This window comes from Stenotrophomonas sp. CCNWLW57 (assembly GCF_037203925.1).
In the GTDB taxonomy this organism is placed as follows: domain Bacteria; phylum Pseudomonadota; class Gammaproteobacteria; order Xanthomonadales; family Xanthomonadaceae; genus Stenotrophomonas; species Stenotrophomonas rhizophila_A.
This window is the reverse complement of the sequence record NZ_JBBCBJ010000004.1, coordinates 64224-120880: the sequence shown is the minus strand read 5'-3', so window position 1 is coordinate 120880 and position 56657 is coordinate 64224. Positions and strand designations below refer to the sequence as shown.

Sequence of the window (56657 nt, the reverse complement as noted above, 5' to 3'; positions counted from 1 at the left end):
GCAGGCGTGCATGGGCGCGCCCGGGCGCCAGCGCCTCGAACGCCGCGATGCCGTCGGCCTGGCGCAGCGTGCCAACCACCTCGTGGCCAGCGGCCAGGGCTTCGCGGGCGAGCGCAAGGCCGAAGCCGCTGCTCACACCGGTAATCAGAATTCGCTTGGGGTGCGTCATGGGGTGCTCCATCAGGGGATGGGGTGCACAATAGTTCCACCACCCGGTCCCGCTAAGGCGTAATTCACTCCGTTTATTGCCTAATCCTATGACACCCACCAACGCCATCTCCCACTCCGCACCGGCCAGCCCCCTGCCGCTGGCACCGCTTGTGCTCGCGTTGGCACCGGTGGAGGGCTACAACCTGACCGCGCTGCCAAGCGTGCGCGTGCTCCGCTCCGACCGCCCGCTTTCGCGAACCCCGGTGCTGTACGACCCGGGCATCGTGATCGTCTGCCAGGGCTGCAAGCGCGGCTACTTCGGTCAACGCACGTACGTGTATGACGCCAACCAGTACCTGGCCGTCTCCGTGCCGGTGCCGTTCACCATGGAAACGGATGCATCGGCGGAATCCCCGCTGCTGGCGCTGTACCTGCACCTGGATTTTCCGCTTGCGGCCGAGTTGATGCTGGAGATTGACCGCCACGGCATCAGCTCAGACGTGGCACAACCGCAGAGCATGATGTCCAGCCCATTGGATGACGCCATGCAGCTCACCCTGGAGCGCCTGCTCCGCGCACTTGCCGATCCCGTGGAATCGATCCTGTTCGGCCCCCAGCTGCTCCGTGAGCTGTACTACCGCGTGCTCACCGGCCCGCAAGGGGCCGTGCTGCGCGCGGCACTCTCCCAACAGGGAAGGTTCGGAAAGATTGCCAAGGCGCTTGAACGCATCCACTCGGACTACGACCAAGCGCTGGATGTCGCACGGTTGGCCCAGAGCGCCGGAATGAGCACGCCCTCGTTCCACAGTCACTTCAAGGCGGTGACCTGCACCTCGCCCATGCAGTACCTGAAATCAACGCGCCTGCATCAGGCTCGCCTGCTCATGGTGCGCGAGGGCATGACGGCTGCTGCAGCCTGCCATGCGTTAGGTTTCGAAAGCACCTCGCAGTTCAGCCGCGAGTTCAAGCGGCTGTTCGGGCTGACACCTGCCAAGGAAGCACAGCGCATGCGAGACAGCTTCGCCATTCCGCAGGCATGGCCCGGCGCAAGCTATGTTTCATCCCACTGACGCAGAGCGCCTGGAGCCCATCCGCCCGTTCACTGGAAGGCCAATGTAAGGCTTCACAGCGAAGTGCACGTGACGTCTGCCTCAATGGTGTCAGTAACAATGGCGGACCTGTCTTTGAGCGAGACCCGTACACGGGAAACCTTCACCTCACCAGGTGTGCCGGGTGTGCAAGCCCAATTGAAGGTAAGGGGGGACGGAGCATACGTATCGTAGGTGGTGGTCCCATCACTGCAGATCCAACCGGCAGGGCACGTTACGGTTTCCAGCGTCAACTGGAGAGGAAACCGGGGGTGACCGGTGAAGTTCACTGCCACCGGGACGCTGGCGCCGGTGCCCGACACGGCCGGAACGCTTTCCAGACGGAATGGCGCGAGAATGGGCTCCACTCCAAGCTCGGACAGCAGGCCAATCGGCATGAAGTAAAGGTCATTGAGACGATCTCCCTGCCCTCGGCCATGCACCAGTCCCAATGCCCTATTGCCTAAGTAGACCGGCCCACCACTGTCACCAAAGTCTGTCATTTCACTTCCTTGGGGATGACTTACCCGAATATAAGTCCCTATCTCATTGTTGTATTCAGTAATCGCAGTAGGGTCGACAATGACCCCGCAAGTACGGCCAGTCGTAACACCGGTTTTGCAGACGTCTGCTCCGAGAGCCAAGTCCTCCGGGGTAGCCACACTTGTTATGGGATGTTGAACGCCCTCTACCGTTATCTCATTGCGCTGAACATGAATAGTGCTGTTGCTGGGTTGCGCACCCCATTGAACATCAAACGAACCAGCATCCCGCTCTGCCTTGAATTCAACCCGTGCAGTTGGATTTCGGTGGTAATTGTCGTTCTCGCAGTGTCCGGCCGTTGTAAGCCCAAGCTCTCCTGTAGCTGTTTCGACAACGTTGAAGCCCGATGTACAGGATTGCGTCCCGTTGTACCCATCAAGGCGGTGGCCACCCGAGATGTCGGTTGTTTGGATGAAGTCTTTCGATGGGTCGACGCCTTTGACTTCTTCAATCCGTATGAAATCGACGACAGACAACAGTTTGGCAAGTGCCTTTCTGGCAGCGCTTGCATCGTAAACACGCAGGGTCAGTTCCGAGGTCTTGATATCCGTACCGCCTTCAAACTTGATTCCTGCAGCTGCCAGTTGGGCCGCCATCTCCTGTTGCGTTGCCAGCAGGAACTCAAGTGATCGCGGTGCCGACTGGGCAACGTAACGAGGATCCTTTGTGTAGCGGGCAAGTTGAGCCCGAGCATCGCCGGTGAATCGGACGACGACCTTGAAGGTCGGATAGTGCTCCATCCACAGTCCAGCGAAGGAATCGGGAAGCTCCTTCTGAAGGCGCCGATTCAGCATCATTGCGTCATCTTGATTGATGGTTCGCGCTTTCGCTTGATCGACCGATAAGTTCATCTCCTCAGCGTACCCCTTCAGCCCGGCGTCATCTGTCTGCGCATAGGCGTCAGGAGTAAGGAGGGTGGGGACGGCCATGGCCGCAATCAACGACAGGGATAGGGTTACGTATCGCATCGGTACTCCTTTCAATTGCTTGGGAGAGCAAATCCATGTTCGCAGAGCTTTTCCCGGATGCCGTGCGGACAACTCCAACCATAGGCCGAATGACCCTCGTTGGACGTGCGCTGCCTCACAATTTTCTCCAGCGCCCCGCCTCGCTTCCACCAGCGTCACGTCCTGCGATTCGGCAGCGACAGCGTTCCGCCACGCGCGGATGGCAGCGTGCCTATCTCCGTCTGGCGACGGGTTGACTGATCAGATGCGCTATCGCGCGCCGCCATCCACATACGGCCGCGACTGCAGCATCACGATCTCATCGCCCACCACGGCCCACTCGATATCTTGGTCCACCCCGCCCAATGCCTGCTTGGTGGCCTTGCCCACCTTGGCCAGGCGCGCGATCAGCGCATCGGTAAGCACCTGCCGTGAGCCGGTGATGGGCACTTCGCGCACGCCGCCACCGGCCTTGGCCACCAGCTGCGTATCTTCGGCCGACCGGCTCAGCACCTGCACCGCTTTGGACCAGTCCGAGTACATCACCTGTTCGGCCTGGCGCTTGCCCTCCACCACGCGGATGCCCAGCCCGCGCTTGGCTGAGATGTAGGTGGTGTGCTGGCGGGCGCGATCAAATGGATCGCGGGTGATCATCACCCCGGAGCTGTCCGAGGGAGCCGCCAGCTGCACCAGCACCGCCATGGCCACCGCATCCTGCTGCAGGCCGGCAGCGGTGCGCGCTTCGTAGGCCTCGAAGTTGTAGACCGAGGCCCACACCGTCTGTACGGCCTTGGCCACGGCATCGGCGCGGGTCACGTTGGGCACCGTGGTGTACAGCCCTGCCCCACTGAAGCCCGGCAGATCCTCCGAGTTGGACGAGCTGCGTACGAATACGCCGCCGGCTTTCAACTGGCCCTGCCACTGTGCATCCAAGGCACGAATGAAGGCAGGGTCGGGCGCGGCATTGGCGATCTCCGCACGGAGCGCGGCCAGCGCCTCGCGGCGGACGTTCGGGTCGGTATTGAATCCGGGGCGGCGCTGTAGCTCCTGCAGGCGCTGGGGAATGTCCAGCCGCTGCATGGTCGCCTGGTAATGCGCGAAGGGAATGCAGAAGCCATCGGGCACGCGCGCCAACGGTGGCAGCGCCGCCTTCAGCGTGCCAAGGTTGGCTGCCTTCACCCCGCAGTGGCTGCTGTCGCGTGCACGCAGCGCGGCCAGCGGCGTAAGCGCGACCACCGCCAGATCCGGACGCGGCAGGTTGCGCACCGTGGCGCGTGCAGGCGCTGCAGACGGCGTGCGCGCCGGGCGTGCCAGCGGCGTGACCCGGTAGTCGTTGTTGCTGACCTCCAGCGCCACCCACCGTCCGTCGTACTGGCGCAACGCGTTCTGGGCGTCGCGCACGTACACGTTTGGAATGCCCCACCCCTTCGCCAGCAGGTTCACATGCGACAACAGCGTGGACGGCCGCTGCGTGACCAGCCCGGCTACCGGGGCCAGCGCGATCGGCACCTCGTCCAGCACCGGAATATCGCGCGGCGACAGCGTGCGCAGCTGCGCCTCGGTACGCACGATCCGCAACCTGCCCTCGGCCTTGCCCGTGTTCAGCGGCAGGAAACGCTGCTCACGCAACAAGGCCTCCTGGCTGACGAACGGCAGCTTCATGCCATTGGCCAGCTGCTCATGCTGGGTGGAGTTGGTCTTGAAGCGGATCGGATCACGGAACGATGCGCGCACCACCTCGTCGGTCTGCCGCAGCAGCGCGGCGGTGAGCTTGTCGCCCTCCCAGAACTCGTAGGTGTACCCCGGCAGGTCCTTCTGCCAGCTCACGGTACCGAACAGGAAGCGCCGCTGCGGATCGCGGTACTGCGCATTGAGCGTGGCCTTGTCCAGCGAACGCACCAGCCCCTGGCGGCGCACGAAGTTCTCGTGCAGCTCAAAGCGCGGCGTATTGATGTAGTACACGCGCGCCGCATTCTGCCGGTCAACCACGAAGATCAGGTGCGGCATTTCCAGCGCGGTGCCCGCGTTGTAGACACGGGCAAGCTGCATGAACTGCTCACGGCCATCGATCCGCGACAGGTAGTCCGGCCCCACCGCTGGCTGCGCAGCAGCGTCATTGTCCGGGCGGTACTCGTAGGGGGAAGGCTTGCGAGCTGTCTGCGCCAGCACGGGCGCGACAGCACCCAGCACCAGGGCGAGCAGGACGAGCCCCCCCATGCACAGTCTGCCGCGCACCGTACCCCTGAGCTTCATGCCGTGATCCTTCACCGTTGGAATCCGGATTCTACGGCCTTCAGCCCTCCGCCTCAGCAACCACCCGCCGCACCACCGAATGGCACCCGCGTTCCGTCATGGCCCGTGCCCGAGCGGCTATCTCCCTGCCATTCGGCACCGCCTTGGCCAGCTCTTCTTCCGACCAGTACCTGCGCCCTTCCCAGGCGCCCAGGCGGTCAAACTCTTCTGACATGTCAGCGAACACGGCGAAGTCCCTGTCCCATTCGTCAACGCCTGCCGCGCGCCGCAGCAATGTGAGCCGGTGGCAGCCTTCCACCACATCCACCAGCCTGACCAGCATGCCGGCACAGATCCGCAGTGCCTCCCTTCGCGCCGGCGATACGTACCGTTTATGACGCTCGTGCTCAGCCATGGGTGTCTCCTCCCGACACGCCACCAAAGACGCTGCCTTTCCATTGGCACTGCCGCTGGAACAGCGCTTCGACATCCCGCTCGTCGCGCTGCATGTGCAGCGGCCGCGTCAGCCTCGCCACCGCCACGGCAGCAACCGGCACGGCGTTGCCAGGCCGCCTTGCCACGGAATCGGCAGGCGCGCCCTGCACCGCCACGTACGCCTGCATCAGTTGCCGCAGCACCGTGGCTGCCGGCAGGAAATTGCGCGCCGCCGCAGCCTGGAAGTTGGCGCGCAAGGTGTCTTCCATCTTCGCCCGCATGAGTACGCGCCTGCTCATGACAACCTCCCTGCGTGGGCCAGCTCCCGCTGCACTTGGCGGGGACCCTTCGGAGCCACCGGCGGTGGCGTTTCGATCACGGTGAGGGTGATGGAGCCTTCCTTCACCTCAACCGCCACCCTGGCACCGATCTCGAAGCCGACATCCCGCAACCAGCGGCCAGTCAGCTTGAGACAAGGAACGCGTTCGTAGCGCCCCATCCCGCCAGGCAGTTCGTACCAATGCCCACACATCCTGTAAGCGCTTGGCGGGCGGGAAAAGGCTTTGCGCTTGGGGCGAAGTTCGTCTTCGTAGGGCGTAGCAGCCCGCGATCTAAACATGTTGGACCTCCGGCACGTGTTGCTCTCGTCGGAGTGACAAGAGCGTCGGGAGGCTAGGAACCGTTAAGCAGAAGAAACGGCGGGCGTATTTCCCCGAGGGTGTTGTATTAGCCACCCTCCCGACAAAGGGACGTCCAACATTCTGCTTATTTAGAGTTCCTAGGCTCTGCGCAACACCATGCAGGATGATGCGGATGCTGGGAAATCGTTTGTATCTCTTGATCTGGCGATCTTGGTTGACGAAACCTAATTGATGACGCAAGTGACCTTACTTACTCATCAATCAGCGAATTCATTTCACACTTCCGCATGAGAACTGCACATCACCTAACAAGAAGAACATCAAGCACTCTACAGAGAGTGTGTCGGAAACTACCGCTTCGGACGACTCGTCAAATCAAGGCCGGCCGCGATCGTGGATGCCTTGCTCCTGGCTGGATCCCTGAGTATTCGGTATGCCGCAGTCTTGGCCGCCGAGAACGTCGGGTAGCAATACCGGGGCTGAGACAAGTACAAACCCGCAGCCACTCTCGCCTTCTTACTGTTCTCCGGATCGTGCAACACCTTGGAGACTGCCATTGCCACCTGACGAGAAGTTATTTCATCTTTCACTTTGCACCTCCTGAGCATGTTTGATCAGTCCAACAGGTGAAGGATCGCGCACCGCAACGAGCACGATCAATACAAGAAGAACTGAAAAAATGGCCGCTCCAACAACACCGGCTGCCACATTGGCAACAAACTTCGGCCAGAATCTGTTGCTTGACCGGATCTCGGCAACAACGACCCCGTCACGTATCGAGGCTCTATAGCTTTCGTCGATGGAGCGCGAAACGTCCTCGGAGTAGCCGTTCAACACGCCTTCCGCAGTGCTACGCGCCCGATTCAACGCCGAAACAGGCTGCTGCTCGTACCAATTGCAGACCTGCTCGCTGGTAGGAAGACATCCCGATCTGGTTTCAACGTGACGCATCCACTCGATCCGCTCCTGCTCAAGGACAGCGAAAGCCAACAGACCTAGCAGCCAGCCCTCGGGAGCGTTATCTACCAGGGCTTTATAGGCATCTTCCGAACCTGAGAGCGTATCCATGCAATTCCTGCTTCGAAGACCGATGCATCACACTGACTCACAATGGCGACGACGGGAAATCGTTTGTTCCTGCTGATACTTGGAAATCCATCAGTTCCATCTACAGACGTGACGCGAACTGCACGCCTTGGCGATCTACTGTTCGGTCAGCTCGCGCGAGGTCGAATGCGTGCGATCAACTGGGCCAGATCGCGGCTGGCTACTTCCAGGTCATAGTTCATCTGCAGGTTCAACCACACCTGAGGGGTCGTGCCGAAATAGCGCGCAAGGCGCAACGCAGTGTCGGCGGTAACCCCACGACGACTGGCGATGATGTCCGAGATGCGGGCTGGAGTGACATCGATTGCCGCAGCCAAAGCCCGCGCAGACATGCCCAAGGGAGAGAGAAATTCCTCGGCCAGGATTTCACCAGGATGGACCGGCGGAAGCACGTGTGCAGTGCTCTTCGCGTTGCTCTTCGCGTTGCTCTTCGCGTTCGTGTTTTTCATCTGTACGGATATCGTTTTGGCTACACGCCCGTATCGTATACCGATACACGATACACACCAAGGAAAACAGTTGCGAACGCGGTCACGACCACAACAAAAAAGCCCCCGTTTCCGGAGGCTTTTTTGACTGAATCATGGTGGGCGGTGCAGGGTTCGAACCTGCGACCCTTGCCGTGTGAAGGCAATGCTCTACCGCTGAGCTAACCGCCCGATGCTGCTGAGCCGCTCATTATAGGGCGGCAAAATTTCGCGTCAACGGGTTTGAGTAAATTTCTTCACATCGTGTGCGTGGGCTTGTCCGAGTTCAGGGTGCCGGCCAGCGCGGTCTCGATCTTGTTGCGCACGTTCTCGCCTTCCTGGCCATCTGCCAGCTGCACGCCGATGCCCGCCGCGCGGTTGCCTTGGGCACCGGCCGGGGTCACCCAGACGACCTTGCCGGCCACCGGCAGGCGCTCGCTGGAGTCGGGCAGGGTCAGCAGCAGGAACACCTCATCGCCCAGGAAGTAGCGCTTGGGCGTGGGTACGAAGATGCCGCCGTTCTTCACGAACGGCATGTACGCGCTGTACAGCGACGCTTTGTCCTTGACGGCCAGCGACAGGATGCCCTGGCGGGCGTTGGTGGCGCTCATGCTCTATTCCCCTTTGCGTGCCGCTCGTTGACCTTGTTCCAGGCCAACAACAATTCCACCACCGCCAGGTCGGCGCGCACGGTGGTGCGCAACAGATCGCGGGTACGGTTGGCGGCGTCGAACCAGGCCCCCAGCTTGTGCAATCGCTCGGGATCGGTCAAGCCGCCCCCGGTGGCCTGGGCCAACGCCAGATCGGCGGCGTGGCGCAGGCGCAGCGCGGCGTGGTCATCGGCGGTCCAGCGCTGGGCCAGTTCCACCGCGCCGGCGCGCCCGGCCACCAGTGCTTCCAGGTCGCTGGCGACCTGCCGGCGCAGGGCCAGGCCGTCGTTGCGCAGCCAATCGTCGGCCAGCCCGGGGTGGCCCCGGGCCGCATCCAGCGCTTCGCGGGCGCTGGCTTCGCTGTGGCCCTGGGCCTGCAGCCAGGCCAGGCTTTCCTCGCGCGGCGGCAGTTTGAATTCCAGGCGTTGGCAGCGGCTGCGCACGGTGGCCGGCAGGCGCGCCGGGTCGCTGCTGATCAGCCACAGGTAGCGGCCGGGCTGCGGCTCTTCCAGGGTCTTGAGCAAGGCGTTGCAGGCGGCACGATTGATGGCGTCGGCCGGGTCCACCACCACCACCTGGGCGATGCCGTACTGCGGGGTGAGCGAGAGCTTCTGGGAGATCTCGCGCACCTGCTCGATCACGATCTCGGTGCGCAGCTTGTCGCCGGATTTGTTCGGAATGAACGACACCAGCTGCAGATCCGGGTGGGTGCCGGCGGCGATCAGCTGGGCGGCACGCTGGGCGGCGGCCGGCTCGCCCCGGGTCAGCACATGGGTGGCCATGCGCAGCGCCACCTCGCGCTTGCCCAACCCGGCCGGGCCGCAGATCAGCAGGCCATGGCCCAGCCGGCCAGCGTCGAGCGCGGCGATGGTCTGGTCATAGGCGCGCTGCTGCCAGGGGGAAAACTCAGCCATTACCGCCCTCCTTGGTGAGGTATGCGTTGATGGCATCCACGACCTGGGCGGCCACGCCGGCCTGGTCCTGGCTGGCGTCGATCAGGCGGAACCGCGTGGGGTCCTGGGTGGCGCGCTCGCGGAACACCGCGCGCACGCGCTGGAAGAAATCGTCCTGCTCGCTTTCGATGCGGTCCGGCCACAGGTCGCGGCCGTTGGCGCGGGCGCGGCCCACGGCCACGTCCACATCCAGCAGCAGGGTCAGGCCGGGCAGCAGGCCCACCGCGCGGCGTTCGAGCTCGGCGATCCATGCCGGCTCCAGGCCACGGCCGCCGCCCTGGTAGGCGTAGCTGGAATCGGTGAAGCGGTCGCTGAGCACGTAGCAGCCCCGGCGCAGGGCCGGTTCGATCACCTGGCGCACGTGCTGGGCACGGGCGGCGAACACCAGCAGCAGCTCGGCTTCGGCGCTGAGCGGCTCGGCGGCGATTTCCGGATCCGGGGTCAGCACCAGCGCGCGGATGCGCTCGGCCAGCGGGGTGCCGCCGGGTTCGCGGGTGAGCACCACCTCACAGCCCTGCGCCTGCAGGGCAGCGCGGATGGCGTTGAGCGCGGTGGTCTTGCCGGCGCCCTCGCCGCCTTCCAGGCTGATGAACCGCGGGTGGCGGCGCAGTGCGGGGCTCATTGCGGTGCCGCCTGCGACTGGGCGCGCTGCTGGCGCAGCTGCTGCAGGTAACGGGCCACGGCGGCGTTGTGGTCGGTGTAGTTGGCCGAGAACACGTGTGCGCCGCTGCCATCGCCGACGGCCACGAAGTACAGCGCATCGCCCGGGGCCGGGCGTGCGGCGGCCTGCAGGGCGTCGCGGCCCGGCATGGCGATCGGGGTGGGGGTCAGCCCGGCGCGGGTGTAGGTGTTGTACGGCGTATCGGTGGTGAGGTCGCGCTTGCGGATGTTGCCGTCGTAGCTGCTGCCGATGCCGTAGATCACAGTCGGGTCGGTCTGCAGGCGCATGCCCATCTTCAGGCGGCGCACGAACACGCCGGCAATCTGCGGGCGCTCGCTGGGCAGCGCGGTTTCTTTTTCGATGATGGACGCCAGAATCAGCAGCTCATACGGGGAATTCAGCGGCAGGTCGTCGGCGCGGCTTTCCCAGACGGCGGCCAGTTCCTTTTCCATGGCAGCGTGGGCGCGCTTGAGCACGTCCAGGTCGGTATCGCCGCGCTGATAGACGTAGGTCTCGGGCAGGAAGCGGCCTTCCGGGTGCTGGCCGGGGAAGCCGAGCGTCTTCATCAGCGCGGCATCGTCCAGTTCGTCGGTTTTGTGGATGAGCGGATCGGCGCGCTTGAGCGCGGCGCGCAGCTGGCGGATGTTCCAGCCTTCCACGATGGTGACGCGGTGCTGCAGGGTGCGGCCCTGGCGCATGCGGGTGAGCAGTTCGCGCGGGGTGAGCCTGGCGTCCAGCGCGTACTCGCCGACCTTGAGCTTGCCGGCGGCGTCCAGCTGGCGCGCGAGCAGCTGCCACTGGGTGTCGTTGCCTTCATCCACGCCGGCGTCGCGCAGTTTGCGCACGACGGTCTGCAGGCCATCGCCCGGGGCGATGACGACGCTGGGCTGGTCGGGGCTGATGGCGGTGTCGGCGAAGCCGCTCTGGCTGTGCCAGAACCATGCGCCGGCGGCGGCCAGCAGCAGTGCGCCGAGCAGCAGTACCGCCAGGACGGTGAGACAACCTCGTTTTACGCCTGCCATGCATTCCTCTGTGGGTGGTGCAGCCACGCAGGGCGTGGCTCTACGGGTTTGTTCGCCCTACAGCATACCTTGGCTCATTCCTGGCGGCCGAGCGCGCGCATCAGGCCGCGGGCCTTGGCGCGGGTTTCGTCCAGCTCCTTTGCCGGATCCGAATCGACCACGATGCCGGCGCCGGTACGGAAGGCGGCGTGGGTGCCGGCGACTTCGGCAGTGCGGATGAGGATGTTCAGGTCCAGGTCGCCATCGCGGTTCAGCCAGCCGAACGCGCCGGTGTAGGCGCCGCGCGCGGTCTGTTCGAGCTCGGCGATGATCTGCATGCAGCGCACCTTGGGGCAGCCGGTGATGGTGCCGCCGGGGAAGGTGGCGGCAATCACCTGGCCGGGGCTCACGCCCGGTCGCAGGCGGCCGCGCACGTTGCTCACGATGTGGTGCACGTGCGCGTAGCTTTCCACGCTCATCAGCTCATCCACTTCCACGCTGCCAGCGGTGCAGATGCGGCCCAGGTCGTTGCGTTCCAGGTCGATCAGCATCACGTGTTCGGCGCGCTCCTTGGGGTGGCCGACCAGTTCGCGGATGCGTTCGGCATCGTCGTCGCCGGCGAAGCGCGGGCGCGTGCCGGCAATCGGGCGGGTCTGCACGTCATCGCCATGCACCGAGACCAGGCGCTCCGGCGAGGAGCTCACCACTGCCCTGCCCTGCGCGATGAACAGGCCGGCGAACGGTGCCGGATTGGCCACGCGCAGCTGCGCATACAGCGCCTGCGGTGACAGCGTGTCATCGAAATGCGCAACCCAGCGCCGCGACAGGTTCACCTGGAACACATCACCGGCACGCAGGTACTCGATGACCTTGCCCACGCCGTCGGTGAAGCGCGTGGGCGCGTCCTCTTCCATCTGCGCCGGTGGCTGCCACTGCGGCAGCGGCGGCAGCGTGGCGGTGGCATCCAGGTCCTGCAGCAGCGTGTCGAGCTGGTCGGCGTGGTCGGTTTCGCACACGGCGTGGAACTGGCCCAGCACGCGGTCATGCAGCACGGCGGCCGGACAGCGCAGGGCCAGTGCACTGGGCAGGCCGTCGACGCGCGCCGGCAGGTGGAGCACGGTTTCGATCTGGCCGGCCAGTTCGTAGTCGAGCATCAGCGCCCAGCCGCCCCGGTACGGCAGGCCGGTTTCTTCGCGCGGCAGACGCAGGGACTGCCAGTGCGCATCGAGCACGTCGAGGAAGCTGCCGGCGTGCGCGGCACCGCCGTGGTCGCGCACCACGCCATCTGCATGCAGCGCCAGCGATTCACCGTTGCCCATCAGCAGCAGGTCCCAGCGGCCCTGCGCGGTGCCCGAGGCGGTGGATTCCATCAGCAGCGGGTAACGCTCCGGCGCCAGCCGCTGCAGCGCAAGCAGGTCGGTGGTGTCGGGCAGCAGGCGGGTCTGGAACATGGCAGGGCAACCAAAGTAAGTGCGGGGGCCAGATACACCAAGGCCGCCAAGATGGCGGCCCGGTGCGGTGACGTTGGGTGGCGCGCTCAGACGCGCTTGAACACCAGCGTGCCGTTGGTGCCGCCGAAGCCGAAGCCGTTGGACATCACCACATCCACCTTGGCCTCGCGTGCGGTGTTGGGGACGTAATCCAGGTCGCAGCCCTCGCCCGCTTCGTGCAGGTTGATGGTGGGCGGAATGATGTTGTCGCGCAGCGCCAGCACCGAGAAGATGGCTTCCACGCCGCCGGCGGCGCCGAGCAGGTGGCCGGTCATCGACTTGGTGGAGCTGACCATCATCTTGTAGGCGTGGTCGCCGAAGGCGGTCTTCATGGCCATGGTTTCGCCCAGGTCGCCCAGCGGCGTGGAGGTGCCGTGCGCGTTGAGGTAGCCCACCTGGTCCGGGGTAACGCCGGCATCCTTGAGGGCCATGGTCATGCAGCGGGCGGCGCCTTCGCCGTTCTCGCTCGGGGCGGTCATGTGGTACGCATCGGAGCTGGCGCCGAAACCGGCCAGCTCGGCATAGATGCGCGCGCCACGGGCCTTGGCGTGTTCGTACTCTTCCAGGATCAGGATGCCGGCGCCGTCGCCGAGCACGAAACCGTCGCGTTCCTTGTCCCACGGGCGCGATGCTTCGGCCGGGGCGTCGTTGCGGGTGCTCATCGCCTTCATGGCGCAGAAGCCGCCCAGCGCCGTCGGCGAGGAGCCGCGCTCGGCACCGCCCACCACCATCACGTCCGCATCGCCGTACTGGATCATGCGCATGGCGGTGCCAATGGAATGATTCGAGGTGGCGCAGGCCGACACCGCCGAGAACGACGGGCCCTTCAACCCGGTGATGATGCTCAGCTGCCCGGGCAGCATGTTGATGATGGTCTTGGGCACGTAGAAGGGCGAGATCTTCTTGCCCTCGTGGAACTCGATGGTCTGTTCCTCGATGCCCAGCAGGCCGCCGATGCCCGCGCCGACGATGGCGCCGATGCGTTCGGCATTGCCGTCGGTGATCTCCAGGCCCGAATCGTTCAAGGCCATGAAGGCGGCACCGAGGCCGTAATGGATGAACGGGTCCATCTTCTTGGCATCCTTGCCACTGACCCGGAACTTGCCGAACTGTTCGTTGTCGGCGGTGATGTCGAAGTCCCTGACCTCACCTGCAATCTTGGTGGTGAAACGGTCCAGGTAAGCCTGCGAAACGTTGGTCAGCGGACCGATGCCGGAACGGCCTTCGGTGATGCCCTTCCAACTGGTGGCCAGATCATTGCCCAACGGCGAGACCATGCCCATGCCGGTAACGACGACGCGACGCTTCATTGCAGATTCTCCTGACCCGGGTAGTGCGGGGTTGACGCGGTGTAACGCTCAAAAGCACAGGGCCGCAAGCGCGGCCCCATGGGTTTGCTGCACGCGGTGGCGGTAAGCACCACGACCGCGCGCAAGCCGCCCGACATCACGCCTTGACGTGAGCCTTGACGTAGTCGATCGCAGCCTGGACGGTGCTGATCTTCTCGGCTTCTTCGTCCGGGATCTCGCACTCGAATTCTTCTTCCAGCGCCATCACCAGTTCAACGGTGTCCAGGGAGTCGGCACCCAGGTCATCGACGAACGATGCGGTGGTGACAACTTCTTCTTCCTTGACGCCAAGCTGTTCGACGACGATTTTCTTGACGCGTTCTTCGATGGTGCTCATTGGATATCGCTCCAGATGGAGTAGTGGTTCAAAAAGTGACGCCATCAAATGGCGATGGCCGTGGGATAGTGTAGTGGAAACCGCAGGGGCCTTGCATGGCTGCAAAACTCCATTTGGATCAACCACTTGCGGTGCAGTCCCTGCACCACATGCTTACGGCATGTACATGCCGCCGTTCACATGGAGGGTTTCGCCGGTGATGTAGCTGGCCGAGGGACCGGCCAGGAACGCCACCGCATTGGCGATGTCGGACGGCTCGCCCAGGCGTTCCAGGGCGATCGACTTGACCAGACCGGTGCGCTGTTCTTCCGGCAACGCCTTGGTCATGTCGGTATCGATGAAGCCCGGGGCGACCACGTTGACGGTGATGCCGCGCGAGCCGATTTCCTTGGCCAGCGACTTGGAGAAGGCGATGATGCCGGCCTTGGCCGCGGCGTAATTGGCCTGGCCGGCATTGCCGGTCACGCCGATCACCGAGGCGATGTTGATGATGCGGCCCTTGCGCGCCTTCATCATGCCGCGGATGACGGCCTTGGAGGTGCGGAAGACGCTGGTCAGGTTGGTGTCGAGGATGGCCTGCCAGTCCTCGTCCTTCATGCGCAGCAGCAGGTTGTCGCGGGTGATGCCGGCATTGTTGACCAGGATGGTGATGGCACCAAATTCCTTGGCAATGCCGTCCAGCACGGCCTCGAGCGCGGCCGGGTCGGTCACGTTCAGCGCGCGGCCGTGGCCGCCTGCGGCCGCCAGGCGCTCGCCGATGGCGGCAGCACCGGATTCGGTGGTGGCGGTACCGATCACGGTCGCGCCCTGCGCGGCCAGTGCATCGGCGATCGCCGCGCCGATGCCACGGCTGGCGCCGGTCACCAGTGCGATTTCACCCTGAAGGGGCTTGCTCATGCTCAGTTTCCTCGAACGGGACCGGTCCGCAGCGCCGGCCCGGGGGCTGGCACGTGGCGAACGCGGTCGAAAGTCATCAGGCGGCCCAGGTCTCGCGGGCCGTCTCGAAGTCGGCGGGCGTGGACAGTGTGCGCGCATCCAGGCCCTTGTCGATGCGCTTGATCAAGCCGCTGAGCACCTTGCCGGGGCCGCATTCGGCCACGCGGGTCACGCCGCGCGCGGCCAGGGCTTCGACGCAGCCGGTCCACTGCACCGGCAGGTACAACTGCTGGACCAGGGCGGTGCGGATGGCATCGATGCCGTCGTGCACGCGGGCATCCACGTTCTGCACCACCGGCAAGGCCGGCACGCGCCAGTCCAGGCCAGCCATGGTTTCCTGCAGGCGGTTGGCGGCTTCGCGCATGAGCGGGGTGTGCGAGGGCACGCTGACGGCCAGCTTCACGGCCTTGCGCACGCCCTTTTCGGCCAGCAGCGCCAAGGCGCGGTCGACGGCAGCGGCATCGCCGCCGATGACGATCTGGCCGGGCGAGTTGTAGTTGGCCGGCACCACCACCTGGCTGCCGGAGGCCTGTTCACAGACTTCCTTGACGAGGGCGTCTTCGGCGCCGAGCACGGCGGCCATGGCGCCCACGCCGGTCGGGGCGGCGTCCTGCATCAGCTGGCCGCGCAGGCGCACCAGGTGCGCGCCGTCACGCAGCGACAGTGCGCCGGCGGCCACCAGGGCGGTGTACTCGCCCAGGCTGTGCCCGGCCAGCACGGCCGGCTGGGCACCGCCCACGGCCTGCCATGCACGCCACACGCCGATGCTGGCGGCCAGCAGGGCCGGCTGGGTGTATTCGGTGCGGTTGAGCATCTCTTCCGGGCCGCCCTGCGACAGCGCCCACAGGTCCACGCCGGCGCCATCGGAGGCTTCGGTGAACGCTTCACGCACCTGCGGGTGCAGTTCAGCCAGTTCAGCCAGCATGCCCAGCGACTGCGAGCCCTGGCCGGGGAACACGAAAGCGAGATTGGAATCGGTCACGCGGAGTTCCGCCTGCAAAAATCGAACGGCGAATGATAAGGGGGAATACCGCGCTTCGTCTGTACTGGCGCGTATTGACCAGCCCCCGGCAGGTGCCGACCGTTGGTCGGCACGCCCTCAAACAAACAGTTGCAGAATGTCCAGGTCGCCATCGCTGAAGAAATCAAAGCAGATCGCCACCAACATCAACATGCCCAGCGTGGTCGCCCCGTGCACGATCACGATGGCGTGCGCCAGCGCGCGCGCCGAGCGCCCCATCTTCATGCTGTAGCGGGCCAGCCGCTGCAGCCGGCCGGAAACCTCGTGCGCATGCGCCAGCACCGGGGCGTCTTCGCCATCCATGGCCGCGGCCATCAGCGCCTGCAGCTGCTCGGGGCGGTGTTCGTAGTACTTGGCCACGCCATAACCGAACATCAGCCAGTCGCGGGCCTGGGCCTGGGCCAGGTCCATCACTTCCAGCGGATCTTCCTCGAAATCGATGAAGCCGATGGCCCGGCCATCCCAGGTCAGGTTGCGCGGCAGTGGCTGGCCGAAATAGGCGCCCTTGGCATGGGCGGCCACGATGGCCTCCATCGCCGCCGACACCAGTGCGTCGCGGCCGGCATCGTCGGCCTGGCGCAGGCAGGTGTTGAAGGAGCTGCCGTTGTCGCCCAGCACGAGCGAGGCATGGCCGCTGCCGATCACGTGCGGCACGTTCACCCCTTGCGCCTGCAGTTCGGCCAGGCGCCGCGCTTCGGTTTCCCGGGCGGCGTCACCGCCGCGGTGCGGCGGTGGGCGCAGCGCGTCCAGCTGGAAGCGGTTGGCCACGAAATTGAGCAGGCCCAGCGCGACCGCGCGGCTGCTTTCACCGTACTGCTTCAGCCAGGCGCGCTGACCCTCGATGACAATGGGTTCGACCATGACACACCTCCAGAAATGCAAAACGGCCCCATCGGGGCCGTTTCGTGTGAACCGATTAACGTATTAATAACGCAGCAGCGCCGAACCCCAGGTGAAGCCGCCGCCGAAGGCTTCCAGCAGCAGCAACTGGCCGCGCTGTACCTTGCCCGAGCGCACCGCCACGTCCAGCGCCATCGGCACCGAAGCGGAGGAGGTGTTGCCGTGCCTGTCCACGGTGACCACGACCTGGTCCATCGACATGTCCAGCCGCTTGGCGGTGGCTTCGATGATGCGCAGGTTGGCCTGGTGCGGAATCAGCCAGTCCAGGTCGGCCTTGGTCATGCCATTGGCGTCGAGGGTTTCATCCACGACCGAGTCCAGCGCCTTGACGGCGTACTTGAACACGTCGTTGCCCTTCATCAGGATCGCGCCGCGGGCCTGCTCGCCTTCGCCGAAGCCGGCCGAGACGCCCACCGGGTTCCACAGCAGCTCTTTCTTGCTGCCATCGGAATGCAGGTGGGTGCTCAGGATGCCGGTGTCTTCGTCGGCCTTGAGCACCACCGCGCCCGCGCCATCGCCGAACAGCACGCAGGTGGTGCGGTCGTTCCAGTCGACGATACGGGTCAGGGTTTCCGCACCGATGACCAGCACGTGGCGGGCATCACCGGAACGAATGAATTTGTCGGCCACGCCCAGCGCGAACACGAAGCCCGAACAGGCGGCGTTGACGTCGAAGGCAGGGCAGCCGCTCGCACCGAGCTTGGCCTGGATCAGGCACGCGGTGGACGGGAAGATCAGATCGGGGGTGGTGGTTCCCACCACGATCATGTCCAGCTGGGAAGCGTCGATACCGGCTGCTTCCAACGCACGTACCGCGGCGTGGTAGCCGAGGTCGCTGGTGGTTTCCGTGTCGGCGGCGATATGCCGCTCACGGATACCGGTGCGCGTCTGGATCCACTCATCGCTGGTGTCGACCATTTTCTCCAGATCCTGGTTGGTCAACACTTTTTCGGGCAAGTAACTACCAGTGCCCGCGATCCTAGAGTAGATCCGCTTGCTCATTGCATTTCCTGTAACGGAAGAAAGGGTAAAGGCCGCTGCCCGACCGGGCAGCGGCCCTCACACAGATCAATCTTCTTCGACGGCCGAGTTCGACTTGGTCGTGATCACCTTCTTGCCGCGGTAGAAACCGTCAGCAGTGATGTGGTGACGCAGATGCACTTCGCCGGTGGTCGGGTCGGTGGACAGCTGCTTGGCGCTCAGGGCGTCATGCGAACGGCGCTGGCCGCGGCGGGACGGGGTAACACGGGATTTCTGCACAGCCATGGGATTGCTCCAAACTCGGTTCGTTTTTGCTTCGTCGTATCGTCGCGCAGGACGCCAGCGCCCAGCACAGTCTTCGCTTTCGCCGCAGCCGCCGACGACAATCCGGCTGCTATTGTTTCTTCAGCGCCGCCAATGCCGCGAACGGATTGGCCTTGCTCTGTTCTTCTTCGGTCGGTGCCCAGTCCCGGTCCACCGCTTCACCCTCGGGCGACAGCGGCACCACCGGCACGGCCAGGACCAGTTCGTCCTCGACCAGATCCAGCGGACGCAGGCTGCCGTCTTCGGGCACCAGCATCGCCTCGTACTCTTCCGGCAGCGACGACTCTTCGTCTTCGCTGCGGATCAGGCCGAGCCGCTGCTTGACCGACACCGGCAGCAGGAAGCGCTGCAGGCTGCGCTGACAGATCAGCGGCAGCTCGGTATCGATGGTCAGGTCCACATAGGATACCCGCAGGATGTCGTCGTGGCCGAATTCAAGCGCAAACGTGCACTTGCCCTCGGTATCGGCAACAAGGCCTTGCAGGCGGGTCATTTCTGCCAGTTCTACCTGACCGTCGAAGCACCTTCGTGCTGCGACCATCCGCCAGGCATCCAGCAATTCGGGCACGTTCGCGGACATAAGCCGCTGAATGTTAAGGATGCCGCCGGCGGTTGTCAATTACCCGCGACACGGGAGCCTGCGGTAGAGTGCCGCCCACCCCTGTCACCCCGGTATTGTCGCATGCTTCCCCTGCTGCTGGCCTCCACCTCCCGTTACCGCCGTGAACTGCTGGAACGGCTGGGCCTGCCGCTGGAGACGGCGCGGCCGGCGGTGGACGAGTCCCCGGCGCCGGGCGAAGCGCCGCGTGCGCTGTCCGTCCGGCTGGCGCGGGCCAAGGCCGCCGAGGTGGCCGCCCGCCACCCGGGGCGATGGGTGATCGGCTCGGACCAGGTCGCGGACCTGAACGGGGCCCCGCTGGGCAAGCCCGGCGATGTGCCCGGGGCGCACGCGCAGCTGGCGGCGATGTCCGGGCAGACGGTGGCCTTCCATACCGCGATCTGCCTGGTCCGCGATGACCAGGTGCTGGAGGCCTGCGACCTGACCGAGGTACGGTTCCGGGCACTGGGCGCGGACGAGATTGCCCGCTACGTGGCGGCCGAGCAGCCGCTGGACTGCGCCGGCAGCTTCAAGTGCGAGGGACTGGGCATCACGCTGTTCGAGGCGATCGACAACCGCGACCCGACCGCGTTGATCGGCCTGCCGCTGATCGCCCTCGGCGGGCTGCTGCGCCAGGCCGGCTACACCCTGCCCTGACGCCGATCCAGGCGATCAGCGTGCCGGAACGATGAAAGATTGTTCCTGCCACTGCTCCACGCTGCCATCGTTGCCATACAGCGTCATGCCCAGCCAGTGCTTGCCAGGCGCGAGCTGGCGGGTGTCGAGCGTGGCATCGAAGGCCACGCGCGGGTGCTGGGGATCGGTGGAGATCTTCCACGCGGCCGTGATGTCACGCGCGCGACCGTACACCGCATCGCCTACCGGCTGGCCATCGATCGACAGCGCCACGCGCGACAGCCCGACGCCGTCCTTGAACGCCCACCCGCGCACGTCCATGCGCTCGGCCACGGTCTCATCCTGCAGGGGCGCATCCACCCAGGCCATGGCCGGGGTCACGCAGGGGCCATCGATGCGCTGCGCAGGCAGCTTGAACAGCAGGAAGCGCTGGTAGCCATGGTCCTGGCTGACCACGCGCGGCGGCGGCAACGGCCCCACCTGCGCGCAGATGTCGTGGTAGCGCTCCAGCAGGTCGCGGTAACGCTGGTCACTGGGCGACAGCACCAGCAGCATCGGCGCATCGCGCTGGCCATCGTGCAGCAGGCCCCACAGGCCGAGCTGCGCGGTGCGGCCGTGCTTGTCGTTGAGCGGGTGGCGCAGCACTTCGATGCGTGGATCGCGCAGCTGGAAGCCCAGCTCGGCCCCTACCTTGAAGTTGCCGGCCAGTATGCGCGTGCCCGGCGGCATGCCCGCCAGCTCCTTGCGCACCTCATCGGCCAGCGGCGCCCAGCCGGCGAAATTGCGCGGGTAATACTTGTCGCCGGCCAGCTGCTCGCGAAGACCCGGACTGGAGGCCACCAGGTAATAGGAGAACGCCAGTGCCAGCCCTGCGCCGGCCAGCCACCAGCCGGTCCGGCGCAACCAGCGCGGCCAGCCATTGAGCACCACCGGCACCGCCACCAGCAGCGCCAGGTAGCCAGGCAACGGCCAATGGAAGCTGATGCGCTCCACGTCGGTGAAGAAGCCCAGCGCGAAAATCGCCAGCGTGGACACCGCACCGACCAGGCCGAAGTAGCGCCACTGCGCACGTGCGCCACCGCCGGAACGGGTGCCGGCCAATGCCACCTTCCACATCGCGATGCACAGGATCGGCGTGACCAGCATCGGCTGGATCACCAGGAACCACAGGCCGCTCCACTGGAATGCCCACGGGTGGCGTTCGACCACCTGGAACTTCAGGCCGGCATCCTGGTTGTCGGCATTCCACGCCAGCAGCGGAAGCCAGGCCATCACGCCCACCGCCAGCGCGACCCACACGCGCGGATCACGCAGCGTGCGCCGCCCTTGCGGCAACAGCAGCAGGGCAATGAAACCGACCACGATCACGCCGATGAAGCGGTAATGGCTCAGCGCGCCGATCACCAGCCCCAACGACAGCTTCACCGCCGCCGCCGCATCGACGTTGCGCAGCAGGCGCGCGCCGGCATCCAGGCACAGCACCGCCGCCAGCGCCATCGGTACATCGGGCACGGCCAGCATGCCCAGCGTGGCCGACAGGGGCATCAACACGGTCAGGCTGCCCGCCTGCCAGCCCGCTACCGCGCCAAACCAGCGGGTGGCGATGCGTGAGACCAGCCACGGCAGCATCGCGCCGATCGCCAGGAACGGCAGGCGTAGCGCCAGCACGTGGTTGCCGCCCAGCTCCACGCCCAGGCGCGCCAGCCAGGCGGTCAGCCCGGGCAGGTCGGAATAGGCGGCGGCCAGGTGCTGGCCTTCCTGCCAATAGAACGCTTCGTCCACGAACAAGGGCAGACGCGCGGCCACCACGAGCTTGACGGCCGTGATGAGCGTCCACAACACCAAAAAAATTGTGCGTGCGCGTTGTTCGCCCTGCATTGCTCTATAGAATCGAAGGAATCATCGACACGAGACGAACATGGATACTTCGCCCCGCGTGCCCGCCATGCTACCCGAAGAACTGCGACAGTCCCTGCGCAACGCGCAGGACCAGGTCAATGGGCTGGTGCTGGGCAAGGCCCATGAAGTCCGCCTGGCATTTGTCGCGCTGCTCTCCGGTGGCCACCTGCTGATCGAGGACCTGCCCGGCCTGGGCAAGACCACGCTGGCCCACGCGCTGGCCTCCAGCCTGGGATTGGGCTTCCAGCGCGTGCAGTTCACCTCGGACCTGCTGCCCGCCGATGTGCTCGGCGTCTCGGTTTACGAGGCCGCCAGTCGCCAGTTCCAGTTCCATCCCGGCCCGGTCTTCACGCATGTGCTGCTGGCCGATGAAATCAACCGCGCGCCGCCACGTACGCAGAGCGCGCTGCTCGAGGCGATGGCCGAGCAGCAGGTCACCCTTGATGGCGTGACCCATCCACTGCCCGATCCCTTCTTCGTGATCGCCACCCAGAACCCGGTGGATCTTTCGGGCACGTTCCCGCTGCCCGATTCGCAGCTGGACCGCTTCCTGCTACGGCTTGCATTGGGCTATCCCAACCCCGAATCCGAACGCGAGCTGCTGCGCGGCACCGACCGCCGCCACCTGATCGCACAGGCCACCGCCTGCCTGGATGACAACCAGGTGCGTGCCCTGCGCGAGGCGGTCAGCCAGGTGCATGCCAGCGAAGCGCTGATCCAATACGTACAGGCACTGCTGGCGCGCAGCCGCCAGCACGCCGGCGTGCGGGTCGGCCTTTCGCCGCGCGCGGGACTGGCGCTGCTGCGTGCGGCCAAGGCGCATGCCCTGCTGCTGGGCCGCACCCACGTGGTGCCCGAAGACGTGCAGACGCTGTTCATCGCGGTGGCCGGACACCGGCTGGTACCCGAAGCCGAGGCCAGCACCGGACCGGCGCTGGCCCGCGCCATCCTCCAGACCGTTCCGGTGGACTGAGTGCGCAGCGGCTGGGGAGACCGCTGGCGCAGGCTGGTATTGATGGCCCGGCCACGGCAGCCGGAGAGCCTGCCGCGCCGCATGGACCGCCGCCGCATCTACGTGCTGCCGACCCGCTTCGGCCTGTTCGTGGCCCTGTTGCTGGGGACGATGCTGATGGGCGCGCTGAACTACAACAACAACCCGGCATTGCTGCTGGCGCTACTGCTGGCCACGGTGGCCGTTGCGAGCGCGCTCAGCGCGCACCTGCAGTTGTCGGGCCTGCAGATCGATGCGGTGTCGGCCGAACCGGTGGTGGCCGGCGCCACGCTGCGCCTGCGCATCAACCTGTCGCGTGCCGATACGCGCGTGCGCCGCGGCCTGGTGCTGGCGCTGGGCGACAGCCAGGGCTACGGGCACCTGGTGGATACCGACCAGATCGAGGTGGACCTGTTGCTGCCCACCACGCGTCGCGGCTGGCTGGACGTGGACCGCATCCGCATTTCCACCACCCAGCCGCTGGGGCTGGTGCGGGCATGGTCATGGGTGTGGCCGGACACGCCGTTGCTGGTCTACGCCGCGCCCGAGCAGCAGCCACCGCCGCTGCCCGAGGGCGATGGCGACCCGCTGCACACCCGCGTGCATGCCAGTGGCGATGAACTGCACCAGCTGCGCCCCTACCGGCCGGGCGACCCACAGCGAAGCATTTCCTGGAAGCACTCCGCACGCCGCGACACGCTGCTGGTACGCGAGTACGAGAGGCCCCTGGGCGTGGACGTGCTGCTGGACTGGCGGCAGATGGGTCCGCTGCCGCAGGAAATGAAGATCTCGCGGCTGGCGCGCTGGGTCGACCTGGCCGAACGCGAGGGCCGCCGTTACACGCTGCAGCTCCCCGGCCAACCGGCGCTGGGTCCTGGCCAGGGCAGCAGCCACCACCACCTCTGCCAACGCGCACTGGCGCTGATGCCGCATGGCTGACCCTTCCGCCCCGCTGCTGTCCCCCGCCGCCCGCCGCTGGACCCTGGCCAGCGCGGCGCTGGCCCTGGTGCCACTGCTGCTGCAGCTGCCGCCGCTTCTGGCCAGCGTGTTCGCCGTAGCGGCGGTGCTCACCGCACTGGCGTCCGGGCAACGCGTGCTGCCCGGTCCGGTCCGCGTGCTGCTGGTGCTGGGCATGCTGGCCGCGATCTACTGGCAGATGGGCGCCCGCCCGGGCCGCGATACCGGCTGTGCGCTGCTGGCGGCGATGCTGGCAGTGAAATCCAGCGAGCTGCGCAGCCTGCGCGATGCGCGCAGCCTGCTGGGCTTTGCGCTGTTCGCCCCGTTCGCTGCGTTCCTGCTCGACCAGGGCCCGCTGACCATGGGCCTGGCGGTACTGGCGGCGCTGGCCACGCTGCTCACCCTGCAGCGCCTGGCGCGTGCGGAAGGGCACGCGCCCGGCGCCGCGTTGGCCGAACAGCTGCGCGGGGTGGGCAAGCTGGTGGCGCTGGGCCTGCCGCTGGCGCTGGCCGCGTTCTGGCTGTTCCCGCGACTGAGCGAGCCGCTGTGGGGGCTGCCGGACCGCGCGGTGGGCAAGCCCGGCCTGTCCGACCACATGGAACCTTCCGAGTGGCTGGACCTGATGGCCGATGATGCCACCGCGCTGCGGGTGAGCTTCATCGGCGCCGCGCCCCCGCCTGAGCAGCGCTACTGGCGCGGCCCGGTGATGACCCGGTTCGACGGTCGGCGCTGGGACCGCGATCCCTACAGCGAGCGACGCCCGCCACCGCCGGTGACCCGCGGCGCGGCGCGCTGGGACTACCAGATCGATTACGAGCCCACCGATCGCCGCCAGCTGGTGGCGCTGGACCTGCCCCTGCAGGCACCGGCCGGCACCACGCTGGATGGCACCTACAGCCTGCGCAGCGATCGCAACCTGTCGGCACTCACCCGCTGGCGGCTGCAGTCGGCACCGGCGGCGGCGTACACCGAGCCGCTCAGCGCGTTCCAGCGGCAGTTGGCACTGCAGCTGCCGCCCGACCTCAACCCGCGCACGGCAGCATTGGGCCGGCAGTGGCGGCAGGAGGCGGGCAGCAACGATGCCGCCATCGTGGCGCGGGCGCTGGACTGGATCCGCTCGCGCTTCGCCTACACGCTTTCAACGCCGGCACCGGGCCGGCACAGCGTGGACGAGTTCCTGTTCGACCAGCAGGCCGGCTTCTGCCAGCACTTCAGCTCTTCGTTCGTGGTGCTGATGCGCAACGCCGGCATCCCCGCACGGGTGGTCACCGGCTTTGCCGGCGGCCAGCGCAATCCCTACGGCAACTACTACGTGGTGCGGCGCATGGATGCGCACGCCTGGGCCGAAGTGTGGCTGCCGCAGCGCGGCTGGGTGCGGGTGGACCCGACCGCGGCGGTCGCCCCCGAGCGCATCTATGACACGCTGGAAGACCGCCTGGGCGACGGCGCCGGCACCACCCTGGAAGGCCGCTGGCTGCAGCTGGGCCAGGTGGGCGACTTCCTGCGCCGCGGCTGGAACGACTTGGTGCTGTCCTTCGACGCCAACCGCCAGCAGCAGCTGCTGCGTCCCCTTGGCATCGACAAGCTGGAGCCGGCGCAGCTGGTTGGCATTTTCATTGCCTTCGCAGGCGGCGCGCTAGGCTGGATGGCATGGCTGCTGGCCCGCGGGGAGCGTGAGCGCGATCCCCTGCTGCGGGCCTGGCACCGGCTGGGGCGGCGTTACGCGCGGCATGGCCTGGCCCGGGAACCTGCGGAAACCGCCACGGAGTGGGCGCAGCGCGTCCACCGGCAACGTCCCGACCCGGCGTTGATTCCGCTCAGCCAGCGTTTCGTTCACGCGCGCTACGCTGGCGCTGAGCTCGACCCTTCACTCGTGCGTGACCTGCACAGGCATCGCCCGTCCACCGGAGCAACCTCATGAACGTCAAGATCCTGCTTCCCCTTGCCGCGTCGCTGGCGCTGGCCGCCTGTGCCACGGCCCCCAAACCGCTGCAGGGGCAGTTCAGCGTGGTCAGCCCGCGCGATTCGGTCGCCACCCAGCAGGTGGGCACGCCGGTCCGCTGGGGCGGACGCATCATCGAAACCACCCCAGGCCAGGGCCAGACCTGCTTCCAGCTGCTGTCGCGCCCGCTCAATGGCAGCGGCCGCCCGAACACCAGTTCCAATGACGCCAGCGATGGCCGCTTCGTGGCCTGCCGTGCCGGCTTCTATGACCCGGCCGTGTTCGAGGAAGGCCGCGACGTGACCTTCATCGGCAAGATCGCCGGCTACGAGAACACCCGCATCGGCGATTACGAGTACCGCCTGCCCAAGCTGGAGGCCGACGTGATCTACCTGTGGCCGGAACAGCGCCAGGTGGATGTGGTGCCGGTCTACCCGTATGGCCCGTGGGGCCCGGGTTGGGGTCCCGGCTGGGGCTACCGCGGTTGGGGTTGGTGGTAAAAAAAATCGCCCTTCGGGGCGATTTTTTTTTCATGCACTCGGCGTACCGAAGTGCCCCAACGGCGCGCCGGCCAACAGGTGCAGATGGATATGGAACACCGTCTGCCCTGCGTGCTCGCGGCAGTTCATGACGATGCGGTAGCCATCCTGCGCGAAGCCCTCGCGGCGTGCGTACTCTGCCGCCGCCAGCGCCAGCTTGCCGATCAGGTGCGCCTGCGAGGGCTGCACGTCATCCAGCGTGGGAATGGCTTCGTTCTTGGGAATGAACAGCACGTGCACCGGCGCCTGTGGCGCGATGTCCTTGAACGCCAGCACCTCGTCATCTTCGTAGACGATGGTCGCCGGAATTTCGCGGCGGATGATCTTTCCGAACAGGGTGTCTTCAGACATGGGGTCACCTTGAAGGTTGCCGGCAACGCCGGTGGTCAGGTTGCTTCGGTACGGGTGCCGAACGCGTGCGAGAGCGTGCCGCGGTCCACGTATTCCAGCTCGCCACCCAGCGGCAGGCCCTGCGCCAGCCGGCTGGGCCGCACCTTGTGGGCGCGCGCCAGCTGCGCCAGGTAATGCGCGGTGGCCTCGCCTTCGACGGTGGCGCTGGTGGCGATGATCAGCTCCTGCACCTCGCCCTGCCCCAGCCGTGCTTCCAGCTGATCCAGGCCGAGTTCGCGCGGGCCGACGCCGTCCAGCGGCGACAGCCGCCCCTGCAGCACGAAGTACACGCCGCGGAACCCGGTGGCGGTTTCAATCGCCAGCCGGTCGGCCGGCGATTCCACCGCACACAGCTGCTGGCGTTCGCGGCTGCCATTGGCGCACACCGCGCAGATCTCGGTTTCGCTGAAATCGCGGCACTGCGCGCAATGGCCGATGCGTTCGATCGCCTTGGCCAGGACCTCGGCCAGCTTTTTGCCGCCCTCGCGCTCGCGCTCCAGCACGTGGTAGGCCATGCGCTGGGCGGTCTTCTGACCCACCCCGGGCAGTACCCGGAAGGCCTCGATCAGCTGTTCGAGCAGGGGCAGGCTCACGCTTAGAACGGCAGCTTCATGCCGGGCGGCAGCTGCATTCCGGCCGTGGCCGAGCCCATGCGGTTCTTGGATTCGGCATCGATCTTGTTCGAGGCGTCGTTGAAGGCGGCCGCGACCAGGTCTTCGGTCATTTCCGCATCGGACAGGATCGACGGATCGATGCGCACCTTGCGGCACTCCTTGGCGCCGGTCAGGGTCACGCTGACCATGCCGCCGCCGGCAGTGCCGGTGACTTCCAGCTTGGCGAGTTCTTCCTGGGCCTTCTGCAGGTTTTCCTGCATCTTCTGGGCCTGCTGCATCAGTTGGGCGATGTTGCCGCGCATGTCGTGTTACTCATCAAAAGGACGGATGGAATCGGTCACGACCCGGGCGCCATGCTGCTGGATCAGCAGCTGCACCGACGGGTCGGCCATGAAGGCGGTTTCGGCCGCCTGCTGTCGTTCGCCACGCTGGCGGTCGGAACGCTGGTGCAGCGTTTCGGCCTCGGCGTTGCCATGTTCGATCACGATCTTCGGGGTCATCCCGAGCGGGCCCGACAGGGCCTCGGTCAGGGCCGCCAGCGAACGGTCCGAACACAGGTACTCAAATCCGGGCGATACGGCCAGTTTCAAGACGCCGTGCTGGAACCCGATGAAGGCCGCATGCGCGGCCAGCTGCCGCGACGGACCATTCAGCTGGCTCTGGGCAACCAGTTCCAGCCAGGTTTCAGCCGAGGCCAGCGCGACCGGGCCGGCATTGCCGGCCGCAGGCGACGGGCTGATGGCGATGCCCTGCGGGCGCGGCGCGGGTGCCACCGCCTGTACGGGCGCGGGCGCGCGTACCGGCGGGGCTTCCCACGGCGCGGCCATGGCGGCGTCGGGGCTGGCCAGCTCCACCGCCAACGCTTCATCGCGCTCGTCGCTGCCGGCCTGGTGCCACGGCGGCAGATCGTCGTCGGCGGCGGGTTCCGCTACCGGCGCGGGTGTCGGTTTCGGCGCGGCCGGGGCGACCAAGGGCGCCGCAGGGGCCGCCGGTGCCGAAGCGGCCACAGGCGCGGCGACGGGCGCGGCCATGGCGGCCGGCGCGGCGGCCATGCCACCCTGCGCGGCACCGCGCGAACCGCTTCCCACCTCGGTCCCGGTGCCCGGGTCACGCGGCACCGGCGGCACCGCAGCGGCCGGGCGGAACGCCAACATGCGCAGCACGGCCATTTCGAAGCCGGCGCGCGGGCTGGGCGCCAGGTGCAGGTCGCGGCGGCCACTGAGTGCCATCTGGTACCAGAGCTGCACCACTTCCGGGCGCAGGCGCTGGGCGAAGGCGGCGGCATCGATGCCGTCGCCGTCGGCCTGGGCGCCGGGCACCAGCTGCTGCACCTGGATGCGGTGCAGGGCTTCGGCCAGCGCTTCCAGCACGCCGCTCCAGTCGGGCGAGAATTCGGCCAGCGCGGCCACTACCTGCAGCAGGCGCACGCCATCGCCGTCGGCAAGGGCCTCGAGCATGGCCGCCACCTGGGTGCGGTCCACGGTGCCCAGCATGGTGCGCACCACGTCTTCGCGGAGCGCGCCACCGGCATAGGCGATAGCCTGGTCGAGCAGCGACAGGCCATCACGCAGGCTGCCGTCGGCGGCCTTGGCCAGCTGCACGATCGCAGTCGGGTCCGATTCGATTTCTTCGGCGGCCAGGATGCGGGTCATCTGGCCCTGGATCTGGTCCTCGTCAAGCCGCTTGAGGTTGAACTGCAGGCAGCGCGACAGCACCGTGACCGGCAGCTTCTGCGGGTCGGTGGTGGCCAGCAGGAACTTCACGTGTTCCGGCGGTTCTTCCAGCGTCTTCAGCAGCGCATTGAACGCCGCCTTGGACAGCATGTGCACTTCGTCGATCAGGTAGACCTTGTACTTGCCGCGCGAGGGCATGTACTGGGCGTTCTCGATCACCTCGCGGACATCATCCACGCCGGTGTTGGACGCGGCATCGATCTCCAGCAGGTCGATATAGCGCCCGGAATCGATATCCAGGCAGGCCGGGCACTGGCCACAGGGATCGGCGCTGGTGCCCTGCTCACAATTCAGCGATTTGGCGAAAATGCGCGCGATGGTGGTCTTGCCGACCCCTCGGGTGCCGGTAAACAGGAATGCATGGTGCACCCGGCCGCTGTCCAGCGCATTGCTGAGCGCACGGACCACGTGTTCCTGGCCTACCAGCTCGGCAAAACGCTTCGGACGCCACTTGCGGGCAAGGACGAGATAGGACATCAGGCCACCGTCTTCATCGGGACGTCCATTGTGCCACGCCTGTCCAGCCCCCCAGCCGGGTGATCGTGGTGCTTGTGCCAATCGCATTCCCCGGCTAGAATCTGCGCCCCTGCAGCGTCAATGCAGCAGGTCCGGAGAGGTGTCCGAGTGGTTGAAGGAGCACGCCTGGAAAGTGTGTAAGCGTCTAAACCGCGCTTCGGGGGTTCGAATCCCCCTCTCTCCGCCAGACAAACGCAAAAGGCCGCCCAATGGGCGGCCTTTTGCGTTTGCCCGGCGGAGAGTCGGTGGACGAGACACGCGGACGGGGGTTCGACGGATTCGCCCGGAGCGAATCCGGACAGCCGAATGGCTGGCCCCAACGCGCGCCGAGCGCGCGTTGGGGCGGGGCCCATGGATGGGCCCCGCAATCCCCGGCAGTGAATCCGCCACCATTCCGCCGTGTTCGACCAACCCGCCGGACAAAGACGCCGCCCGAAGGGCGACATTCTTCCCTGCCCTTACGCGCTCGACACCTTCATCAGCACCAGCCCGCTCACGATCAGCACGGCGGCGCCAATCCGCATCGCGCTCACCTGTTCGCCCAGGAACACGATGCCGACGATGAACGCACCGACCGCGCCAATGCCGGTCCAGATCGTGTAGGCGGTGCCCAGCGGCAGCGTGCGCATGGCCAGGGCGAGCAGCCAGAAACTGGCGGCCATGGCGGCGAAGGTGATGAGCGACGGGGTGAGCCGGGTGAAGCCCTCGGATTGCTTCATCGAGAACGCCCAGACGATTTCCAGAACACCGGCTACGAGTAGATATATCCAGGCCATGTGGCCCTCCTTATGGGGCCAGGTCGTCCTGGTCATTGTTGCCCGGTATGGGGGGAGGCCGTTCCTCCTGGGGTGCGTACAGCGGGGCAGAGTCGCGCTCTACGGTGAGGGCGATTCTAGGGGATGGGGCACAGGATGGGCGTCTAAGGCGTGTTGGGGGTTACTAGGTGGTCAGGGTGGGTCGGGGGCACGCGCGGCGTGTCGCTACTCGGGAGGTTCTGCGCCAAGTGCCGAATCCGACTAACAGTCGGATCTACCGCACTTGCGGATCTTCCGCGCTTGGCTGCGCCGCGCTATACTGGGTGACTGCACTTCGGTGCAACGTCTCTATGGCGGCCCCGTCGGCCCCTCGCGACGCTAGGTCGAAAATCCCGCCAGGGCCGGAAGGCAGCAACGGTATCGATCGACGCGGGCGCCGAGGTCAGCCGGCGGGGCCGTCACCCGTTTGGGCTGTCCATTCCACGTCTGGGTGATCAGGCCGTGGGCCTGGGAGCCGTTGGCTCGGCCAACGCCACGCACTCGCCCGGCATTGCGACCCGATGCCCCCGCTGGCGCAGCGCTTCGCCGTCGGCCTCGCTCGCATAGTGGTAGAGCATCATCCGCGCCTGCAGTTCGGCGCTGTACTCGCGTTCGAGATCGTCCACGCCGGTGTGCGACGGGTTGCCGTGCAGGCCGCAGTCGTGCGCGATCAGTTCGTTGTCGCCGGCGTAGCGCGCCAGCATTTCCGGAATCGGGCGGGTGTCGCCGCTCCACACCAGCGCGCCCTGCAGGCGCAGGCCGTAGGCGGTTTCGGGCCAGTGGTGGCGGACCGGGAATACTTCCAGGCGCACGCCGTCATGCCAGAACGCCTCGCCCACCACGATCAGCTGGAAGGCATCCCAGAAATTGGCGCCACCTTCGGCCAGCACGTTGGGGTAATCGGCCACGCGCCGGTGCAGCAGCGGCACCACGGTGGCGGGCACGTACAGCCGGATGCGGCCGCGCCGCTGCGGCGAGAAGTAGGCATCCACGAACAGCCGCTCGAAGCCGGCCACGTGGTCCAGGTGCACATGGGTGACGAACAGCGCCTCGGGCATGCGCCCGTACTGGGCGAGGAAGGCGGTCAGCCCCTCGCCGCCGCAGTCGATGGTCAGCCACGGCTCGCCACCGCGCTCGATCACCGCCATCGGCGAACCCAGCTGCACGGCCGACGCGTTGCCGACCCCCATGAAGCGCAGTGCCCAGTCCATCAGTAGCCCCGGTTCCAGGCCAGGTCGTAGGCCCGGCGCAGGCGCGCGAAGTCCTTCTCGACCTCGTCGTGACTGCGCTCGCCGCGCAGCTTCACCAGCGAACGGTGCAGGCGCTTGAGGTTGCGTTCGCGCCAGGCGGTGGCCGGGATGCGCTGCACGCCACGGTCGAAATCGATCAACCAGCCGTGGCCGTTGGCATCAAACAGGATGTTGTGCGCGTTGAGATCGGCATGGTCCAGCCCGGCGCGGTGGAAACGCGCGATCAGCCGGCCGGTCTCTTCCCAGGGCGCGCCCCGCCCCGCCACCAGCGCGCGGTCGGCCAGCGAACGCACGCCTTCCAGCCGTTCCATCAGGATCGCCGCGCGGTAGCGCATGCCTTCGCGCATGTAGAACGCGGCGATCGGGCGCGGCACCGGCAACTTCAACGCGCGCAGGGCGCGCATCAGCCGGAACTCGGCGAAGCTGCGGGTGCGGTTGGCGCCCCGCCACAGGTACTGGTCGTGGCTCAGCTTGGCCGCCATGCCGCCGCGCAGGTACTGGCGCAGCACGCAATGGCCGAACGGCGCATCGACGAACCAGGCCCCGCCCCGTCCACCATCGCCGACCGGGCGCGCCCGGTCGCCCCAGTGGCCCGGGGAGAACAGGCTCATCTCGGCTTGCCGCAGCCGTTCGCGGTCGAACAGAATGGCACCCATGCCGCGTCCATCGCGGCAGGGCGTCAGCGCTTCAGTGGCGTCGAATGCGACCATTCCTTCGAGTCTAACAACACCATGGCATCAGCGTCCTCTTCCTTGTGTCTTTTGCGTTTGTCCGCGCTGGGCGATGTCACCCACGTGGTGCCGCTGGTGCGCACCCTGCAGCAGGCACGGCCCGGGACCGAGCTGCACTGGATCATCGACAAGGCCGGGCACAAGCTGCTGGACGGCCTGCCGGGCGTGGTGTTCCATGCCTACGACAAGAAGACCGGCCTGGCCGGCATGCGCGCCCTGCGCGCGTCGCTGCCGCCCGGCCGCTTCGAGGCGCTGCTGCAGATGCAGGTGGCCTTCCGCGCCAATGTGCTGTCGGCGTTTGTCCCGGCGGTGCGCCGGATCGGCTACGACAAGGCGCGTTCCAAGGACCTGCACGGACTTTTCATCAACGAACGCATCCCCGACCGCCCCGGCATCCACGTGCTGGATGCGATCGGCAGCTTCTGCGAACCGTTGGGGATCCGCCAGACCGAGGTCAGCTGGGACCTGGCGATCCCGCCGGCGGCGGTGGAATGGGCGCAGGCGCAATGGCAGGACGATGGCCGGCCGGTGCTGATGATCTCGCCCTGCTCCAGCCACGTACGCCGCAACTGGTATGCCGACCGCTACGCGGCAGTGGCCAACCATGCGGTTGCACGCGGCTGGCGGGTAGTGCTGTGCGGCGGCCGCAGCGAACTGGAGCGCGGCATGGCCGACGCCATCCAGGTCCAGCTCACCACCCCGGCGCTGGACCTGGTGGGCAAAGACACCCTCAAGCAGCTGCCGGCCCTGCTGGCCCGCGCGGCGCTGGTGATGACCCCGGATTCGGGCCCGATGCACATCGCCAACGCGATGGGCACCAAGGTGCTGGGCCTGCACGCGGCCAGCAACCCGCACCGCAGTGGCCCCTATTCGGACCGCCGCTACTGCGTGGACCGCTATGACGACGCGGCGCGGAAGTTCCTGGGCAAGCCGGCCAGCGAACTCAAATGGGGCACCAAGGTCGAGTTCGATGACGTGATGCAGCTGATCACGGTCGACGACGGCATTACCGCCTTCGAACACTACGTGGCCGATCAGGCACGAGCACCGCTGCGATAGCGTAGTAGCGAAGGTAGTGCCGACTGTTAGTCGGCTGCTTGCCCCGACCAGCCGACTGACAGTCGGCAATACCGGTCGGCAATACCGGTACCGCCGCTCGCGCGTCGCGCGCTCAGCCGCGGCCGGTGTAGTCCTTGTATGACTTCTCTTCGACGTACACCGAGCCGAGCGCCAGGTTGATGTCCTTCTTGATCCGCGCGCGCTGATCGTTCTTCTGGTAAACGCTGCGAGCCAGGGCGATGAACTCGTCGTCGAAGGCTTTGGCCTTGTCCTTCAGGCGGACGTTGTCTTCGATCTCCCAGAGCTGCTCGTTGATCTCCTTGAGTTCGGCGCGCAGCTTGACGATGTCCTTGACTCCGGCAGGGTGCCCCATCCAAGTTTTCTCCAGCGCGCTCAGCTCGGTACGGATGTTGGCCAGCTTGGCCGGATCGCCGATCCGCTCGGACTTGATCTGCAGGATCGAGATCTTGTCGAGCAGCTCGCCGAAGGAGACGGGAACCTGAATTTCTGCGGTCATAGGGGCTGGCCGTTTTCTAGAGTTCAACAAGTTTAGCTATAGACGCGCGCCTTGCGTTAGTTACCTTGCATTCAGTATTGCGAATACCGTCCTTGGGTGGCGTTGCCGGGTGTCGTCAACGAATACCGACGCCCTCCCCCACCCCGCGCCCAACCCCGCTGCTTAATCGAGTGGCGAATGGCTCCAAGACAGTGGAATTCCAAGTAACACAAGCACTAGCACCCTCAAGGACAGACCCTTTGAAAAATGGCGCCTGATTCGCGACGCCCTCGTCGACCTGGAGACTCAGGCTCCAACCCACAGTGAGCCAAAATCACGCAGCTCGGGAGCGGAACACACCACCGTCATATAGCACCCGTGGTCATCCCTCTTTAACCGCGTGATCGCTGCATATGCGAGAGCAAGTGATTCAGGAGAGCCCGCGGTCGATATTTGCACTACTAGAGCGCGACTTTCCCACCCCTTAAAACTTTGAATGGTGGTTACCTTTATGCGAGCGTCCCCCTTATAAAAGGCAAGCTTTCTACGTCTGCTCTGCTCATGACGTTCACGCTTGTCGCCACCCCCGCCAAAGGTGTGGATCGCATTGATACGCCTCGCCTGAAGGAGGCGGACGACTTCGAGTCCGATCGCATCTCTGTCCACTACGCATACCAAATCAGCAACTGCGAGAGGTGCATGTGCCGATGATTCGAGGATGCTTAGCAGCGCGGCCACGCATTCATTCGCGGCATAAGATGCTTCAACCTGCCGCCATCTAAGCACTGTCCGATACTCCAGTTCGCCAATCGGCGACAACGGTCTATGGTCATCCACGCCCGGGAGAAATCGATCAACAAAGGTCCGCGCAAGTCGAGAAAGAGAAGGTGACATCCGGTAGGTGTGTTCCAGCGTCACCCAGCGGCCTCGGAAGCCCGCACCAGCCATCTGAGTCTCTGTCCACGGAGGAACACCATAGATATTCTGATGTGCGTCTGCGACCAGCATAGCTTCACCGCTGCCATCTAATGGCAGTGCGGCGCGAATCGCCGTCCACCAGCTAGGAAGCAGGTCCTGCCCCTCGTCAACGAGTACCGCGTCCCAACGTTCTTCTTCACCCAGTGCAGCAGCCCAAACCGCTGCAGCAGCAGGCAATTCATTTCTAAGGACATATTCACCACCCCCACCCTCCTCCGATTCAGCCCAGATTGCGTCATAGTCGTCCTTCCGTCCGCTCACATAGGCGACTCGCCTGCACCAATGATGAAAATTGAGCGCCACAACTTGAGCCCGAACTGAACCTGATTGTGCATAGCGCACTGTCAAATCAAGCAGATAGTTTATAAGCGTAATATTGAAGGTAATGATCAGGACCTTCTTTCCCGCCTTCGCCAGTTCCGCAGCACGCCCGGCAAGGACTAGCGACTTGCCGCTGCCGGCCGGCCCCTTTATACGTCGGAACCGCGCGCCACCCTCGTTTAGCGCTAGAGATTGTTGTCTCTGAGTCATCAGCTTGCTCAATGGCACGCGCTGCTCGGACGAAAAAGAGGGTTCCACCAGCCAGTGTCGGAGCTCAGCGGCCGCGCGGACTGTCATCCGACTGTCGTGCTTGTATACCGAGCTCAGAAGTTGGCGAAGTGTGCTCTTGTCGCCACTACCGATAAGATCAGCCCCTATAAGCGGGTAGAGCGACAGATGCTGATCATGACTTCGCGCCTCGCGCAGCGGCCTTAGCAAACTCTCAACGACCTTCGTTGAAGCCTCGGTAAAGATGATCCCGGCAACAATGGAGCCGAAGCCCGTCCTGTTCGGCAAGCTCGGAATATAAAGACCGTACAACTCTTGTTTGTAAAGATCAATCTTGGCGACCGGATCCTGATGAGCCAAGGAAAAATCTCTTCCGTTCCGCCGGCCCATGAGCTTGGGACCCGCAGCGCCCTCTTTTATGTAGTAGTCAACGCCACGGAACGACCAGTCCTTGACCTCGTACACCGCGACGCCGTTCTCCGGGTGCATCAAGACAAAATCTGGCCGAAGGCCGTTGAGGTGAGGCTGGACATAGATCTCCCAACCGGACGGCAGAGTCTCCAGAAACCAATTGAGCACTCGACGCTCGCCGGCCGTAAGAGGCTGGCGGAGAGCATGCAATTCGTCTAGGGGTGGCACTACGACGCGCGGCATCACCACACTACCAACTCCTTGCAATCTTTAAAAACTGAATGAATCATCGGTTCTTCATGGGTCCGGCCATAGGCCCGCAAGCCCCTCAAATAATCGCTACGAGCGTGAATACTGGTGTCACAGACCTATATATTGGAATGCAAGCAAATCCTTGAGCTCACTTGTTTAATCCTCTGCGCCGCCTCCGTCCTGAATCACAAACGACTCGGAAAGGACTCAATCCACTCCTAAGGCCTTGAAAACAGCATCCACTGGATCCGAATAAAAGCTCGTCTGAAACTTAGCGAATAGCTCGCCCGGCACCGACGGGATGTCATTGACGCTGCACATGGGCAAGAGGATCCTTTTAGCGCCGGCGTCGAAGGCGACCTGCAGGGATTCGGCGAGGTTTCGGGCTGGCGCAGTAGTCCCGCCGAGTGACATATCGCCCATCACGACCATCTGGCTCTGTATCGGACGACCTAGAGCAGCGGAGCACAATGCAACAAAGCTTGATAGCGTGAGCGTCTCCGGACTGCCGCTGTGCTGGAGTTCGACGAGATGGAGGTGGAAGTCCTGCACCGCCGTCTTGATTCCGGCACTGACGCGATTGGCGTTTGCCTTAAAGTAGTCGAAGGCGATTCGCACTGACTCACGCGAACCGGAACCCGAAGTGGAGAGCTTACCGTTACCTGCCATGGCCTGGATCTCCAGGCGGTAGACGCCCGGCATGCTGCCTGGGCCCATCGCGATGGTGTAAAGCGTACCGGGTGCCATCCGGCCTTCGGGGATCAGCCCACCACCGGCCTGCTCCGGCACGTTGATGAAGCGCTCGTCACTATTCTCGAGGTCGATGTACGAGAAGTGGACGTCGTAGAACTCCATGCCGCCGATCTTCTTGAGCTGTTCCTTGACCCGGCGACGCGTCTCCAAGGCATACTCAAGGCATTGCCGCACCTGCTCTTTGTCGTACTCGCCATGCGGGCTCAGCAGCTTCAGCAGCCCTGAGGTCGTGCGGCGCACCGCGATAACATCTCTCTGGTTAAGGTTGTTGCCAAGCTTGAAGTGCTTGTCGATAGCATCGGAGAAGCTGTACTTGCGCATCTCGCGCAGATACTCAGCCAGGTAGTCCACGATCAACCCGAACTGGTTGGTGAAGAACTCCGGACGCATTTTCGGGATCTCCCAGCCTGGTACATAGGCATGGAATCGGTCAAAGAACGCTGCGTCGATCATGACTTCTGGAAACGGTGCCAGCAGGTGTGAGGTCTTCACCAGTGATTCGACGCTCTGGTTGATGTTGCCGATGAACACCATTGAGGCATTAGCGTTGATGGATTCGCGGCCCCGGCTGAAGGATCCGGAGGCCATGTAGTCCTTCATGATCTGGACACCGTCGTGATCCTTGAAAGTGATACCGGCCACTTCGTCGAAGGCGACCACGTCCCACAGGCCAACCAAGCCGACCTTGCGCGCACTCATGTTGTAAAACAGATTCGCCACGGTGGTCTGCCCACCAGACACGAGAATGCTGTTGGGGCTGATTTCCTTGTAGATGTGGCTCTTGCCGGTGTTGCGCGGCCCCAGCTCGCAATAGTTGTAGTTGTTTTCAACCAGCGGAATCATGCGCGCCAGCAGGTGCCACTTCGCGCGCTTCTCGAAGACAGTGGGTTCCATGCCGGTGGAGCGCAATAGCACGTCGATCCACTGCTCATCGGTGAACGCATGGCGCCCTTCGAACAAGGCCTGCATGTCCATGTTAGGCATCTGGATCGGCTTCAAATCTTCGACGATGAAGGGCGAGCTCTTCTGGCCCTCCTCGTAAACGTAGCGCAGCGTCACGATGCACCAGATGCCGCCGGCCAATAGCTTCTCGTACTGACGCACGAAGGCATCGGAGATCTCGACGTTCTTCACGCCAAGATTAGACATCAACGCCTCGTACTGGTCGCGCCTCTCGTTGAGCTTGACGGCCAGCTTGTCGATGACCTTGTAAGTACCGCTTTCGCGGATCTTCGATTTGACCTTCTCCGCCTCGTCCGGCCGCACATAGTTATCGGCGAGGATGCGTTTAACCGTGGTCAGGCCAGCCTGAATGGTCGCTTCGTCATCCGAGGCGCAGTACATGCCGAGCAGGTACTCCAGCACGTAGACCGGCACGTTTGCACCTTCTTTTATCAGCTTGGTCAGATCCTTGCGCACCACCTTGCCGCTGAAGTGACGGTTAAGCAGGTGATCGAGATCCGGCGCGGTGGGCTGGGTCATGTCGGAGGAGTCAGAAGTCATTGGAGAACGCCAGATCGATCTTCAAGGGAACACGCAGCACTTCGACCTTGGTCTGCGCGTCACGCGCGACAAGGAAGTAGTCCTTTTGCCGATCGTAGTTGCCGGAACGGATTGTCAGAATGATTGACCTAACCCGCTCCCCCAGCACGCTAGAGGTGCTGTCGAAGGTCAGTACCTGTTCGTCGCTCACCGGGGTCTCACCATCGCGCAACGAAATCCGCACGGTCCGCGGCAACACGCGGCTGGAGGTGGGCTCGGTCTGGATCAGCTCGAAGCGCTGGGTATTGGTCACAACCTTGTTGGAGAAGCCCATCAGGCTGATCTCCACTGGATGGGTGCGTGCCTTGTGGGAGTCGGACACGCGTACGGTTAGGAGCGGCACGATCACCTCCTGCGGCATCGCCGAACCATGCACGAAGCGGGCGCCACCGGCAAAGTGGAAACGCATGGCACCCTTGGGCAGCCAGAAGTCCATACTGCCCTCGCCCCTCTGCGTTCCCGCCGTCCGTGCTGTGTTGCCTTGCCAGACCTTATCGCTAACCGGCAAATCGCGCCCTATCAGATAGCGCTTCTTGGCCTTGAGTGTCCCGGCAGGCTTCTCCGGCAATGCGGCACGGCTGGCGTCATCCAGTGGCGACTCCTGATAGAGGAATCCGTGATCGGCCGTCACCAGCACCATCGAGCCATTGAGGTTGTTGATGATGTACGAAATGACACCACTCAGCTCTTTCAGCGTCCTGGCCACAGCGTCGAATGTCTGGCCCTCGGAGCCTTGCTTGTCACCCAGCATGTCGATCAGGTCATGGTAGACGTAGATCACCCGGTGCTCACCGACCAACTCACGTCCTTTGGCCTTGCCCAATCCCAGTAAGTCATCCGCCTTCACCGTGATACCGTCATAGCGGCCCAGCTGCGCGTTGCGACTCTCCAGCGTCGCGGTCGATTGGCCATCGACCAGCACGTCAAGGCTGTCGCCCGCCTTGTAGGCGATGCTCTGGTGCGGCAGCAACGCCGCCATGCCGAGCGCCGTGTAGCTGGGCAGCACGCCCAGCATTGCATCGAGCTTGGCCGTGAAACGGTTCTTGGCGTTGATCTCGCGAACAAGGGCCTCGCCGGCTTCGTAGCGGAATGCATCGGAGATCAGCACGAACACGCGCTTGGTCGTGCCCGCACTGAGTGCCGAGGCGACATGGTCATCGAAGAAGTCCTGTTGTGGCGTCGTACCTGGCACACGCCAGGTGGCCAGCAAGCCATGTTCGCCAGCCAGCACATCAGCCCAGGCCGACGACAGGCCTGGAATGAACCAACCGGAATAGGCATCTTCGATCGCGCCGCGCAGTTCGTGTAGCACGCTCCAGCCCATCGGCTCCACTTTGTCAGCAGCAAAATGGAAACAGCGATACCACTGGTCGAAGCGATACAGCTCGCTTCGATACGCCTGCACAGCCATAGCCGCGTCGGCAAAGCTGAAGCCGGCAGCGTTACGCTCCTTCATCGCCAGAAACTCGGCTGCCGCCTCGATTGCGTCATAGCAGGCAGACAAGGCGCGAATTTCATCGCTGGCGTCGCTGATCAGCGCGTTGCTCCAGTGACCATCACGACGGCGGGAGGTAATCGCCTGCACGTCGCCCAGTGACGCACCGCCCAACTGCATCACCCGCGTCTTCAAGTCATGGATGACCTGACGTTCGACCGCAGCGAAGGTCATGCATTCCAACAGATCCTCCGCGTGCCAGCCAGAAATCAGTTCGTTCAGCTTGACCATCTGCGCCACGGCCGCGGACAGATCCGCATAGGCGGCATGGCTGTGCAGATCGCTGCGCCAGCGCGCGGCCAGGATCGCCGCGTTATTTGCCAGCTGTGGATTTTCCAACAGCAGATGGCGCAAGGCTTGTGGCACCTCGGCGCTGATACCGCGGGCGAAATCGGTAACCAGGATACGCAGCCACAAATCGACAAGGGTCGGCTCGCCACTTTCATAGCCAAACGTGCGCTGCATCAGCAGCCAGAACGCTGGCTCCAGGCCGTAACTCTGCAAATCGGTCCAAGCCTTCGCCGGCTCGCCGATACGGGCCTGGCTTTCTACCCGAAGTCCTAGCAACAGCTGATGCGCAATCGAAAGCGGCTCGGACTCGTCGCTGCGCAACAGCACGGCCATCATCTTGCGGTCAAGCTCCGCCTCACCGTCGCCAGACTCGACCAAGCGTTTGAGCTTGCTACGGCGTGCTTCCGCGCCGAGGAATTTGGTGCGCGAGCGAATATAGGGCGCCAGCGTCAGCGAGGTGAGACCAAGGTCTTCAATCAGCAACGTGGTCAGGTCGGCACGGAACGCTTTGGAACGTAGCCGCACATCGAGCAGCCAATCCACTGCCGGATCCGGCTCCGGGTAGTTGCTGTACAGCAAGAACTGCGAGGCGGGCCGCTGCTCCAGTTGCCGTTTGACCGCCAGCACCGGCGCTTGATCCAGCCGCACGATCTCGATTTCGCTGCCAAGCTCCAGCGATTCGAGCGTGATGGCGAACTGCGAATCCGTATCGTGCCAAAACACCACGCGCTCTGTCGTAAACAGCGCGCGCAGTGACTCGACCACGCGGCGTTCATTCACATCCATGCGTCACCCCGCTTTGCGCCGCCTTTAGCCAAGGCGTTACTGCGGCAGTCCGCGAAGCGGCAATCATTCGTCATCGCTCTTCCCGCCCGTCACTGCCTTGACCTCAGCCAGCAGGTCACCGAACTTGCCATAGTTCACCTTCACCCCATCGTCCAGATCCAGCGTGATGCGCTGGTCGGCGTAGTGGCGCAGCTGCTCGTCGTAGGCCAGCAGCTCCAGGTGCTGCTGGCGCAGTTTTTCGAGCTGCTTAGTGAACTTGTTGCGTTGTGCGGTTGAGCTGGACGCAGCGACTTCCTGCTCCAGCTCTTCGATCTTGGTCTGCATCCTGCCGGTCAGTGGCACCACGTATTCGGCGCGCAGACGCGACAACGTACCTGCGTTGTAGCGGTGCAGATAGACCAGCGCCTGGAAAGCGCCCTGCTTGCCACTGGAGAACAGCCAGTAGATCGGACGCTTCCTGTAGGTCTGCAGGTGATCCTTGAAAAACTTGTCCGCGAGATAACGGCGAATCGCATGCTCCGGTGATTCGCTGGCCTTGCGGCCAAGGTTGTCGGCCACGAAAGCCATGTTTTGCTCTAGCGATTCCGGCCCCCACACGGCAAGCAAAAATTCGCGCACGCGCAGCGCGGCATCATCCTCAAACCACAGCTCTTCAGTGACGGGCACGATGCCGTCAATATCGGCAGGAAACTTTGTGTAGCGTGAGGCATCGAAGCCGATATTCCCGCTGTTGGCGTAGATCAGGCCCGGCGCATCCAGACTGTAGCGACCCATCATGCAGCCAATCGTGTAGGAAATCAGCTCCGCCATGGTGTCCTGACCGAAGCGGGTCCATCGTTCCTCTTCAGTGAATTTGCCGCCATATCGGTAGGCGGGATTTATCGTGAGGGTGATCTGCTCAATAGGGACGTCGGGCGTGAGCTCGTCCTGCAAGCCATACGCGTCGAGGAAAAGGCGATTATTCTCCTGCTCGAGTCGCCTCATCTCAGCGACTTTTTCGTGGTTCTGGGTAATCCATGCGGAGTAGCTGGATTCCAGTGTGGGCTTGGGCTCGGAGGAGGCCGTCAAAATGGGGAGGTATTGAAAGTTCCAGGAGCGCTCGTAGGCGTCCCAGTCTATTCGTCCTGAATCTATTAGTACCTGTGAATTTCGATTCAAGGTTTCGGCATGTGCTGCACAGCCGTCAAACGGCATCACGCTCAAACTTCCGGGATTGAAATCCAAAGTGGGACATAGGATACGCAAAAACACCTGCGCCACCTTGCTCGATAGGAATGCGAGATATATCGAGGAAGACTGCTCTAATACAGGAAAAAACATACTCCCCTTCTGATCGAAGATAAATCCCGAAGGGGTTGCTCTAGCGCCAAACTGAATGCCAATATTTGTATACGAAAGTCCAGGCTTGAAATAGAAAGACGAGTTGCGCACAACCGAACTTGCGCACGCCTTTACTTCGACTCCGCCCGCCTGCCAGTTTACCACACACTCGTTGTTTCCATACCACTTCCTAAACCCCCCCCCCTTTGTGTACGGGAACCATCGGCGTGTTGTTTTAGATGCCTCGCCGTTAAACACAGATCCGAACTCAACATTTTCGAAAGCGACTTCCGACCAGTCTTTGATGAATCTGTCATTGTCACCGGTCTGCAAGCCAACGACAGGTTTACAAAAGTCTTTTAGCGGCGGCAATCTCACAAACGAGTCGATTATTACCTTACTCGCCCAGTAGGCGACTGGGCTGCCTGGGATCTTACTGAAGTCGCTCGATGTGGCAGTGAAGCAGTTGCTCCGCTCGCGATTCAAGAAAACCGTCTGCTTGTCCGCCGACTGTGGCGCACTATTGAGGTCCACATAAGTTCCGGCGCATCCATCAATCTTTGCGTTCAAAGCTGAGAAGACAGCTGCCAGTGCGATCTTTGAATTCATCGAAGGGAAACTATTGAAGCCAATTTGAGCCATCGTAAAGATGGTCTTTTCTTCCAACACTTTCTTCCGCATGTTCTCGAATGAAGACAAGAACATCCAACCTTGCATTGTGACCATTGAAACGAAAGCATGAGATCTTGCCATTAAAAATCCGCGCTCGATAAAGCACGCGAAAAGATCACTTTTAGCGTCGGGGAAATTTTCCTTAGCGAAGGCTTTCACAAGAGCATTCATTCCACCGCCACCCATGTATGGCGGATTCGCAACCACTACGTCGTAATGCCCATTCAGCAACACAGCCTGACGCACTAGGTGACGCAGCTGATTGAGAGCCTTTGACACGAAGAGGTCCTCGCTGCTCATCGAGGCCAGCATTTTCAGCGCCACCTGCTTCCTCGCCAATTCCTCCGGCACCTGAATCAACGAACCAAAGGTTTCTGCGTGTTTAAACAGGCCCTTTAATGCAGTTAGATTTCCAAGTTCCAGTCCGTATTCAGTAAGCCTAGCGCCCTGCGACAGGACCTCCGCATCAAACCCCGAACTATTCATCAACGCCATCACATTGAGCTTCACTTCGCGCTCAAACAGTCGCCGATCATCAGCACGTGCCTTCATCATCAACGCAAAGCCGGTCAACTGCGCCGCCCGCTCGTCAATGTCGAGGCCGAACAGGTTCTTCTCTAGAATTAGCTTTGCCACGTCGCGCTGGCGGTAGCCGCGCTCCAGGTAGATCGCCTTGAACAGATCGTAGGCCTCAACCAGGATGTGACCGGACCCGCAGGCCGGATCGATCAGTGTCAGCTCCTCTGGGTTGATCGAGCTCGGAGTGATCGCCGCAAGCTGAGCATTGACCTCATCGGTCTGCTCGGCCGGCACAATGTAGTACTCCATCTGCGCCCTGAGCGACGAAGTTGGATAAGTGGCCAGCCACTGAGCGCCTAGCGAATTCTGCACCATGTATTTCACGATCCAGTTCGGCGTGAACAGCTGGGTCGCCGCCGGAATGTCCTCGGACTTCACCACCTTGCCGATGACTTGGTCTTTCTTCTCCGAGATGTAGAACTGGTAGAGCCAGCCGATGATCTCAATCTGCTGCCAGTCTTCTTCGGGAATGGACTGCACCATCTTGGCCACCACCGAATCGGTGAGCAGCAGGTTTTCCGGCAACAGCAGCTCAGTCTCGTCACCCAGCTCCTCGAACAGGAACGGCATGGCCTGATGCAGCGCATTGCACTGGGCGATCAGGATCAGGCGGTATAGCTCGGGATCCTTATTGGCGAGCTTCAACTCGCGCACGGTGTCGGCGGACAAACCCGGCAGCGCATTCGACTCGGCCAACTCCAGCGCGTGCGCCAGCACTTCGGGCAAACCGCCTCTCAGGTTCGACAACACGCGTCGGCCGTGGCCGAGGTAGTCGTGTACTTCCATGTAGCGCAGCGCGGCCAACCGGTTGAACCAGGCGTAGGCCACGGCCTCGACGGTGTGGCCGAAGCCCTGCAGCCTCATGCGGGCAATCAGCGTGTTGCGCTGTTCGTTGACCTTCACCGGCCATGGCCGGCCGGCAATCATCACGATGTCGTTCTTGACCTCGGCCTCGGCCACCTGCAACGCGCCCCTGGCGTCGCTCAGTCCCAGCAGGTTCGCCCGCGCCGTCACCGCTGCGATGAAGTCCTTGCGCGCCTGCGGAGCGTAGCTCTTGAGATTCCCTGTGTTCATTGCTTACTGGATCCGGATGCGTTTGCCGGACTTGAGCACGGCGATGAAGTGGACTTTGAGATCGGCGAGGTACGTGTCGACCTCAGCCTCCGTTTCGATATAGGAGCTGGTGACCAGTGCCGCCGGGCGGACGATTTGAGAGGCTTTCGGCACTGCTGCGGAAGCAGCCGAAGCTGAAGCCCGATCAGCACTCGTCGTTGTCTGAGTCGCGCCGCTAGCTGTCGCTGCCTTACTTGCGACTTGCGCCGCCGTATGCGCCTTCACCAAGGCATCACGGATCAGATCCATGGCCTCTTCCAGCTTGTCGCCGGCGCCATTGGCCAGAAACTGGATCTCTGGAATGCTGACCGCATCGGCAATCTTCAGCTTCAGCTGTTGCAGAGGATGCAGAGCGGCATTGCTGAGATCGGCATTCGCGGTCGCCTGCACCAACGCCTTATTCGCCTCGTCGATACGCTGTTCGACGACGCGCAGCGCCGCTTCGCGCTCGGCCTGGACCAAGGCCTGGTTGCTGACTTCCAGGGTGGCCAGTAGTGGCTCGATCTTGCTGACGCTGGTGTACGGGGCCGACTCTTCGCGGATGCGCTGCAGATCCTTGAGGGCGACACTTGCCTTGGGGTCGGCGGCCAGCACATCCCGGTTGGGCTCGAAACGATTCAGCGTGGCCAGAAAGCGCTGCCAGGTCGGCAACTGATTGGTGTAGAAGCCGCGAACATCATTGAGATCCTCACCGGCGTCCAGCCATTCATCGCGCGACCTGTTCAGCGCCTCGATGAACTCGAACGGGTCGCGGATGGCAAGCTGTCGCTCACAGCGCACCAGCATGGCGTCGATGACGGTCTTGCCGGGATAGTGCAATTGCCCGGCGGTGAGCTGCCAGCGCTTCAGGTCATCCTTCCACTCAACCAGCTTGCAGCGGAAATCGGCAACCACGCCGTCTTCCTCTTTGCGTGGCAAGGAGGAGAACAACTGCCGGTAGAGCTCAGACGCGCGCGCAATGCTGCCGGCATCGGCGGTCTTACGCTTGAGGATCGAGATCTGCTTATGCTGCATCGCCTTGGTTAGCGGATCAAATGCACTGCGCGGCTCCAGATCCGAGCCGCCTATGGTGAGCTTGATCTCGCCGGCCATGAACAGGCGGGTGATTAGTAGCACCACTTCCCACTCTGGCTTCCAGCCATAGGGAATGTCGGTGAAGCGATCGACCACATCAGACAGCAGTACGCGATTCTGCGAAGCAGCGAGCTGCAAGTATTGGCGAACCTCATCAATGGCCTGCGGGTTGCCGTCCTCGCCGCCCAGCGCCAGCTCCTGCTGTCCGACGTTATCGGCGCTGAGCAGGGCGCGGATCTCGGTGATGGGATCGGGCTTGCGGATCTTCAGGTACGGCAGCTTGTTGTAGGTATTAGTGATCAGGTAGTTGATCAGCTCGTCCAGCAGTGCGGGTGCCGTGGCCGTCTTGGAACGCACCTGCTGGCCTTTGGCGTAGCAATCGCCCCGCACAATCAGGTCGGCAATTTGGGCAACCAGGCGCTGCCTGCGTTCGCGATTCTCGTCTTTGCGCTCAAGCAGAATCTTGCGCAAGGACGGTGGTGCCGCGCTGGCCTTGGGGCTGTCGACGTATTTCTCGATCTGACGAAACAAAGTCAGCTCGATATCCAGACGAGCTCCCTCGCCCATGCGGATTAGCGCTTTGCCGTTGCCTTCGGCGCTGAGCATGATGCAGCGGTCAGACTTGAGGCTTTCGTAGTCGTCACCCAGAGGCGAGCGGATATCCAGGCTGAGCGAGTGGTTGGCCTGCCGGTATGGTGCACCGTCGAGCAGCCGGTTGAATTCGTAGTCGGCCTTGGTATCGCGATGGCGCACTTTGGTTTGTTGGCTGAGGATTTCATCAAAGACGATCTCGGCCAGCAGCTTGGATTTCTCCGCGGCGGACACGTCAACATGGCCAATCTCGCGGGCGATGTCGCGCTCCTCATTGGTGAGAAAGAACCACAGATCCCCATTGCGATTGACCAGCCGCTGCTGCTCCAAACGCTCCAGACTTTGCTGGATCTGCCGCTTGAGCTGCAGCTTGTCCGCATCGATTTGATCGAGGCAAAGCGCCGCCAGGTTGTCGATGGTGGGCTTGATCACCTCGGCAATATGGCGGATCAGGAACAGCGCCTTCAGCAGGCGGATGTCCTGCTTTTCGAGGGCGGGATTCTGTTCGGCTTGGTCGATGGCACGCTTTACCGTGGTATCGAGGAAGCTCTCGATTGAGGGATAGAAGTCGTACAGCGGCACCAGCGACTGGATGCTGCGATCAGCATTGATCTTGGCTGCTGACTGGAACGCGTCCAGCAGGGAACGCTCGCCGCGTGAAAGGTGCTGGCCGGTGGCGCCGACCTTGCGGATCGCCTCGAAGATTTTCTGCAGCAGTTCAAACTGATATGGGGCGAACGGATAGTTGGCCACGTAACTGATAGAATCGGCGTAGCCACGCAGGGTCACGGCGTTGCCGTTGAACGATATCTGGTTGTTGATGATGTCGCCCTGCTGCTCGAACACGTTGCGCAGCGCCTCATGGGCAGCCTCGGTCTTCGCCAGCAGGCGTACGCCGATCACTTCGTCCGTGTTGGAACTGGCCAGCGACAGGCGCGTATGGAAACGCCCCTGAATCTTGGAGAAGTCCTGGGAACGAGCCCTGTTCGCTTCGCCGATGGCCGCTTCGATGTCTTCCTGACTGGTGACGATGACCCAGGCGCGACCTTTGCATTGGGTGCCGAGCTGCTCGGCGATGGTCTGCAGATTGAGCATCAATTGCGTGTTGTTGCCGATGAACTGGCCGACCTCATCGACCAAGAAGATGATGCGATGGTCCTTGCCCTTGGTATCGAGGTACTCGCCCAAGAGTTTGGCGAAGTTCTCTATGTTGATCTTGTAGCTGTCGCGGGATTCATCGAACCAGCGCTGGGCGGACTCCACCGACATCTTCAATGCAATGGCCAAGGCCTGGGCGATCTCGTCGCGCAGGAAGTCGAACGCGTCGCGCTCAGCTGTCCACGAGCCACCATGGATGCGCGCGAATTCCTGCTGGAACGTCTCGTAGGCGCCCTTGCTGACGAGATAGCGCTCCATCTCGGCGATATGCGGCGCATCGCCAGAGAAGCCGAGCTTCTCGTTGAACACGCGCAGGAACACCTGCAGAACCACATCGCGATCGGACTTGCTGTCCGCCTTAGCATCGATGTTGAACAGGATGACATCGGCGCTGCCGCGGGTGGCGCGCTGGATGTCCGCGAGCAACAACGGGTCCTTGACCTTGGTTTCGTCGAAAAACTCGGCCGCACGCTTGGTGTTGCCGGAGACCGGGTCGACCGCCTCCTGGTTTTCCAGAAGGTACGACAGGATCTTGATGAAGTGCGATTTACCGGAGCCGAAGAAGCCCGATACCCACACGCCCATACGGTCGGTGATCACCGAATTGTTCGGATTGTCGCCGGCCGCTAGGTACGCGTCGAAGAAGCGGCGAAAGTAGTCGGCCAGCTGCTTGGTGACCACGTATTCGTCCAGCTCCTGCCAAATGCTTTCGGCATCACGCTGGTCAGCCTTGATCACGCCGTTGATCGGGCGGTCGATCGGCTTGCGGAAAAGCTCCCTGATCTTCATGTTTTCAGTCATCCCCTGTGAATCATTCCGCCAGCCGGAAGGCGCGGTAGTAGTGGTCGTCGGCCAAGGTGTTGAACAGGCGCAGCGAGAAACCGTCGTAGCGCCCTGGATAGAACATCACGACCGGCGTGTGGTCCATGATCGGCTGCAAGCCGGTCAGCAATGTGTGCGAGCGCAGCATCGGATACGCCGCCCCTACGCCGGTCAGCAGCAGCATGTCTATTTGGTCGAAGTCGATCTTGCTGGCGATGCGCTGGGCCAGCTTGTCTTCTTTGAGCACGGGTCTGAGCGCAGCGAGAGCGGCGTCATTGCCCTTGTCGGCCTGGATGGCCAGGACGCGGTCATAGAGCTTGCGGTCTTCCAGCAGGTCGACGATGAGATCGAAGAGGTTGACGACCACGGGACGCAAGACCGGTTGCTGCCGGGCCAGACCGGGCAACAGGATTTCGGCGATAAAGCCACGCATCTCCATTTCCTGCTCAGGCAGGTAGTCAAAGACCCAGAAGCCGATCTCGTTGCCCAACCCTTTATTGGCAAGGAACTCGGCGGAACTGAGTTTGGGCAGGATGCGATTGAGGCGCTCGCGAAATTTGTCGCTCATGCACGAAGCTCCATCATCGGAACGAGCTGCCCTTCCCCGGCAGCCAGCAAGGATCGCCGAACCACCGGATGGAGGTGCGGAGGTAGCAGTCGAAGGGATCTAGTACTTTCCAGATACCGGGCCTCGGCGAGAATCCGAATAATCACCTGCACCAGCTTCTTCCGCGTCGAGTTGCTCCACGTGGCAACGGCAGGATCGCGCCCTGCGCAATCGTGCAGGAAGGGGTCCCAGGCGGTGACCGAAAGAGAGTGTTCCAAGCGTCGGGCGTGATCAGCCACTACTTCACGCAGGAAGTCCTTGAGGAGCTCGCTGTGCTTGAGCGCCGCGGCAAACAGCAGCTGTGTCGCCATCTCCTTGTCCCCATCCCTGATGACACTCCAGACCGACGCATCAATGGACTCCAGTCGAAGACGGATCAACCGCGCCTGGCGTACTGCCGTGGCCGGCGCCGACTTCTGCAGCACGTTCTCCACACGTAGCGCGTTTTGCCACGCGGCATCGTCTAGCCGCTGAAGCAAAAGTCCGGCAATGATCCTGCTCTCGGGGAGCATCAATGATCCGGCGGATAGATCGGCTTGGTACTGCTTCAAAGGGGGCGCCCAGTGGTATTCGGTTGGTAACGTCTGCGAGTGGGGAGCGTCGCTCAACATGGCTTCAACTCGCCTCCTCGGCGGGCAACAGCCATGGGGCCAAGCTAATGGATCGGCTACGGCTAGCCGAAATGACGGAAGAAGCTCTTTGGCGACATCCAATACATGCCCAGCATGGTGGGCTCCCCCACTTCACTCCCGGAGATGCAAAAGCTCCGCGACGCGGAGACCCGCATTGACAATGAATCTCGACTCCCACAAGTCATCCTTTTTTCTGCATTGGAATCGTAGCCCATTGGCTATGATCCTTGAGCACCCAAAGGCACCCCACGTGCACCTTGCTGTCGCTCTCGCCGGATATCTGCGAAGTCATAGGGCAAGCCCAGCCTGATGAGCATGTTGCAACCATCCTCGATAGCTTTCCCCGACTACGATTAAAGCGGATCTAACCGCGTCGGATCAGTGCTCGCTGCTTCCGATCATAGGTCCGAAGAATGGACCAGGTTGGACGCGACCAAAAGGGTCACAACGGGTTTCATCAATCATCAACGATTGGGGACGTCCGATGACGTCTGCGGCCAGCCATCCTGACATCGCATACCCAATGGCATGCCAAGATCGCCTGAAATGAAAAAAGCCCCTGAAAATCAGGGGCTTAGTTCATACATATGGCGGAGAGGGGGGGATTCGAACCCCCGAGGCGCTATAAACGCCTGCCTGATTTCGAGTCAGGTACATTCAACCGCTCTGCCACCTCTCCAGATGGTCCCCGGCGAACCGGGGAGCGAATGATACGGTGAGGCGGCGCTGACGGCAAGCCATTCCGGGGGTGCCGATGAATTTTTTCTGTATCGATGCCTTGCCGGATGTCCGCAGGGCCGCGATCATGCCGTTATCCCTCAGCAATGACACTCCTGGCCTGCGCACCTCCATGATCGAATTCGGACACCTGACCCACCCTGGCCTGCGCCGTGATCTCAATGAGGACACCTACTACGGGGACGGGGAGCTGGCACTGTGGCTGGTGGCCGACGGCATGGGTGGGCACGCCTGTGGCGAAGTGGCCAGCGCGCTGGCGCGCGAGACCATCGTGCGCGAGATCCGCCAGGGCGCCACGCTGGCGCACGCGATCCGGGTGGCCGATGAGGAAATCATCCGCACCTCGCGCCGCCGCAACGACAGCCTGCCGATGGGTACCACCGTGGTGGCCGCCCGGGTCCAGGGCAACCGCTATGAAGTGGCCTGGGTCGGCGACAGCCGCGCCTACCTGTGGCGCGACGGCAAGCTGGCACAGCTCAGCCAGGACCACAGCGTGGTGCAGGAAATGGTGGCGCAGGGCAACCTGACGGCCGAAGAGGCGCGCGCGCACCCGCACCGCAATGTGGTGACCCAGGCACTGGGGGTGACCGATCCGGCCCACCTGAACGTGGCCACCACCGCTGGCGAGCTGCGCCCGGGCATGCAGCTGCTGCTGTGCAGCGACGGGCTGACCGAGGAAGTGGAAGACACCGGCATCGCCCGCACCCTGGCCTACGACGATGCGAGTGCGCAGGAGTGCGTGGATACGTTGGTGGCCGCCGCGCTGGATGGGGGCGGGTCGGACAACATCACGGTGATTCTGGTGCGTTGCCATTGATTTAACCGGTTGCCTGCCAACGGCAGGGGCTACCGAATCGACGGCATTACGCCGCCGATTCTTCCACCTTAGGGCCATCCCAGATGGCATGTCCGGCCTTCTTGCGCAGCTTGGCCAGGCGCGCTTCGTGCGCCTCCCGTTCCGAGGCCGTTGCCACCACGCGCGGGCGCGGCAGCAGGCGGCTGGTATCGAAGGCCTGCGCGTGTGCCGTACCCGGGCGGACGTCATCGGCTGAACCAAAGCCGATTTCCTCCTGGCCGGAGGTCAGTGCGATGTACACATCGCCCAGGATCTGCGCATCGAGCAGGCCGCCGTGCAGCTGGCGGTGCGCGTTGTCCACGCCCAGCCGCTTGCACAGCGCATCCAGCGAGTTGCGCTGGCCCGGATAGCGCTCGCGCGCCATCTTCAGCGTATCGATCACCGTGCAGCGGTCGGTGATCTTGCCGTACTGATCGCCCAGCAACGACAGCTCGTAATCCAGGAAGCCCAGGTCGAACGCGGCGTTGTGGATGATCAGCTCGGCGCCGTCGATGTAGGCCAGGAATTCTTCGGCCACCTGCGCGAACACCGGCTTGTCGGCCAGGAACTCCAGGGTCAGCCCGGTGACTTCCTGCGCGCCCTGTTCGAATTCGCAGTCCGGCTTGAGGTACTGGTGGAAGTTGTTGCCGCTCGGGCGGCGTTCGAGCAGTTCCACGCAGCCGATTTCGACGATGCGGTTGCCCTTGCGCCATTCCAGGCCGGTGGTTTCGGTATCGAGGATGATCTGACGCATGGGCCTAGTGTACCGGGCCGGCGGCACGGATCCGGATCGCGGCGTCGCGCGCCAGCGTATCCACACGCTCGTTGTCCGGGTCACCGGAATGGCCCTTCACCCAGCGCCAGTCGATGCTGTGCTTCTGGGTGGCCGCATGCAGCCGCTCCCACAGGTCGCGGTTCTTGACCGGGTCACCACCGGCGGTCTTCCAGTTCTTGCGGATCCAGCCCGGCAGCCACTGGGTCAGGCCCTGGCGCACGTACTGCGAATCGGTGAACAGCACGATCTCGCACGCTTCGGTCAGTGCTTCCAGGCCGGAGATGGCGGCCATCAGCTCCATCCGGTTGTTGGTGGTGTGCGCTTCGCCACCGCTCAGCTCGCGCTCGTGGCCCTTGTAGCGCATCAACGCGGCCCAGCCGCCGGGGCCGGGATTGCCGAGGCAGGAACCGTCGGTGTGGATTTCAATGGTTTTCAATACAACTCCAGATCAGGTCGCCACGGTGCCGTGCCAACGGCGTACCGGCAGTGGCGTAGGTCCTGGCAGGGCCAGGGTGCGTTTTTCGGCGGTGAACAGGCAGGCCGCGCGCAGGGCGGCGATGCTGCCGCGCTCGGGCGCGCGGGTGTGCCACATCGGGCCCAGCCAGGCCAGGTCGTCGCAGGCCAGCCCGGCCCGCTCCAGCGTGTGGCGCAGCCGCTGCGGGGTGCGCACCAGCAACCCGTGCCGGCGCCATTGGCTGCGGAATGGGCTGAACGGATTGAGCGTGGACAGCCACAGCCGCCCGCCGGGCATGAGGACCCGCTCGCATTCGGCGATCAGCTGCTCGGCGTCGCGGGCGGTCACGTGCTGCAGCACGATGGCGTTGAGGCTCTCGGTCTGGAACGGCAGCGGCAGCGCGCAGGTAACGTCGCCGGTGTAGCCGCCGGCGCTGCGGTGCAGGCGCACGCCCTGCCCCGGCAGCGCGGCATCTTCCAGCCAGGCCGGGGTCGGCGCGATCCACAACCAGGGGTTCAGCGGGTGCGAGGCCAGCACCGGCTCCAAAGCCTTGCGCTCCAGCTCACGCAGCGCCTGCGCCGGTTCAGTATCAAACCAGGATGCGACGGAAGCTTGACGGGGGCTCGGCGCGGCGGGCATGGTCCAATTCTATGCGACTGACTGCCCTACCCGCATTCGCGGACAACTACATCTGGGCGCTGGTCGCCGACGACGGCCGCGCGATCGTGGTCGACCCCGGCCAGGCGGCCCCCGTGGTGGCCGCCGCAGCGCAGCAGAACTGGCGCCCGCACACGATCCTGCTCACTCACCACCACGACGACCATATCGGCGGCGTGGCGGAGCTGCAGGCCCGGTTTGCGGGGCTGGAGGTGATCGCCCCGCACGATCCGCGCATTCCCGGCGCCACCCGCCGGGTAGGGGAAGGTGAACGCATTCAGGCACTGGGGCTGGAGATCGACGTAGTATCCGTGCCCGGACACACCCGGACGCACATCGCATTTCACAGCGCTGAACATCTTTTCAGCGGAGATGCGTTGTTCAGCCTGGGCTGTGGCCGGATGTTCGAAGGTACGCCACCCCAGCTTCTGGCTTCCCTGCACAAGCTGGCGTCCCTGCCGCCGCACCTGTTGTTGTGCTGCGGCCATGAGTACACCGTGTCAAATGCCGTCTTCGCGCGGCATGTCGACCCCGCCAACGCCGCGCTTGCGCGACGCCATGAGGAGGCACTGGCCATGCGCCGCGATGAACGCCCTACGCTGCCCGTTTCGTTGGCAAGCGAGCTGGAATGCAACCCGTTCCTGCGAACCGATACACCCGCTGTCCGAGCTGCCGTCAGCCGGCACCTCGGTCGTCCGGTCACCGATGAAGTCGATGTCCTGGCAGGTCTGCGGGGCTGGAAAGACGGATTCCGAACATGAGTCGGCGATGGTTGCCGCTCGCGGCAGGCCTGGCGATCGCCATCGCCGGCACCGCGGGCGCCCAGTCGTTGAGTGCGGGGATGTCGCAGAACGTGGCCGGTTTGTCGCAGTTGCCGTTGGACGGCACTGCCCTGCCCCCCGCTTCCGTCCGCAATGGCCAGGACATCTTCGCCAGCTTCCGCGATGGCCTGGCCGAACCGACCTGCGACGTCGAGGCCACCAGCCCACGCTGGCAGAAACAGTTCGCCCATGCGCCCTCGCGCCTGGCCAACCAGGATGACGATGCACTGGTGCTGTTCGGCTATGTGGTCGAAGAGCTGCGCGCTGCCAACCTGCCCACTGAGTTCGCGCTGATTCCGTTCGTGGAAAGCGGCTACCGGCCCAACGCGCGGAATGGGGCCGGCCCGGCCGGGCTGTGGCAGTTCATCGCCTCCACCGCCAAGAACCACCGCGTGCAGATGACCAGCGGCTACGACGGCCGGCTGTCGGCGGCCGATTCCACCCAGGCCGCGGTGCGCTACCTCAAGACCCTGCACGGGATGTTCGGCGGCGACTGGCGCCTGGCCACCATGGCCTACAACGCTGGCGAATACCGCGTGCTGCAGTCGCTGCGCAAGGCCGGCATGAACGCGCAGAACGCGCGCCCTGCCGAGCTGCCGGGGCTGTCGCCGGTGACCTACGCCTACGTGGAGAAGCTGCACGCGCTGGCCTGTGTGCTGGAAAACGCTGAAACCACGCCGGCGGTGATGGCATCGCTGGACCGCACCGTGCCGGTGCTGAAGGGCCACACCCTGCCGGCCGGCACCAGCGTGCAGCAGTGGGCCGTACAGCGCTCGCTGGACCCGGCGCGCATCGCCCGGCTCAATCCGGCCCTGGCCAGCGGCAAGGGCCGCCCCAGCGGCCAGGTGACCGTGCTGGCCCCGGCCACCCACGCGCCGGTGGACCCTTCGGTCATGCTGGCCCAGGCTGAGGCGCCCGTGTCGGACACGGTCAGCCCGCGTACGCAGACCCAGGTCGCCAGCCGGGCCGTTGCCAGCGCGGACCGCCCCAAGGCGCGCCGCCACACCGTGCGCAACGGCGAGTCTGCATGGACGATTGCCAAGCGCTACGGGATGCCGCTCAAGGCGCTGCTGTCGTTGAACAACCTCAGCGGCAGCAGCGTGCTCAAGCCCGGTGCGGTGTTGCGCGTCGAAGATTGAGGCGGATAAGGCGCAACAAAAAAGGCCCGGCATTGCCGGGCCTTTTTCGTAAGCGGACGCCAGCCAACCCTTAGAGGTTGGCTTCTTCGACCTGCACCTTGTAGTGCTTGCGCATGGCCTGGATGAAGGCCTTGGCCGAGGCCATGCCGTCTACCTGGTCCAGCTGGTCCTTGAACTGCTGCTTCTGCTCGGCCGGGACCTCAGCCAGGTTCGGCGGGGTCACCTTGTTGACCGCGAACACCACGTAACGGTCCTGCACGGCGACCTTGCCATAGCTCGGCTTGCCTTCGGCCGGGGCCGGGGCGGCGAACACGGCGCGGTTGATCTCCGGGGTCGGCACCGGCTGGGTGCGCGGCAGGCCCGGCAGCGGGCTGAGCTGCAGCTTCTCTTCGGCGGCCAGCGCCTGCAGGGTCTGCCCGGCGTTGAGCTTGGCCAGCAGCGCGTCAGCGGCCTTGGCCGAGACCTGGCGGTTGCGGTCGGCGCGGATCGCGGCGATCACGCCGTCGCGGGCCTTGTCCAGCGGCAATGCCTGTTCCGGGCTGTGGTCGGTCACGCGGATCATCACGCTGTGGTCGGGCGTGATCGCGATCGGGTCGCTCACGGTGCCGTCCTGCACCAGCACATCGGAGAACGCCGCGCGCAGCACCGCCGGGTTGGCGGCAATGCCACTGGCGGTGTCGCGGGTGAACGGGCCGAGGGTCTGCACCTTCAGCTTCAGCGCATCGGCCGCGCCCTGCAGCGAGGTCGGGTTCTTGTAGACCTGGTCGACCAGGCGGCCGCTCAGTTCGGAGAACGCGCCTTCGTTGTCGGCCTTGAGCTGTTCGGCGGCGAGCTGGTCGCGGACCTCCTCGAACGGACGCTGCTGGCCACCACGGACCTCACGCAGCTGCAGCACGTGGTAGCCGAACTCGGTCTTGACCGGTGCGCTCACCTCGCCTGCCTTCATGCCAAACAGCGCGTCTTCGAACGGCTTGACCATGGAATCGCGTTCCACCCAGCCCAGGTCACCACCGGTGGCCTTGGAGCCGGTGTCGTCCGAGTTGGCCTTGGCCAGCGCGGCGAAATCCGCACCTGGCGCCTTGGCCTGCGTGGCCAGTGCGGCGGCCTTTTGTTCAGCGGCCTTGAGCTTGGCCGGGTCGCTGCCATCGGCGGCGATCAGGATGTGCGATGCAAGACGGGCTTCGGGCGTGGAGAAGCGCGCCTTCTCGTCGGCGTAGCGCTTGCGCAGGGTGGCTTCATCGGCGGCGGCCGCCGGCGGCAGCGCGGCCGCGTTGATTTCCACGAACTCCAGCGACACGGTTTCCGGCTGGCGGAAATCCTTCGGGTGGCTGTCGTACCACTGCTTGATCTGTGCGTCGGTCACTTCTGCCGTATCGGCCGGCAGCTCCGGCAGCGCGGCGATTTCCACGTCACGCGTTTCGCCCAGCAGCTTCATCAGCCGCTCGGCCTCCACGCTGGTGACAAAACCCGATTCCTGCAGCGCCTGCGGAATGATCGACTGCTGCAGGCTCTCGCGCACCAGCGTTTCGAACTGCGCCGGGGTGCGCGGCGGGTTGCCGGTGGTCAGCGCCAGGCGGTACTGGTCCTGGTTGAACTTGCCATCGGGGCCGATGAAGCCCGGGATGGAGGCGATGGTTTCGCGCACGGCGGCGTCGCCGATGACGATGCCGGACTGTTCGCCGGCCAGGCGCACGACCTTCTCATCAATCATCTGGTCGAGCACGGCGCGCTTGTTCTCGGCGCTTTCGAATTGGCGCGGGTCGAAGTTCTCGCCCTGCTGCTGGCGGGCCTGCTGGCGCGCCTGCTCGAAACGGGTACGGAATTCTTCCGCACTGATTTCATGGTGCTGCCAGAGGAAGGAAATCGGCCACCACGACGGCGCCGAGCGCCACCAGGTCGGCGGCGCTGCCACCTTGGCCACGTTCTGCGCGCCGACACCACCCAGGTAGCTGGAGTCGATCACGAACAGGAACGGAATCATCAGCAGCCCCAGGATCACGGTAACGATCCAGCCCGAGGTCTTGTCGCGAAGTTTCTGCAGCATGGGAGAAATCAAGGCCCGATTGGCGAATCCGGCAGTGTACCCCGCTTCGCGCCACTCCCCAACAGGGGCGCCCGGCACCCGGGCATCGCAGCAAAAAGAAAAGCCCCTGGTTTGCACCAGGGGCCTTCAAGAATTGGCGGAGCGGACGGGACTCGAACCCGCGACCTCCGGCGTGACAGGCCAGCATTCTAACCAGCTGAACTACCGCTCC

Annotated in this window: 50 protein-coding genes, 4 tRNA genes and 1 other RNA gene (1 of these 55 only partly in view); 12 read left to right on the top strand and 43 right to left on the bottom strand. The window is 64.1% G+C overall.

The features are described 5' to 3' along the window. Positions 1 to 169, bottom strand: partial view of an oxidoreductase gene (locus V9K91_RS10945; protein WP_095363696.1) — the 5' portion only. The gene continues 665 nt to the left of window position 1, outside the view; only the first 169 of its 834 coding nucleotides appear in the window; it begins with the start codon at positions 167 to 169; its stop codon lies off the left edge, out of view. An 88-nt stretch (positions 170 to 257) separates the two neighbouring features. Here V9K91_RS10945 and V9K91_RS10940 point away from each other — a divergent pair, with 88 nt between their 5' ends. After that, on the top strand, positions 258 to 1220 hold the full coding sequence (locus tag V9K91_RS10940; RefSeq protein ID WP_336442896.1) for an AraC family transcriptional regulator: 963 nt from the start codon (positions 258 to 260) through the stop codon (positions 1218 to 1220). 53 nt (positions 1221 to 1273) lie between these two features. Here V9K91_RS10940 and V9K91_RS10935 read toward each other — a convergent pair whose 3' ends face one another. From V9K91_RS10935 to V9K91_RS10840, 20 genes are all read right to left on the bottom strand, one after another. Continuing rightward, positions 1274 to 2749 (bottom strand): S1 family peptidase, encoded by a 1476-nt coding sequence (locus tag V9K91_RS10935; RefSeq protein WP_336442897.1) that lies wholly within the window; start codon positions 2747 to 2749, stop codon positions 1274 to 1276. Between the two features lie 249 nt (positions 2750 to 2998). Further along, positions 2999 to 4981, bottom strand: coding sequence for a PEP/pyruvate-binding domain-containing protein (locus tag V9K91_RS10930; protein WP_337308187.1), 1983 nt, complete (start codon positions 4979 to 4981; stop codon positions 2999 to 3001). Positions 4982 to 5021: 40 nt separating this feature from the next. Beyond that, positions 5022 to 5375, bottom strand: a complete 354-nt coding sequence (locus V9K91_RS10925; RefSeq protein ID WP_336442899.1) for a hypothetical protein — start codon at positions 5373 to 5375, stop codon at positions 5022 to 5024. Then, positions 5368 to 5676: a hypothetical protein gene (locus V9K91_RS10920; RefSeq protein ID WP_336442900.1), complete on the bottom strand. Its 309-nt coding sequence runs from the start codon at positions 5674 to 5676 to the stop codon at positions 5368 to 5370. Before V9K91_RS10920 ends, V9K91_RS10925 begins: the two co-directional genes overlap by 8 nt. Before the next feature lie 939 nt (positions 5677 to 6615). Further along, on the bottom strand, positions 6616 to 7104 hold the full coding sequence (locus tag V9K91_RS10915; RefSeq protein WP_157771693.1) for a hypothetical protein: 489 nt from the start codon (positions 7102 to 7104) through the stop codon (positions 6616 to 6618). Positions 7105 to 7250: 146 nt separating this feature from the next. Then, complete coding sequence (locus V9K91_RS10910) at positions 7251 to 7592, bottom strand: HigA family addiction module antitoxin (RefSeq protein ID WP_336442901.1); 342 nt, start codon at positions 7590 to 7592, stop codon at positions 7251 to 7253. Positions 7593 to 7727: 135 nt separating this feature from the next. Next, positions 7728 to 7802 (bottom strand) — tRNA-Val (locus V9K91_RS10905). A 65-nt stretch (positions 7803 to 7867) separates the two neighbouring features. Continuing rightward, a complete protein-coding gene (locus V9K91_RS10900) occupies positions 7868 to 8221 on the bottom strand; it encodes a PilZ domain-containing protein (RefSeq protein ID WP_068849648.1) in 354 nt (117 codons plus the stop codon). Next, complete coding sequence (locus tag V9K91_RS10895; RefSeq protein ID WP_184124998.1) at positions 8218 to 9174, bottom strand: DNA polymerase III subunit delta'; 957 nt, start codon at positions 9172 to 9174, stop codon at positions 8218 to 8220. The genes V9K91_RS10900 and V9K91_RS10895 overlap by 4 nt, the downstream gene beginning before the upstream one ends. Continuing rightward, a complete protein-coding gene (gene tmk / locus V9K91_RS10890) occupies positions 9167 to 9835 on the bottom strand; it encodes a dTMP kinase (RefSeq protein WP_068849645.1) in 669 nt (222 codons plus the stop codon). Before tmk ends, V9K91_RS10895 begins: the two co-directional genes overlap by 8 nt. Then, positions 9832 to 10896 (bottom strand): endolytic transglycosylase MltG, encoded by a 1065-nt coding sequence (gene mltG / locus V9K91_RS10885; RefSeq protein ID WP_336442902.1) that lies wholly within the window; start codon positions 10894 to 10896, stop codon positions 9832 to 9834. Before mltG ends, tmk begins: the two co-directional genes overlap by 4 nt. A 74-nt stretch (positions 10897 to 10970) precedes the next feature. Continuing rightward, positions 10971 to 12326 carry an aminodeoxychorismate synthase component I gene (locus V9K91_RS10880; protein ID WP_336442903.1) on the bottom strand — a complete coding sequence of 452 codons (1356 nt, stop codon included), beginning with the start codon at positions 12324 to 12326 and terminating at the stop codon, positions 10971 to 10973. Between the two features lie 86 nt (positions 12327 to 12412). Beyond that, positions 12413 to 13675, bottom strand: coding sequence for a beta-ketoacyl-ACP synthase II (gene fabF, locus V9K91_RS10875; protein ID WP_068849639.1), 1263 nt, complete (start codon positions 13673 to 13675; stop codon positions 12413 to 12415). A gap of 136 nt (positions 13676 to 13811) precedes the next feature. After that, the gene (acpP, locus tag V9K91_RS10870) at positions 13812 to 14051 is read right to left on the bottom strand and encodes an acyl carrier protein (protein WP_068849637.1); all 240 of its coding nucleotides are present in this window, start codon (positions 14049 to 14051) and stop codon (positions 13812 to 13814) included. 153 nt (positions 14052 to 14204) lie between these two features. Continuing rightward, on the bottom strand, positions 14205 to 14948 hold the full coding sequence (fabG, locus tag V9K91_RS10865; RefSeq protein ID WP_184124992.1) for a 3-oxoacyl-ACP reductase FabG: 744 nt from the start codon (positions 14946 to 14948) through the stop codon (positions 14205 to 14207). A gap of 76 nt (positions 14949 to 15024) precedes the next feature. Next, on the bottom strand, positions 15025 to 15969 hold the full coding sequence (gene fabD, locus V9K91_RS10860) for an ACP S-malonyltransferase (protein ID WP_068854559.1): 945 nt from the start codon (positions 15967 to 15969) through the stop codon (positions 15025 to 15027). Positions 15970 to 16086: 117 nt separating this feature from the next. Beyond that, positions 16087 to 16869 (bottom strand): serine/threonine protein phosphatase, encoded by a 783-nt coding sequence (locus V9K91_RS10855; RefSeq protein WP_095363684.1) that lies wholly within the window; start codon positions 16867 to 16869, stop codon positions 16087 to 16089. A 63-nt stretch (positions 16870 to 16932) separates the two neighbouring features. Continuing rightward, complete coding sequence (locus tag V9K91_RS10850) at positions 16933 to 17910, bottom strand: beta-ketoacyl-ACP synthase III (RefSeq protein ID WP_068849631.1); 978 nt, start codon at positions 17908 to 17910, stop codon at positions 16933 to 16935. A 66-nt stretch (positions 17911 to 17976) separates the two neighbouring features. Next, entirely contained in the window at positions 17977 to 18174 is a 198-nt protein-coding gene (gene rpmF, locus V9K91_RS10845) for a 50S ribosomal protein L32 (RefSeq protein WP_068849629.1), read from the bottom strand. A 109-nt stretch (positions 18175 to 18283) separates the two neighbouring features. After that, positions 18284 to 18793 (bottom strand): YceD family protein, encoded by a 510-nt coding sequence (locus V9K91_RS10840; protein ID WP_095363683.1) that lies wholly within the window; start codon positions 18791 to 18793, stop codon positions 18284 to 18286. Positions 18794 to 18895: 102 nt separating this feature from the next. Between V9K91_RS10840 and V9K91_RS10835 the strand changes: the two genes are divergently transcribed. Beyond that, entirely contained in the window at positions 18896 to 19468 is a 573-nt protein-coding gene (locus tag V9K91_RS10835; RefSeq protein ID WP_307107386.1) for a Maf family nucleotide pyrophosphatase, read from the top strand. A 15-nt stretch (positions 19469 to 19483) separates the two neighbouring features. Here the strand turns inward: V9K91_RS10835 and V9K91_RS10830 are convergent, their stop codons facing one another. Next, positions 19484 to 21325, bottom strand: a complete 1842-nt coding sequence (locus V9K91_RS10830) for a glycosyltransferase family 39 protein (RefSeq protein WP_336442904.1) — start codon at positions 21323 to 21325, stop codon at positions 19484 to 19486. A 40-nt stretch (positions 21326 to 21365) separates the two neighbouring features. On the opposite strand from V9K91_RS10830, the gene V9K91_RS10825 reads away from it, so the two are divergent. From V9K91_RS10825 to V9K91_RS10810, 4 genes are read left to right on the top strand one after another with little or no spacing between them, the layout of a single operon-like run. Then, positions 21366 to 22319: a MoxR family ATPase gene (locus tag V9K91_RS10825; protein WP_306989671.1), complete on the top strand. Its 954-nt coding sequence runs from the start codon at positions 21366 to 21368 to the stop codon at positions 22317 to 22319. Positions 22320 to 22361: 42 nt separating this feature from the next. Further along, entirely contained in the window at positions 22362 to 23276 is a 915-nt protein-coding gene (locus V9K91_RS10820) for a DUF58 domain-containing protein (RefSeq protein WP_336442905.1), read from the top strand. Continuing rightward, complete coding sequence (locus V9K91_RS10815; RefSeq protein WP_336442906.1) at positions 23269 to 25215, top strand: transglutaminaseTgpA domain-containing protein; 1947 nt, start codon at positions 23269 to 23271, stop codon at positions 25213 to 25215. Before V9K91_RS10820 ends, V9K91_RS10815 begins: the two co-directional genes overlap by 8 nt. Then, positions 25212 to 25736, top strand: a complete 525-nt coding sequence (locus tag V9K91_RS10810) for a Slp family lipoprotein (protein ID WP_068849617.1) — start codon at positions 25212 to 25214, stop codon at positions 25734 to 25736. Before V9K91_RS10815 ends, V9K91_RS10810 begins: the two co-directional genes overlap by 4 nt. Positions 25737 to 25766: 30 nt before the next feature. On the opposite strand, the gene V9K91_RS10805 is transcribed toward V9K91_RS10810, so the two are convergent. The 4 genes from V9K91_RS10805 to dnaX are packed head-to-tail and all read right to left on the bottom strand — an operon-like array spanning position 25767 to position 28989. Continuing rightward, positions 25767 to 26126 (bottom strand): histidine triad nucleotide-binding protein, encoded by a 360-nt coding sequence (locus V9K91_RS10805; RefSeq protein ID WP_068849615.1) that lies wholly within the window; start codon positions 26124 to 26126, stop codon positions 25767 to 25769. Between the two features lie 35 nt (positions 26127 to 26161). Continuing rightward, positions 26162 to 26758 (bottom strand): recombination mediator RecR, encoded by a 597-nt coding sequence (gene recR, locus V9K91_RS10800; RefSeq protein WP_093533261.1) that lies wholly within the window; start codon positions 26756 to 26758, stop codon positions 26162 to 26164. A 2-nt stretch (positions 26759 to 26760) separates the two neighbouring features. Further along, positions 26761 to 27081 carry a YbaB/EbfC family nucleoid-associated protein gene (locus V9K91_RS10795; RefSeq protein ID WP_068849611.1) on the bottom strand — a complete coding sequence of 107 codons (321 nt, stop codon included), beginning with the start codon at positions 27079 to 27081 and terminating at the stop codon, positions 26761 to 26763. A gap of 6 nt (positions 27082 to 27087) precedes the next feature. Then, positions 27088 to 28989 (bottom strand): DNA polymerase III subunit gamma/tau, encoded by a 1902-nt coding sequence (gene dnaX, locus V9K91_RS10790; RefSeq protein ID WP_336442907.1) that lies wholly within the window; start codon positions 28987 to 28989, stop codon positions 27088 to 27090. Positions 28990 to 29122: 133 nt separating this feature from the next. On the opposite strand from dnaX, the gene V9K91_RS10785 reads away from it, so the two are divergent. Then, positions 29123 to 29215, top strand: a tRNA-Ser gene (locus V9K91_RS10785). A 271-nt stretch (positions 29216 to 29486) separates the two neighbouring features. Here the strand turns inward: V9K91_RS10785 and sugE are convergent. Beyond that, positions 29487 to 29804: a quaternary ammonium compound efflux SMR transporter SugE gene (gene sugE / locus V9K91_RS10780; protein ID WP_095363676.1), complete on the bottom strand. Its 318-nt coding sequence runs from the start codon at positions 29802 to 29804 to the stop codon at positions 29487 to 29489. Positions 29805 to 30142: 338 nt separating this feature from the next. Here sugE and ffs point away from each other — a divergent pair. Then, an RNA gene (ffs, locus tag V9K91_RS10775) (signal recognition particle sRNA small type) lies at positions 30143 to 30239 on the top strand. A gap of 38 nt (positions 30240 to 30277) precedes the next feature. Here the strand turns inward: ffs and V9K91_RS10770 are convergent. After that, positions 30278 to 31033, bottom strand: a complete 756-nt coding sequence (locus tag V9K91_RS10770; protein ID WP_068849606.1) for an MBL fold metallo-hydrolase — start codon at positions 31031 to 31033, stop codon at positions 30278 to 30280. Continuing rightward, a complete protein-coding gene (locus V9K91_RS10765; protein WP_068849604.1) occupies positions 31033 to 31782 on the bottom strand; it encodes a 3-deoxy-D-manno-octulosonic acid kinase in 750 nt (249 codons plus the stop codon). Before V9K91_RS10765 ends, V9K91_RS10770 begins: the two co-directional genes overlap by 1 nt. A gap of 21 nt (positions 31783 to 31803) precedes the next feature. Here V9K91_RS10765 and V9K91_RS10760 point away from each other — a divergent pair, with 21 nt between their 5' ends. Further along, positions 31804 to 32862, top strand: coding sequence for a glycosyltransferase family 9 protein (locus tag V9K91_RS10760; RefSeq protein WP_336442908.1), 1059 nt, complete (start codon positions 31804 to 31806; stop codon positions 32860 to 32862). Positions 32863 to 32974: 112 nt separating this feature from the next. On the opposite strand, the gene V9K91_RS10755 is transcribed toward V9K91_RS10760, so the two are convergent. From V9K91_RS10755 to V9K91_RS10715, 9 genes are all read right to left on the bottom strand, one after another. Then, complete coding sequence (locus V9K91_RS10755) at positions 32975 to 33379, bottom strand: DUF6165 family protein (protein WP_336442909.1); 405 nt, start codon at positions 33377 to 33379, stop codon at positions 32975 to 32977. Positions 33380 to 33664: 285 nt separating this feature from the next. After that, positions 33665 to 35539, bottom strand: a complete 1875-nt coding sequence (locus V9K91_RS10750) for an NERD domain-containing protein (RefSeq protein WP_336442910.1) — start codon at positions 35537 to 35539, stop codon at positions 33665 to 33667. 216 nt (positions 35540 to 35755) lie between these two features. Next, positions 35756 to 37783, bottom strand: a complete 2028-nt coding sequence (brxL, locus tag V9K91_RS10745) for a protease Lon-related BREX system protein BrxL (protein WP_336442911.1) — start codon at positions 37781 to 37783, stop codon at positions 35756 to 35758. 10 nt (positions 37784 to 37793) lie between these two features. Further along, positions 37794 to 40415: a BREX-1 system phosphatase PglZ type A gene (pglZ, locus tag V9K91_RS10740; protein WP_336442912.1), complete on the bottom strand. Its 2622-nt coding sequence runs from the start codon at positions 40413 to 40415 to the stop codon at positions 37794 to 37796. 63 nt (positions 40416 to 40478) lie between these two features. Next, positions 40479 to 44060 carry a BREX-1 system adenine-specific DNA-methyltransferase PglX gene (gene pglX / locus V9K91_RS10735; protein ID WP_336442913.1) on the bottom strand — a complete coding sequence of 1194 codons (3582 nt, stop codon included), beginning with the start codon at positions 44058 to 44060 and terminating at the stop codon, positions 40479 to 40481. A gap of 3 nt (positions 44061 to 44063) precedes the next feature. Next, positions 44064 to 47711: a BREX system P-loop protein BrxC gene (gene brxC / locus V9K91_RS10730; RefSeq protein WP_336442914.1), complete on the bottom strand. Its 3648-nt coding sequence runs from the start codon at positions 47709 to 47711 to the stop codon at positions 44064 to 44066. A gap of 22 nt (positions 47712 to 47733) precedes the next feature. After that, the gene (locus V9K91_RS10725) at positions 47734 to 48312 is read right to left on the bottom strand and encodes a DUF1788 domain-containing protein (protein ID WP_336442915.1); all 579 of its coding nucleotides are present in this window, start codon (positions 48310 to 48312) and stop codon (positions 47734 to 47736) included. Then, a complete protein-coding gene (locus tag V9K91_RS10720; RefSeq protein ID WP_336442916.1) occupies positions 48309 to 48962 on the bottom strand; it encodes a DUF1819 family protein in 654 nt (217 codons plus the stop codon). The genes V9K91_RS10725 and V9K91_RS10720 overlap by 4 nt, the downstream gene beginning before the upstream one ends. Positions 48963 to 49571: 609 nt before the next feature. Continuing rightward, a tRNA-Ser gene (locus tag V9K91_RS10715) sits at positions 49572 to 49662 on the bottom strand. A gap of 171 nt (positions 49663 to 49833) precedes the next feature. Here V9K91_RS10715 and V9K91_RS10710 point away from each other — a divergent pair. Further along, on the top strand, positions 49834 to 50538 hold the full coding sequence (locus tag V9K91_RS10710; protein ID WP_068854556.1) for a protein phosphatase 2C domain-containing protein: 705 nt from the start codon (positions 49834 to 49836) through the stop codon (positions 50536 to 50538). A gap of 46 nt (positions 50539 to 50584) precedes the next feature. Here V9K91_RS10710 and dnaQ read toward each other — a convergent pair whose 3' ends face one another. The 3 genes from dnaQ to V9K91_RS10695 are packed head-to-tail and all read right to left on the bottom strand — an operon-like array spanning position 50585 to position 52424. After that, positions 50585 to 51310, bottom strand: a complete 726-nt coding sequence (gene dnaQ / locus V9K91_RS10705) for a DNA polymerase III subunit epsilon (protein WP_068849589.1) — start codon at positions 51308 to 51310, stop codon at positions 50585 to 50587. 4 nt (positions 51311 to 51314) lie between these two features. Continuing rightward, positions 51315 to 51767 (bottom strand): ribonuclease HI, encoded by a 453-nt coding sequence (rnhA, locus tag V9K91_RS10700; protein ID WP_336442917.1) that lies wholly within the window; start codon positions 51765 to 51767, stop codon positions 51315 to 51317. 12 nt (positions 51768 to 51779) lie between these two features. Further along, a complete protein-coding gene (locus V9K91_RS10695) occupies positions 51780 to 52424 on the bottom strand; it encodes a methyltransferase domain-containing protein (protein WP_184124961.1) in 645 nt (214 codons plus the stop codon). A gap of 11 nt (positions 52425 to 52435) precedes the next feature. On the opposite strand from V9K91_RS10695, the gene gloB reads away from it, so the two are divergent. Together gloB and V9K91_RS10685 are read left to right on the top strand one after the other, a co-directional pair. Then, positions 52436 to 53203, top strand: coding sequence for a hydroxyacylglutathione hydrolase (gloB, locus tag V9K91_RS10690; protein ID WP_336442918.1), 768 nt, complete (start codon positions 52436 to 52438; stop codon positions 53201 to 53203). Further along, on the top strand, positions 53200 to 54402 hold the full coding sequence (locus tag V9K91_RS10685) for a lytic transglycosylase domain-containing protein (RefSeq protein ID WP_249833816.1): 1203 nt from the start codon (positions 53200 to 53202) through the stop codon (positions 54400 to 54402). Before gloB ends, V9K91_RS10685 begins: the two co-directional genes overlap by 4 nt. 70 nt (positions 54403 to 54472) lie before the next feature. Here V9K91_RS10685 and V9K91_RS10680 read toward each other — a convergent pair whose 3' ends face one another. Both V9K91_RS10680 and V9K91_RS10675 read right to left on the bottom strand, forming a co-directional pair. Beyond that, positions 54473 to 56446 (bottom strand): peptidyl-prolyl cis-trans isomerase, encoded by a 1974-nt coding sequence (locus V9K91_RS10680; RefSeq protein WP_336442919.1) that lies wholly within the window; start codon positions 56444 to 56446, stop codon positions 54473 to 54475. A gap of 134 nt (positions 56447 to 56580) precedes the next feature. Then, a tRNA-Asp gene (locus V9K91_RS10675) sits at positions 56581 to 56657 on the bottom strand.

Excerpts from the sequence above, each read along its gene's own strand:
- V9K91_RS10770 (WP_068849606.1), bottom strand. The coding sequence starts at position 31,033 with ATGGACTGGGCACTGCGCTTCATGGGGGTCGGCAACGCGTCGGCCGTG.
- V9K91_RS10935 (WP_336442897.1), bottom strand. The coding sequence starts at position 2,749 with ATGCGATACGTAACCCTATCCCTGTCGTTGATTGCGGCCATGGCCGTC.
- V9K91_RS10900 (WP_068849648.1), bottom strand. The coding sequence starts at position 8,221 with ATGAGCGCCACCAACGCCCGCCAGGGCATCCTGTCGCTGGCCGTCAAG.
- acpP (WP_068849637.1), bottom strand. The coding sequence starts at position 14,051 with ATGAGCACCATCGAAGAACGCGTCAAGAAAATCGTCGTCGAACAGCTT.
- gloB (WP_336442918.1), top strand. The coding sequence starts at position 52,436 with ATGCGACTGACTGCCCTACCCGCATTCGCGGACAACTACATCTGGGCG.
- V9K91_RS10910 (WP_336442901.1), bottom strand. The coding sequence starts at position 7,592 with ATGAAAAACACGAACGCGAAGAGCAACGCGAAGAGCAACGCGAAGAGC.
- tmk (WP_068849645.1), bottom strand. The coding sequence starts at position 9,835 with ATGAGCCCCGCACTGCGCCGCCACCCGCGGTTCATCAGCCTGGAAGGC.
- brxC (WP_336442914.1), bottom strand. The coding sequence starts at position 47,711 with ATGAAGATCAGGGAGCTTTTCCGCAAGCCGATCGACCGCCCGATCAAC.
- V9K91_RS10925 (WP_336442899.1), bottom strand. The coding sequence starts at position 5,375 with ATGGCTGAGCACGAGCGTCATAAACGGTACGTATCGCCGGCGCGAAGG.
- V9K91_RS10765 (WP_068849604.1), bottom strand. The coding sequence starts at position 31,782 with ATGGTCGCATTCGACGCCACTGAAGCGCTGACGCCCTGCCGCGATGGA.
- V9K91_RS10830 (WP_336442904.1), bottom strand. The coding sequence starts at position 21,325 with ATGCAGGGCGAACAACGCGCACGCACAATTTTTTTGGTGTTGTGGACG.
- brxL (WP_336442911.1), bottom strand. The coding sequence starts at position 37,783 with ATGACCCAGCCCACCGCGCCGGATCTCGATCACCTGCTTAACCGTCAC.
- V9K91_RS10815 (WP_336442906.1), top strand. The coding sequence starts at position 23,269 with ATGGCTGACCCTTCCGCCCCGCTGCTGTCCCCCGCCGCCCGCCGCTGG.
- V9K91_RS10805 (WP_068849615.1), bottom strand. The coding sequence starts at position 26,126 with ATGTCTGAAGACACCCTGTTCGGAAAGATCATCCGCCGCGAAATTCCG.
- V9K91_RS10760 (WP_336442908.1), top strand. The coding sequence starts at position 31,804 with ATGGCATCAGCGTCCTCTTCCTTGTGTCTTTTGCGTTTGTCCGCGCTG.
- rpmF (WP_068849629.1), bottom strand. The coding sequence starts at position 18,174 with ATGGCTGTGCAGAAATCCCGTGTTACCCCGTCCCGCCGCGGCCAGCGC.
- V9K91_RS10835 (WP_307107386.1), top strand. The coding sequence starts at position 18,896 with ATGCTTCCCCTGCTGCTGGCCTCCACCTCCCGTTACCGCCGTGAACTG.
- V9K91_RS10855 (WP_095363684.1), bottom strand. The coding sequence starts at position 16,869 with ATGGTCGAACCCATTGTCATCGAGGGTCAGCGCGCCTGGCTGAAGCAG.
- V9K91_RS10820 (WP_336442905.1), top strand. The coding sequence starts at position 22,362 with ATGGCCCGGCCACGGCAGCCGGAGAGCCTGCCGCGCCGCATGGACCGC.
- fabG (WP_184124992.1), bottom strand. The coding sequence starts at position 14,948 with ATGAGCAAGCCCCTTCAGGGTGAAATCGCACTGGTGACCGGCGCCAGC.
- dnaX (WP_336442907.1), bottom strand. The coding sequence starts at position 28,989 with ATGTCCTATCTCGTCCTTGCCCGCAAGTGGCGTCCGAAGCGTTTTGCC.
- V9K91_RS10755 (WP_336442909.1), bottom strand. The coding sequence starts at position 33,379 with ATGACCGCAGAAATTCAGGTTCCCGTCTCCTTCGGCGAGCTGCTCGAC.
- V9K91_RS10930 (WP_337308187.1), bottom strand. The coding sequence starts at position 4,981 with ATGAAGCTCAGGGGTACGGTGCGCGGCAGACTGTGCATGGGGGGGCTC.
- V9K91_RS10895 (WP_184124998.1), bottom strand. The coding sequence starts at position 9,174 with ATGGCTGAGTTTTCCCCCTGGCAGCAGCGCGCCTATGACCAGACCATC.
- V9K91_RS10915 (WP_157771693.1), bottom strand. The coding sequence starts at position 7,104 with ATGGATACGCTCTCAGGTTCGGAAGATGCCTATAAAGCCCTGGTAGAT.
- dnaQ (WP_068849589.1), bottom strand. The coding sequence starts at position 51,310 with ATGCGTCAGATCATCCTCGATACCGAAACCACCGGCCTGGAATGGCGC.
- pglX (WP_336442913.1), bottom strand. The coding sequence starts at position 44,060 with ATGAACACAGGGAATCTCAAGAGCTACGCTCCGCAGGCGCGCAAGGAC.
- pglZ (WP_336442912.1), bottom strand. The coding sequence starts at position 40,415 with ATGGATGTGAATGAACGCCGCGTGGTCGAGTCACTGCGCGCGCTGTTT.
- V9K91_RS10840 (WP_095363683.1), bottom strand. The coding sequence starts at position 18,793 with ATGTCCGCGAACGTGCCCGAATTGCTGGATGCCTGGCGGATGGTCGCA.
- V9K91_RS10880 (WP_336442903.1), bottom strand. The coding sequence starts at position 12,326 with ATGTTCCAGACCCGCCTGCTGCCCGACACCACCGACCTGCTTGCGCTG.
- V9K91_RS10710 (WP_068854556.1), top strand. The coding sequence starts at position 49,834 with ATGATCGAATTCGGACACCTGACCCACCCTGGCCTGCGCCGTGATCTC.
- V9K91_RS10810 (WP_068849617.1), top strand. The coding sequence starts at position 25,212 with ATGAACGTCAAGATCCTGCTTCCCCTTGCCGCGTCGCTGGCGCTGGCC.
- V9K91_RS10720 (WP_336442916.1), bottom strand. The coding sequence starts at position 48,962 with ATGTTGAGCGACGCTCCCCACTCGCAGACGTTACCAACCGAATACCAC.
- V9K91_RS10940 (WP_336442896.1), top strand. The coding sequence starts at position 258 with ATGACACCCACCAACGCCATCTCCCACTCCGCACCGGCCAGCCCCCTG.
- V9K91_RS10695 (WP_184124961.1), bottom strand. The coding sequence starts at position 52,424 with ATGCCCGCCGCGCCGAGCCCCCGTCAAGCTTCCGTCGCATCCTGGTTT.
- V9K91_RS10825 (WP_306989671.1), top strand. The coding sequence starts at position 21,366 with ATGGATACTTCGCCCCGCGTGCCCGCCATGCTACCCGAAGAACTGCGA.
- V9K91_RS10685 (WP_249833816.1), top strand. The coding sequence starts at position 53,200 with ATGAGTCGGCGATGGTTGCCGCTCGCGGCAGGCCTGGCGATCGCCATC.
- sugE (WP_095363676.1), bottom strand. The coding sequence starts at position 29,804 with ATGGCCTGGATATATCTACTCGTAGCCGGTGTTCTGGAAATCGTCTGG.
- V9K91_RS10750 (WP_336442910.1), bottom strand. The coding sequence starts at position 35,539 with ATGCCGCGCGTCGTAGTGCCACCCCTAGACGAATTGCATGCTCTCCGC.
- V9K91_RS10850 (WP_068849631.1), bottom strand. The coding sequence starts at position 17,910 with ATGAGCAAGCGGATCTACTCTAGGATCGCGGGCACTGGTAGTTACTTG.
- V9K91_RS10725 (WP_336442915.1), bottom strand. The coding sequence starts at position 48,312 with ATGAGCGACAAATTTCGCGAGCGCCTCAATCGCATCCTGCCCAAACTC.
- V9K91_RS10795 (WP_068849611.1), bottom strand. The coding sequence starts at position 27,081 with ATGCGCGGCAACATCGCCCAACTGATGCAGCAGGCCCAGAAGATGCAG.
- V9K91_RS10920 (WP_336442900.1), bottom strand. The coding sequence starts at position 5,676 with ATGCGGGCGAAGATGGAAGACACCTTGCGCGCCAACTTCCAGGCTGCG.
- fabF (WP_068849639.1), bottom strand. The coding sequence starts at position 13,675 with ATGAAGCGTCGCGTCGTCGTTACCGGCATGGGCATGGTCTCGCCGTTG.
- mltG (WP_336442902.1), bottom strand. The coding sequence starts at position 10,896 with ATGGCAGGCGTAAAACGAGGTTGTCTCACCGTCCTGGCGGTACTGCTG.
- V9K91_RS10680 (WP_336442919.1), bottom strand. The coding sequence starts at position 56,446 with ATGCTGCAGAAACTTCGCGACAAGACCTCGGGCTGGATCGTTACCGTG.